The sequence below is a fragment of the Bacillus sp. FSL W8-0629 genome (assembly GCF_038593225.1).
Classification (GTDB): Bacteria; Bacillota; Bacilli; order Bacillales; family Bacillaceae; genus Bacillus; species Bacillus altitudinis.
The window spans coordinates 2,036,249-2,093,358 of record NZ_CP151975.1; the positions used below are offsets into that span (position 1 = coordinate 2,036,249).

The 57,110-nt window shown below is 41.2% G+C and carries 67 protein-coding genes (2 of these 67 running past the window's edge); 5 read left to right on the forward strand and 62 right to left on the reverse strand.

The features are described 5' to 3' along the window. The 3 genes from NSQ17_RS10345 to NSQ17_RS10355 all read right to left on the reverse strand — a co-directional run. Positions 1-3, reverse strand: the beginning of a protein-coding gene (locus NSQ17_RS10345) for a YppG family protein (protein ID WP_017359729.1). It extends 450 nt beyond the left edge of the window; only the first 3 of its 453 coding nucleotides appear in the window; it begins with the start codon at positions 1-3; the stop codon falls past the left edge of the window. A gap of 108 nt (positions 4-111) precedes the next feature. After that, the gene (locus NSQ17_RS10350) at positions 112-483 is read right to left on the reverse strand and encodes a YppE family protein (RefSeq protein ID WP_017359730.1); all 372 of its coding nucleotides are present in this window, start codon (positions 481-483) and stop codon (positions 112-114) included. Between the two features lie 58 nt (positions 484-541). Next, a complete protein-coding gene (locus NSQ17_RS10355) occupies positions 542-778 on the reverse strand; it encodes a DUF5446 family protein (protein ID WP_024718530.1) in 237 nt (78 codons plus the stop codon). A 193-nt stretch (positions 779-971) separates the two neighbouring features. Between NSQ17_RS10355 and sspM the strand changes: the two genes are divergently transcribed. Further along, a complete protein-coding gene (gene sspM, locus NSQ17_RS10360; RefSeq protein WP_017359731.1) occupies positions 972-1,076 on the forward strand; it encodes an acid-soluble spore protein SspM in 105 nt (34 codons plus the stop codon). 23 nt (positions 1,077-1,099) lie between these two features. On the opposite strand, the gene NSQ17_RS10365 is transcribed toward sspM, so the two are convergent. Then, the gene (locus tag NSQ17_RS10365) at positions 1,100-2,056 is read right to left on the reverse strand and encodes a DUF2515 domain-containing protein (protein WP_024718529.1); all 957 of its coding nucleotides are present in this window, start codon (positions 2,054-2,056) and stop codon (positions 1,100-1,102) included. Positions 2,057-2,102: 46 nt separating this feature from the next. Here NSQ17_RS10365 and recU point away from each other — a divergent pair, with 46 nt between their 5' ends. Then, positions 2,103-2,738 carry a Holliday junction resolvase RecU gene (gene recU, locus NSQ17_RS10370; protein ID WP_017359733.1) on the forward strand — a complete coding sequence of 212 codons (636 nt, stop codon included), beginning with the start codon at positions 2,103-2,105 and terminating at the stop codon, positions 2,736-2,738. A gap of 19 nt (positions 2,739-2,757) precedes the next feature. After that, entirely contained in the window at positions 2,758-5,430 is a 2,673-nt protein-coding gene (locus NSQ17_RS10375; RefSeq protein WP_035702944.1) for a PBP1A family penicillin-binding protein, read from the forward strand. Between the two features lie 35 nt (positions 5,431-5,465). Here the strand turns inward: NSQ17_RS10375 and NSQ17_RS10380 are convergent, their stop codons facing one another. The 17 genes from NSQ17_RS10380 to NSQ17_RS10460 all read right to left on the reverse strand — a co-directional run bounded on the left by NSQ17_RS10380 (position 5,466) and on the right by NSQ17_RS10460 (position 20,421). Beyond that, the gene (locus NSQ17_RS10380; protein WP_251185260.1) at positions 5,466-5,975 is read right to left on the reverse strand and encodes a YpoC family protein; all 510 of its coding nucleotides are present in this window, start codon (positions 5,973-5,975) and stop codon (positions 5,466-5,468) included. Next, positions 5,972-6,634 carry an endonuclease III gene (gene nth / locus NSQ17_RS10385; RefSeq protein ID WP_008344602.1) on the reverse strand — a complete coding sequence of 221 codons (663 nt, stop codon included), beginning with the start codon at positions 6,632-6,634 and terminating at the stop codon, positions 5,972-5,974. Before nth ends, NSQ17_RS10380 begins: the two co-directional genes overlap by 4 nt. Before the next feature lie 17 nt (positions 6,635-6,651). Beyond that, positions 6,652-7,356, reverse strand: coding sequence for a DnaD domain-containing protein (locus NSQ17_RS10390; protein ID WP_007500879.1), 705 nt, complete (start codon positions 7,354-7,356; stop codon positions 6,652-6,654). 97 nt (positions 7,357-7,453) lie between these two features. Next, positions 7,454-8,746: an asparagine--tRNA ligase gene (asnS, locus tag NSQ17_RS10395; RefSeq protein ID WP_342468097.1), complete on the reverse strand. Its 1,293-nt coding sequence runs from the start codon at positions 8,744-8,746 to the stop codon at positions 7,454-7,456. 116 nt (positions 8,747-8,862) lie between these two features. Beyond that, entirely contained in the window at positions 8,863-9,348 is a 486-nt protein-coding gene (gene tseB / locus NSQ17_RS10400; RefSeq protein ID WP_342467410.1) for a cell wall elongation/penicillin-binding protein regulator TseB, read from the reverse strand. A 12-nt stretch (positions 9,349-9,360) separates the two neighbouring features. Continuing rightward, positions 9,361-9,531: a YpmA family protein gene (locus tag NSQ17_RS10405; RefSeq protein ID WP_008344594.1), complete on the reverse strand. Its 171-nt coding sequence runs from the start codon at positions 9,529-9,531 to the stop codon at positions 9,361-9,363. Positions 9,532-9,663: 132 nt separating this feature from the next. Continuing rightward, positions 9,664-12,456, reverse strand: coding sequence for an ATP-dependent DNA helicase DinG (gene dinG, locus NSQ17_RS10410; protein ID WP_342467411.1), 2,793 nt, complete (start codon positions 12,454-12,456; stop codon positions 9,664-9,666). A 115-nt stretch (positions 12,457-12,571) separates the two neighbouring features. Beyond that, on the reverse strand, positions 12,572-12,955 hold the full coding sequence (panD, locus tag NSQ17_RS10415; RefSeq protein WP_017359738.1) for an aspartate 1-decarboxylase: 384 nt from the start codon (positions 12,953-12,955) through the stop codon (positions 12,572-12,574). Beyond that, positions 12,948-13,814, reverse strand: a complete 867-nt coding sequence (panC, locus tag NSQ17_RS10420) for a pantoate--beta-alanine ligase (RefSeq protein WP_061419470.1) — start codon at positions 13,812-13,814, stop codon at positions 12,948-12,950. Before panC ends, panD begins: the two co-directional genes overlap by 8 nt. Beyond that, positions 13,811-14,650: a 3-methyl-2-oxobutanoate hydroxymethyltransferase gene (panB, locus tag NSQ17_RS10425; protein ID WP_342467412.1), complete on the reverse strand. Its 840-nt coding sequence runs from the start codon at positions 14,648-14,650 to the stop codon at positions 13,811-13,813. Before panB ends, panC begins: the two co-directional genes overlap by 4 nt. A gap of 199 nt (positions 14,651-14,849) precedes the next feature. Continuing rightward, on the reverse strand, positions 14,850-15,833 hold the full coding sequence (locus NSQ17_RS10430; protein WP_159145777.1) for a biotin--[acetyl-CoA-carboxylase] ligase: 984 nt from the start codon (positions 15,831-15,833) through the stop codon (positions 14,850-14,852). Further along, a complete protein-coding gene (locus tag NSQ17_RS10435; RefSeq protein WP_342467413.1) occupies positions 15,806-17,008 on the reverse strand; it encodes a CCA tRNA nucleotidyltransferase in 1,203 nt (400 codons plus the stop codon). The genes NSQ17_RS10430 and NSQ17_RS10435 overlap by 28 nt, the downstream gene beginning before the upstream one ends. Next, the gene (bshA, locus tag NSQ17_RS10440) at positions 17,001-18,146 is read right to left on the reverse strand and encodes an N-acetyl-alpha-D-glucosaminyl L-malate synthase BshA (RefSeq protein WP_144679426.1); all 1,146 of its coding nucleotides are present in this window, start codon (positions 18,144-18,146) and stop codon (positions 17,001-17,003) included. The genes NSQ17_RS10435 and bshA overlap by 8 nt, the downstream gene beginning before the upstream one ends. A 2-nt stretch (positions 18,147-18,148) precedes the next feature. Continuing rightward, positions 18,149-18,853 carry a bacillithiol biosynthesis deacetylase BshB1 gene (bshB1, locus tag NSQ17_RS10445; protein WP_024718519.1) on the reverse strand — a complete coding sequence of 235 codons (705 nt, stop codon included), beginning with the start codon at positions 18,851-18,853 and terminating at the stop codon, positions 18,149-18,151. Then, positions 18,840-19,259: a methylglyoxal synthase gene (gene mgsA / locus NSQ17_RS10450; protein WP_342467414.1), complete on the reverse strand. Its 420-nt coding sequence runs from the start codon at positions 19,257-19,259 to the stop codon at positions 18,840-18,842. Before mgsA ends, bshB1 begins: the two co-directional genes overlap by 14 nt. 17 nt (positions 19,260-19,276) lie before the next feature. Further along, the gene (gene dapB, locus NSQ17_RS10455; RefSeq protein ID WP_342467415.1) at positions 19,277-20,080 is read right to left on the reverse strand and encodes a 4-hydroxy-tetrahydrodipicolinate reductase; all 804 of its coding nucleotides are present in this window, start codon (positions 20,078-20,080) and stop codon (positions 19,277-19,279) included. A 5-nt stretch (positions 20,081-20,085) separates the two neighbouring features. Beyond that, the gene (locus NSQ17_RS10460; RefSeq protein ID WP_039165700.1) at positions 20,086-20,421 is read right to left on the reverse strand and encodes a nucleotide pyrophosphohydrolase; all 336 of its coding nucleotides are present in this window, start codon (positions 20,419-20,421) and stop codon (positions 20,086-20,088) included. A gap of 137 nt (positions 20,422-20,558) precedes the next feature. On the opposite strand from NSQ17_RS10460, the gene NSQ17_RS10465 reads away from it, so the two are divergent. After that, complete coding sequence (locus NSQ17_RS10465; RefSeq protein WP_003215598.1) at positions 20,559-21,431, forward strand: YitT family protein; 873 nt, start codon at positions 20,559-20,561, stop codon at positions 21,429-21,431. 31 nt (positions 21,432-21,462) lie between these two features. On the opposite strand, the gene ypjB is transcribed toward NSQ17_RS10465, so the two are convergent. The 36 genes from ypjB to NSQ17_RS10645 all read right to left on the reverse strand — a co-directional run bounded on the left by ypjB (position 21,463) and on the right by NSQ17_RS10645 (position 53,161). Further along, positions 21,463-22,269 carry a sporulation protein YpjB gene (gene ypjB / locus NSQ17_RS10470; protein WP_008344572.1) on the reverse strand — a complete coding sequence of 269 codons (807 nt, stop codon included), beginning with the start codon at positions 22,267-22,269 and terminating at the stop codon, positions 21,463-21,465. Between the two features lie 65 nt (positions 22,270-22,334). Beyond that, positions 22,335-22,928, reverse strand: a complete 594-nt coding sequence (locus tag NSQ17_RS10475; protein ID WP_327871821.1) for a DUF1405 domain-containing protein — start codon at positions 22,926-22,928, stop codon at positions 22,335-22,337. Positions 22,929-23,030: 102 nt separating this feature from the next. Further along, positions 23,031-23,798 carry a menaquinol-cytochrome c reductase cytochrome b/c subunit gene (locus NSQ17_RS10480; protein ID WP_008344567.1) on the reverse strand — a complete coding sequence of 256 codons (768 nt, stop codon included), beginning with the start codon at positions 23,796-23,798 and terminating at the stop codon, positions 23,031-23,033. A 41-nt stretch (positions 23,799-23,839) separates the two neighbouring features. Then, on the reverse strand, positions 23,840-24,514 hold the full coding sequence (gene qcrB / locus NSQ17_RS10485) for a menaquinol-cytochrome c reductase cytochrome b subunit (protein WP_003215804.1): 675 nt from the start codon (positions 24,512-24,514) through the stop codon (positions 23,840-23,842). Positions 24,515-24,516: 2 nt separating this feature from the next. Next, the gene (locus NSQ17_RS10490; RefSeq protein WP_007500911.1) at positions 24,517-25,023 is read right to left on the reverse strand and encodes a ubiquinol-cytochrome c reductase iron-sulfur subunit; all 507 of its coding nucleotides are present in this window, start codon (positions 25,021-25,023) and stop codon (positions 24,517-24,519) included. A 144-nt stretch (positions 25,024-25,167) separates the two neighbouring features. Further along, positions 25,168-25,614, reverse strand: coding sequence for a YpiF family protein (locus NSQ17_RS10495; protein WP_024718515.1), 447 nt, complete (start codon positions 25,612-25,614; stop codon positions 25,168-25,170). Positions 25,615-25,675: 61 nt separating this feature from the next. Further along, positions 25,676-26,215 carry a ReoY family proteolytic degradation factor gene (locus NSQ17_RS10500; RefSeq protein ID WP_008344562.1) on the reverse strand — a complete coding sequence of 180 codons (540 nt, stop codon included), beginning with the start codon at positions 26,213-26,215 and terminating at the stop codon, positions 25,676-25,678. Between the two features lie 75 nt (positions 26,216-26,290). Continuing rightward, entirely contained in the window at positions 26,291-27,562 is a 1,272-nt protein-coding gene (locus NSQ17_RS10505; protein WP_268373056.1) for a tetratricopeptide repeat protein, read from the reverse strand. Between the two features lie 289 nt (positions 27,563-27,851). Further along, positions 27,852-29,138 (reverse strand): 3-phosphoshikimate 1-carboxyvinyltransferase, encoded by a 1,287-nt coding sequence (gene aroA, locus NSQ17_RS10510; RefSeq protein WP_024718513.1) that lies wholly within the window; start codon positions 29,136-29,138, stop codon positions 27,852-27,854. Between the two features lie 10 nt (positions 29,139-29,148). Beyond that, complete coding sequence (locus NSQ17_RS10515; protein ID WP_342467416.1) at positions 29,149-30,264, reverse strand: prephenate dehydrogenase; 1,116 nt, start codon at positions 30,262-30,264, stop codon at positions 29,149-29,151. 117 nt (positions 30,265-30,381) lie between these two features. Next, positions 30,382-31,479 carry a histidinol-phosphate transaminase gene (gene hisC / locus NSQ17_RS10520; protein ID WP_342467417.1) on the reverse strand — a complete coding sequence of 366 codons (1,098 nt, stop codon included), beginning with the start codon at positions 31,477-31,479 and terminating at the stop codon, positions 30,382-30,384. An 11-nt stretch (positions 31,480-31,490) separates the two neighbouring features. Beyond that, complete coding sequence (gene trpA, locus NSQ17_RS10525) at positions 31,491-32,294, reverse strand: tryptophan synthase subunit alpha (RefSeq protein WP_017359752.1); 804 nt, start codon at positions 32,292-32,294, stop codon at positions 31,491-31,493. Further along, positions 32,291-33,490, reverse strand: coding sequence for a tryptophan synthase subunit beta (trpB, locus tag NSQ17_RS10530; protein WP_142155373.1), 1,200 nt, complete (start codon positions 33,488-33,490; stop codon positions 32,291-32,293). The genes trpA and trpB overlap by 4 nt, the downstream gene beginning before the upstream one ends. After that, on the reverse strand, positions 33,471-34,139 hold the full coding sequence (locus NSQ17_RS10535; protein ID WP_342467418.1) for a phosphoribosylanthranilate isomerase: 669 nt from the start codon (positions 34,137-34,139) through the stop codon (positions 33,471-33,473). Before NSQ17_RS10535 ends, trpB begins: the two co-directional genes overlap by 20 nt. Next, a complete protein-coding gene (gene trpC, locus NSQ17_RS10540) occupies positions 34,136-34,888 on the reverse strand; it encodes an indole-3-glycerol phosphate synthase TrpC (protein WP_024718509.1) in 753 nt (250 codons plus the stop codon). The genes NSQ17_RS10535 and trpC overlap by 4 nt, the downstream gene beginning before the upstream one ends. Continuing rightward, on the reverse strand, positions 34,881-35,903 hold the full coding sequence (gene trpD / locus NSQ17_RS10545; RefSeq protein WP_047945942.1) for an anthranilate phosphoribosyltransferase: 1,023 nt from the start codon (positions 35,901-35,903) through the stop codon (positions 34,881-34,883). Before trpD ends, trpC begins: the two co-directional genes overlap by 8 nt. Further along, a complete protein-coding gene (gene trpE, locus NSQ17_RS10550) occupies positions 35,875-37,422 on the reverse strand; it encodes an anthranilate synthase component I (protein ID WP_342467419.1) in 1,548 nt (515 codons plus the stop codon). The genes trpD and trpE overlap by 29 nt, the downstream gene beginning before the upstream one ends. 232 nt (positions 37,423-37,654) lie before the next feature. Then, complete coding sequence (aroH, locus tag NSQ17_RS10555) at positions 37,655-38,038, reverse strand: chorismate mutase (protein WP_008344549.1); 384 nt, start codon at positions 38,036-38,038, stop codon at positions 37,655-37,657. Next, positions 38,035-39,126 carry a 3-dehydroquinate synthase gene (gene aroB / locus NSQ17_RS10560; RefSeq protein ID WP_160757561.1) on the reverse strand — a complete coding sequence of 364 codons (1,092 nt, stop codon included), beginning with the start codon at positions 39,124-39,126 and terminating at the stop codon, positions 38,035-38,037. The genes aroH and aroB overlap by 4 nt, the downstream gene beginning before the upstream one ends. Next, positions 39,126-40,298 carry a chorismate synthase gene (aroC, locus tag NSQ17_RS10565; protein WP_007500947.1) on the reverse strand — a complete coding sequence of 391 codons (1,173 nt, stop codon included), beginning with the start codon at positions 40,296-40,298 and terminating at the stop codon, positions 39,126-39,128. Before aroC ends, aroB begins: the two co-directional genes overlap by 1 nt. Before the next feature lie 76 nt (positions 40,299-40,374). Beyond that, positions 40,375-41,151: a protein-glutamate O-methyltransferase CheR gene (locus tag NSQ17_RS10570; protein ID WP_008344547.1), complete on the reverse strand. Its 777-nt coding sequence runs from the start codon at positions 41,149-41,151 to the stop codon at positions 40,375-40,377. Between the two features lie 144 nt (positions 41,152-41,295). Continuing rightward, a complete protein-coding gene (gene ndk / locus NSQ17_RS10575; RefSeq protein ID WP_003216015.1) occupies positions 41,296-41,742 on the reverse strand; it encodes a nucleoside-diphosphate kinase in 447 nt (148 codons plus the stop codon). 129 nt (positions 41,743-41,871) lie between these two features. After that, positions 41,872-42,834 carry a heptaprenyl diphosphate synthase component II gene (gene hepT, locus NSQ17_RS10580; protein ID WP_024718506.1) on the reverse strand — a complete coding sequence of 321 codons (963 nt, stop codon included), beginning with the start codon at positions 42,832-42,834 and terminating at the stop codon, positions 41,872-41,874. Between the two features lie 24 nt (positions 42,835-42,858). Beyond that, positions 42,859-43,563, reverse strand: a complete 705-nt coding sequence (locus NSQ17_RS10585) for a demethylmenaquinone methyltransferase (protein ID WP_007500957.1) — start codon at positions 43,561-43,563, stop codon at positions 42,859-42,861. 3 nt (positions 43,564-43,566) lie between these two features. Further along, a complete protein-coding gene (locus tag NSQ17_RS10590; RefSeq protein WP_024718505.1) occupies positions 43,567-44,334 on the reverse strand; it encodes a heptaprenyl diphosphate synthase component 1 in 768 nt (255 codons plus the stop codon). A gap of 115 nt (positions 44,335-44,449) precedes the next feature. Then, on the reverse strand, positions 44,450-44,680 hold the full coding sequence (gene mtrB, locus NSQ17_RS10595) for a trp RNA-binding attenuation protein MtrB (RefSeq protein ID WP_008344541.1): 231 nt from the start codon (positions 44,678-44,680) through the stop codon (positions 44,450-44,452). 23 nt (positions 44,681-44,703) lie between these two features. Next, on the reverse strand, positions 44,704-45,273 hold the full coding sequence (gene folE / locus NSQ17_RS10600) for a GTP cyclohydrolase I FolE (protein WP_003215789.1): 570 nt from the start codon (positions 45,271-45,273) through the stop codon (positions 44,704-44,706). Positions 45,274-45,463: 190 nt separating this feature from the next. Further along, positions 45,464-45,742, reverse strand: a complete 279-nt coding sequence (gene hbs, locus NSQ17_RS10605; protein WP_003215863.1) for a non-specific DNA-binding protein Hbs — start codon at positions 45,740-45,742, stop codon at positions 45,464-45,466. 374 nt (positions 45,743-46,116) lie between these two features. Further along, a complete protein-coding gene (gene spoIVA / locus NSQ17_RS10610) occupies positions 46,117-47,595 on the reverse strand; it encodes a stage IV sporulation protein A (RefSeq protein WP_008344534.1) in 1,479 nt (492 codons plus the stop codon). A 205-nt stretch (positions 47,596-47,800) separates the two neighbouring features. After that, entirely contained in the window at positions 47,801-48,526 is a 726-nt protein-coding gene (locus NSQ17_RS10615) for a hypothetical protein (protein WP_342467421.1), read from the reverse strand. Between the two features lie 18 nt (positions 48,527-48,544). Then, entirely contained in the window at positions 48,545-48,748 is a 204-nt protein-coding gene (locus NSQ17_RS10620; RefSeq protein ID WP_024718503.1) for a DUF2768 domain-containing protein, read from the reverse strand. A gap of 266 nt (positions 48,749-49,014) precedes the next feature. After that, positions 49,015-50,052 (reverse strand): NAD(P)H-dependent glycerol-3-phosphate dehydrogenase, encoded by a 1,038-nt coding sequence (locus NSQ17_RS10625; protein ID WP_342467423.1) that lies wholly within the window; start codon positions 50,050-50,052, stop codon positions 49,015-49,017. 14 nt (positions 50,053-50,066) lie between these two features. Next, complete coding sequence (gene der / locus NSQ17_RS10630) at positions 50,067-51,377, reverse strand: ribosome biogenesis GTPase Der (RefSeq protein WP_008344528.1); 1,311 nt, start codon at positions 51,375-51,377, stop codon at positions 50,067-50,069. Between the two features lie 159 nt (positions 51,378-51,536). Then, on the reverse strand, positions 51,537-51,731 hold the full coding sequence (locus tag NSQ17_RS10635; protein ID WP_008344527.1) for a hypothetical protein: 195 nt from the start codon (positions 51,729-51,731) through the stop codon (positions 51,537-51,539). 6 nt (positions 51,732-51,737) lie between these two features. Further along, entirely contained in the window at positions 51,738-52,622 is an 885-nt protein-coding gene (locus NSQ17_RS10640; protein WP_342467424.1) for a YIEGIA family protein, read from the reverse strand. Continuing rightward, complete coding sequence (locus NSQ17_RS10645; protein ID WP_160757557.1) at positions 52,619-53,161, reverse strand: hypothetical protein; 543 nt, start codon at positions 53,159-53,161, stop codon at positions 52,619-52,621. The genes NSQ17_RS10640 and NSQ17_RS10645 overlap by 4 nt, the downstream gene beginning before the upstream one ends. 178 nt (positions 53,162-53,339) lie before the next feature. Between NSQ17_RS10645 and NSQ17_RS10650 the strand changes: the two genes are divergently transcribed. Next, on the forward strand, positions 53,340-53,471 hold the full coding sequence (locus NSQ17_RS10650; RefSeq protein ID WP_008344525.1) for a YpzI family protein: 132 nt from the start codon (positions 53,340-53,342) through the stop codon (positions 53,469-53,471). 175 nt (positions 53,472-53,646) lie between these two features. Here the strand turns inward: NSQ17_RS10650 and fni are convergent, their stop codons facing one another. The 5 genes from fni to NSQ17_RS10675 form a co-directional block, all read right to left on the reverse strand. Next, complete coding sequence (fni, locus tag NSQ17_RS10655; protein WP_342467425.1) at positions 53,647-54,714, reverse strand: type 2 isopentenyl-diphosphate Delta-isomerase; 1,068 nt, start codon at positions 54,712-54,714, stop codon at positions 53,647-53,649. A gap of 14 nt (positions 54,715-54,728) precedes the next feature. After that, positions 54,729-55,880, reverse strand: a complete 1,152-nt coding sequence (gene rpsA / locus NSQ17_RS10660; RefSeq protein ID WP_008344519.1) for a 30S ribosomal protein S1 — start codon at positions 55,878-55,880, stop codon at positions 54,729-54,731. Positions 55,881-56,103: 223 nt separating this feature from the next. After that, positions 56,104-56,781 (reverse strand): (d)CMP kinase, encoded by a 678-nt coding sequence (gene cmk / locus NSQ17_RS10665; RefSeq protein WP_017359766.1) that lies wholly within the window; start codon positions 56,779-56,781, stop codon positions 56,104-56,106. 71 nt (positions 56,782-56,852) lie between these two features. Then, positions 56,853-57,035 carry a YpfB family protein gene (locus NSQ17_RS10670; protein ID WP_008344514.1) on the reverse strand — a complete coding sequence of 61 codons (183 nt, stop codon included), beginning with the start codon at positions 57,033-57,035 and terminating at the stop codon, positions 56,853-56,855. A gap of 63 nt (positions 57,036-57,098) precedes the next feature. Further along, positions 57,099-57,110, reverse strand: partial view of a flagellar brake domain-containing protein gene (locus tag NSQ17_RS10675; RefSeq protein WP_342467427.1) — the 3' end only. 636 nt of this gene lie beyond the right edge of the window; only the last 12 of its 648 coding nucleotides appear in the window; its start codon lies off the right edge, out of view — the gene reads right to left on this strand; it ends in the stop codon at positions 57,099-57,101.

A 57,110-nucleotide genomic window follows, 5' to 3' on the forward strand; every position in this document is an offset into this window, starting at 1 on the left:
CATGCATCTCGCTCCTCTCGCTCTGAAAACATATTGAAGTCAATGATATATTATGTTCAGGAAGCAGAAGATGTGCCTACAGCAGCCATAAGAAAAACGCAGCCTGTTTCATCAGCTGCGTTTGTTGATTTCTTCTATTAAAAGGTTCAGTGTATAAATCACTGACTCAACTAAATTTTTCACACGAGGTGCATGCTGTTTGCCAAAATAAGATTGCAGCACAACCTCTTTTCCATTTTCTTGGACGGCTTCAAGCTGTTCTTGATGTAAGTATCTAGGTTTGGCCTGATGAATAAATGAGGTAGCAGCAGTAAGCCACTCTTCCATTTGCTGATCAAATTTGACAACGGCCGGTTGAATATCGTTGTAAAAATCATAAACTGGGTATTCCTCTTCTGCCTTTCCCTTTAGGTACTGCTCGTATGCTTCTTCGATCCACGTGATCAACTCTTGTGTATGTTTAAGTAATGTTTGATTATCCAAAGTGTTCACCTCTATGAACCATCCTATCAAACGTTTACTTATTGCTCAAATAGAAAAGCTATCCGGCGTGATATGCGGGTCTTGCCTGCAGCTTATACTCTGCTGCATGAATTTTCAATTCACATTCCTTCACTTCAGATTCAAGACGGTCAATGATTTGTTCTTGCTCCTCTACGGCAGCGTTTTTTGTTTTTTTGACAGCTAAAGACAGTTCTTCTTCCACCGCATCAATCTTTCGCTCAATTTCCTCTAACAACTGCATAATGGATTCTTTTGATACAAATTCGCTCATCATCAGATTCCTCCTTTATCATCTCTCGTTACATTCTCTTTTCTTTTGCCCCCTCCTTCATACATGACAAAACTAGAACTAAATCGCCAATCTAAGTGAAGATAAGCGCAATTTCTTCCATTTCGACACGTGCTTGTCCTTCTTTGTATGATCGCGTCCGATTGTGTAAATTCTAAGGACAAAGGAGGTAGATGTCATGAAAAAGCAGCAAGCACCAAAAGAGCAAAAAACAAAAGGGAAAGAAAACAGTACAGATCAGCTTGATAAAAAGCTCGGCGGCCCTAACCGTCCATCCACGTAAAAAAAGCAGGTACCCCCTGCTTTTTATTTATGCAAAAAATAGTGTTCTAATGAGAAAAGAAAACGAAGCTGCCTTTTTTTATGAAAATACCAGTCGGTCAGCTCAATTTGTTTTGGTAAACGCTCTGCTTCAAACAAGGCTGGACTCAATTTCTTTTGAAACCAATCTTCCCTTTGATCGTCTAATGAATGTGTCATGACTGGATACACCGTTCTGAGGAAAGGGCTTGACCTTCGCGCAATCCCTAAAAACGGTTCAAAATCAAATCGAGATCCCGTATGCGGCACGGTATGCAAAAAATGATAAAAATCCGAAAACAAATCGGCTCGAAACAATAGTTTTGCTAGTTTTTTCCCTAACGTAATGCGCTCTTTTACTTGGGAAAACTTTCGTATGGTTAACCCATACAAATGCCCGTCTACTGTCGGAAAAACGACGGTTTGAAAATGTGCCCACTCGCTGAAAAGATATTGAATCGAGTGAAAAACATTCTTTTTCAGGAGAGGATTTTGTATAATAGGAGATTGTATAGTATATTGTTCATTTATGATGAGTGCATGCAGCAGTCGCTCTGTGTCACGCGTTTGCCAAAATCGTTCCCACTCAGCGCTCATAAAACGAGACACACCGAAATGGGGCAGCAGATGAAATAAAGGTTTACGGCACCTTTTTGACCATTCATACAAGAGAAGCTGCGGGTAAGCATCTGAAAAGATCAACCAATTCGCTCTTTCATATGCTGTAAAGAACAGATGCCCTTGCTGATCCGTTAAACCCGGATGAAAGAGCTCGCCTTTTAAATCTGTCATCGACCATCCAGCATTTCTGGAGACAAAAGAAGCAAGCAGAGACCATTTCATCTCTGGATGACGGTCATAAAAGCGCTTGTACGCATTTGTCCTTGTCAGGTTATCCTTATTTTTCGCTTTCGTTTCATGTAAAATATGCTGGGTAATCATGTGCTCTTGTTGTGACAACATGGTGATCTCTCCAATACAAAATGCATTAAAAGGAGGCTGAAACTTGATGATTCGGTATCCTAACGGAAAATCGTATCAGCCCATTCAACAAATTGGGACAAAAAAAAGAATCAGCGGCGAATCATCTTATAGTAACCGCGGGATGACGCTTGAAGCTGACTTAAATGAAACGAACCAGTACTATTTGGTCAACGGGATCGCAGTCATTCATAAAAAGCCTACCCCTGTTCAAATTGTCAATGTGGATTATCCAAAAAGAAGCGCTGCTGTCATTAAAGAAGCCTATTTTAAACAATCCTCCACAACAGACTACAACGGGGTATACAAAGGGCGTTATATCGATTTTGAAGCAAAGGAAACCAAAAGCACCACCTCGTTTCCGCTCAAAAATTTCCACGACCATCAAATTGAGCATATGAAACAGGTTGAAAAGCAAGGCGGTATTTGTTTTGTTATTATATCCGCATTTGGTTCCGTTTATTATTTGTCCGCTACTGACCTCTTCTTCTTTTGGGAGCGGCAGCAGCAAAACGGCCGTAAATCCATTAGCAAAGATGAATTAATGGAAGCAGGTCACCTCATGACACTTGGATATTCGCCAAGAATTGATTATATTAAAGTAGTGGAGACACTTCATTTTTCGGATGACAGCAAGCAACATTTACGTTCGAAAAAGGTTTAACACGAAAGGTTGAGATGTGATGTCTGATCAATTTACAAGTCGTGAACAGCGACGTAAAGCAAGTCAAGAAAACAATAAGAAGCAAAAGAACAAAAAAGGCAAAAAGAAAGCAGGTCTATTTAAAAAAATATTTTTATCTTTACTCGTGATCGGTCTTCTTTGTTTAGTAGCCGGAATCACAACTTTTGCCGTTTTTGCATCAAGCGCTCCTTCTATTGATGATAGCAAGCTAAAAACGCCGTATTCTTCAAAACTTTACGATAAAGACAAAAAAGTCTTTGCAGAAGTCGGGGCGGAAAAAAGAACGTATGTCTCGATTAAAGATATACCCGACGTGGTAAAAGACGCGTTTATTGCAACTGAAGATGCACGTTTTTATAAACACCACGGGATTGATCCTATCCGTATTGGCGGTGCTCTTGTCGCAAACGTCGAGGACGGTTTTGGAGCAGAAGGTGGAAGTACGATTACACAGCAGGTTGTGAAGAACTCCCTGCTTAACAATCAAAAGACGTTAAAACGTAAAGTACAGGAAGTATGGCTCTCGATTCAACTTGAGCAAAAATACTCTAAAGATGAAATTTTAGAAATGTATTTAAACCGTATTTTCTTCTCTCCTTATGCTTATGGTGTTGGGAAAGCGGCTGAACAATTTTTCGGAGTGACAGATTTAAATAAACTAACTGTTGCACAGGCTGCCACACTTGCAGGTATGCCGCAAAGTCCATCTGCCTATAACCCAGTGAAACATCCAGAGGCTGCGGAAAAACGCCGTAATATCGTTTTAGGCCTAATGAAAAAACAAGGCTATATTTCAGAGAAAGAGTATGAGGAAGCAAAAGCAACACCTGTCAGCAAAACAGTTGTTTCAGCTGATAAATATAAGAGTCAAAACTCAAGTAAGTACTCTGCTTATATTGAAGAAGTCATGGAAGAAGTACAGAAAAAAGCCAAAGTAGATGTATCAACAGATGGATTAAAAATCTATACTTCTCTTGATCGAAAAGCTCAGGATCATCTGGATGACATCATCAATGGGGATTCAGCCGGATTTACGAAAGGTATGCAAGCTGGAGTCACCCTGCTGGATACAAAAAATGGTGAAATTCGTGCCATTGGTGGTGGTCGTGATGTGCCAGCCGGCGGCTTTAACTATGCCACTGATGCAAAACGCCAGCCGGGATCTACAATTAAACCAATTTTAGATTACGGTCCTGTAATTGAAAACAAAAAATGGTCAACATATCAGCAAATTGATGATGCGCCTTATACGTACTCTAACGGTACACCAATTAACAACTTTGACAGAAGACACTTAGGGAAAATGTCGATGAGAAGTGCTTTGGCACAATCACGAAACATCCCTGCTTTAAAAGCTTTCCAAGAAGCTGGTACAGATAATGCTGTTCAATTCGCCAATAACTTAGGTTTGGACTTACCTTCTGACATTCCTGAGTCTTACTCAATCGGCGGATTTGACGAAGGTGTCTCATCTCTTAAAATGGCTGGTGCATTTAGTGCATTCGGTAACAACGGATACTATAATGAACCGCATGCCGTAACGTCTGTTGAATTTAATGACGGGACGAAGCTTGACTTAACACCAGACTCTAAAGCAGCCATGAGTGATTACACTGCATTTATGATCACAGATATGCTGAAAACTGCTGTACAATCTGGAACAGGTACACTCGCACAAGTACCGAATGTTCAAGTAGCTGGTAAAACAGGTACAACCAACTTTACACAAGATGATATTAATAAATACAACATCCCTTCTGGCGGGGCGAAAGATTCATGGTTTGTCGGTTACACGCCGCAATACACAGCAGCTGTGTGGACCGGAATCGGCAACTCAAAAGATGCAGACGGCAAAATGTGGCTCACGGATTATGAACAACGTGTTGCCAAAGTTGTCTTCCAGAAATTAATTTCTCAAATTGATGATGGAAGCGGCTCATTTGAAAAGCCAGACAGTGTCGTTGAAGCAACGGTTGAAAAAGGATCAGATCCAGCGAAGTTAGCTGGACCAAACACACCAAGTGATAAGAAGACAACGGAATACTTCGTCAAAGGAACTGTCCCAACAAAAGTTTCTGACACATATGAAAAGAAAGAAGCTGACAAACCATCTGACTTAAAAGCGGTGTATGATGAAGAGAAAAAGTCGATTACACTCACTTGGGGTTATGATGACGATGCAGATGCAACATTTAATGTGAAGCAAGCGGTCGATGATGGAGGCTATAAAGACATTCAAAACAGCTCTTCTAAAGAAGCCGTCATCTCTGATGTGAAGCCAGGATCCACCTATAAATTCCAAGTGACAGCGACTGTAGACGATGTCACAAGTAAAGCTGCTTCTACCTTCCTCACCATTAAAGATGACGAAGAAGAGGAAGAAAAAGCAGATGATGAGAACAAAGAAGAAGAAGAGCCACAGCAACCTGATGATGAGCAAACAGATCAAACAGATGATAATCAAAACCAAGGCGGCACTGATGAGCAGAAGCCTGATGATAAAAAAGATCAAGGCGGAAATACCGAAAATGGTGATGGCTCAGACAGTACAAATGGAAATAGCAACTCACAGAGCGATGCCAATAAAGATAAAAAGAAAGACGACGAGAAAGCCAATTCTCAAAGCTCAAATACTCAGTCAAATTCTACTTCTCGCAAAGAAGACGAATAACAAAAAAGCACTTGCCGTATGTGGCAAGTGCTTTTTTAACGATTTTGTTTTAACTTTCTGAGTGCTTCGTATTTTCCATACTGCTTTTTGAGCTCTGTGTATAACTCGTCCAATTGAATAAAGCAATGATATTGAGTAGGTTTAAGTAAAATAAACTCTAATCGTTCTGTCCAGTTAATGGGGGCTACTGGAAACGTCTGTTGTTTGATTTCCTCCCAATCAAAGGTTTGAAGCTTCTCTCCTTTGATCCAGTAAAACATTGCAATCATACTGACAATGCCTTGCAGCATATCATCCTCTTCACACCGAGATTTTCTCGTTTGAAAGCGAGGAAGCATGTTGTCTTTTAATTCATTCCACAGATCAAACATCAAAGGAACAAATTCTTCCGTTTTCTGCCACGGTTGCTCATCTAGTAAAGGTTCTGAAGATAGATCAAATGCGAGTGGATTGATTCTTAATATATCCTTTTTTTCGCCGCTTATCTCTACCTTTTTCTCTTTTAGCTTTTCGACATATGAGGTGAAAACAGCTGCTCCGCTCATGCCAGCTTCACCAGCCCTTTTTTCAGCCTCTTCTGCCCTTCTCTGCACATATCAAGAAGTGGACAAGATTCACACTGTGGCCGCTGCGCCTTACAGTGATATCTGCCGAAAAAAATGAGACGATGATGTGTCACGGACCAATCCTCTTTTGGCACCTTCTTCATTAAGGTTTGCTCTACCTCAAGAACAGAATCCTTCCAGCGGCAAATCCCAAGTCGTTTGCTGACGCGCTCGACATGTGTATCTACTGCAATGGCGGGAATTCCAAAAGCGACAGATACAACGACATTTGCTGTTTTCCGTCCAACCCCTGGAAGCTTGATTAGCTCATCTCGATCTCTTGGCACTTCACCGCCATAATCTTCAATCAGCATTTGGCTTAATTTTTGAATGTTTTTTGCCTTATTACGATAAAGACCGATCGAACGAATATCCTGCTGCAACTCTTCAAGCGGCACACTTAAATAGTCTTCTGGTGTTTTATATTTTTGAAATAGATGTTTGGTCACTTTGTTCACTAAAACATCTGTACATTGCGCTGAGAGTGCGACAGCAATCACTAGTTCAAATGGATTGGAATGAACAAGCTCACACTCAGCCTCTGGAAACATATCTCCTATAATATCTAAACATTCATTGATTTGTTTTTTTGATAACATGCCTTCTCCTTTATTGGTTATTGTTCCAGCCAATTATAAAAAGGAACTTGTCTTTTATATGAAGATGTTTCTTCTTTTGAAGGTGGGGCTTTTTGCTGCGAACGGAAATGCTGGCTATGCTCTTTCGCTTCTTCCGCTGTTTTCAGCCCTTTCTTTTTCCACTCAAACAATATTCGATCGATATAGCGAAAATTTAATTTCCCTGATAAAACAGCTTCTCTTAGAGCAAGACGAATCATCTCAGCATCATGATGGTCTTGGTCCATCCAGATCGAGAGTGTCTCCCCTTCAAGAGGAGAAAGTGGTCTGCCAAACTCATCTTCAAATAGCGCATATAAAGATTTTTCAGCCTGCACATGATTCTTTTGCAGGTCTTTCGCCTGTTTTGCTTCTAAAAAGTCATACAGCACACCCCATAAGGGTTCTACCGAGTAACGGTCATGCTGAATACCAGACCTGTCTTCAAACGGCTGGATCGAAATAAACCCTTTTTGAATCAAATACTGCACCATATAAGCACATTCTTCGGCCGAAATGGTCATACCATGTGAAAGCTCTTCAAATGTTTGAAAAAAGACGCCTTGTTCTTCATTCATTTTAATCTTTAACATGACCATCATTTGTGATTCATTCAGTCCTAATTGCTCATAATGGGCAATCAGCAAATTAGGCAAACTGGTCGAACCCATTTTCTGCATATCTATAAATTGTTGCCTTTTCATCGGATACACCTCTTCACTTTCAGTATATCACGTTTTCTCATACGTGCTGCCCTTAAGACGTTTGAAAAAGCCTCCATATGTTGGAGGCTTTCACGTCTTAAGGATATAAACGGTTTAATAATCTTGGGAATGGAATTGTTTCACGCACATGCGGCGCTCCGCTAATCCAAGCAACTGTTCGTTCAAGTCCAAGACCAAAACCTGAATGTGGTACAGAACCATACCGTCTTAATTCTGTGTACCATTTGTACGTTTCTTGATCTAACCCATGTTCTTTTAATCTTGCTTCAAGCAGATCTAAATCATGAACACGTTCAGAACCGCCGATAATCTCTCCATACCCTTCTGGCGCAATTAAATCTGCACAAAGGACGACATCATCACGGTCTGGTGCAGGCTGCATATAAAATGGTTTTAATGAGGTTGGGTAATGAGTGATAAAGACTGGTTTATCATAGCTTTCGGCGATCGCTGTTTCATGCGGCGCACCGAAATCATCTCCCCATTCAATGTCATCAAATCCTTTATCCTGCAAGAATTTAATCGCTTCATCATATGTGATGCGCGGGAATGGTGCTTTGATGTTTTCTAATTTTGCTGTATCACGGCCAAGTGTGTGGAGTTCTACTTTACAATTTTCAAGTACACTTTGAACAACGTGAGACACATAATTTTCTTGGTACTCAAGGTTCTCATTAAATTCAACAAATGCCATCTCAGGCTCGATCATCCAGAACTCGATTAAATGACGTTTTGTTTTCGATTTTTCTGCTCTAAATGTTGGACCGAATGAGAATACTTTTCCGAGTGCCATCGCAGCAGCTTCCATGTAAAGCTGTCCACTTTGAGAAAGGTATGCATCTTCATCAAAATATTTAGTAGCAAACAGCTCTGTTGTTCCTTCAGGAGCACTTCCTGTTAAGATTGGCGGATCCACTTTCACGAAGCCTTCTTGATGGAAAAACTCATATGTAGCACGAATAATTTCGTTACGGATTTTCATAATGGCATGCTGTTTTTTAGAACGCAGCCATAAATGACGGTGATCCATTAAGAATTCTGTTCCATGTTCTTTTGGTGTAATTGGGTAATCTGTTGCTTCGTGAATCACTTCAATGGATTTCACTTGTAATTCAAAACCAAGTGGTGAACGTTCGTCTTTTGTTACTTGTCCTGTGACATAGACCGATGTCTCTTGTGTCACTGATTTCGCAAGCTTAAAGACTTCCTCTTCCACCTCTGCTTTTACAACGACTCCTTGAATAAAGCCTGTCCCGTCGCGAAGCTGCAAGAATGCAATTTTCCCGCTTGAACGTTTATTGGCAATCCATGCGCCGATTGTTACTTCTTCATCGACGTGTTTGAACACTTGATTAATAGTTGTTTTCAACATATTTCCCTCCAAAGCCAGAAAGAAACTCACCTTGTTAAATAGGTGTGATTCTTTTTTCATACATTTTATTATAACCGTTCTAAATCAGCATGGTCAACGCAAGACAGAAGAAACTATGGTGTTAAATTTTTTTCCACTCGTCCTGTCGTAAAATCAACATAGCTGAAACTATATTGGTCGTTCTCATTTAAGTACGTTACTTCCCAAAGGAGGACGTCACCTTCTCTTGCTAATTGAACATTTTTCAGCTTAGAAATGGTGTTCTCCTTTTGAACGGCTTGTACTGCTTGGGTTGAAGTAATGCCTTCTTTTGCTTTTTTAGCAATGACTTTTTCTTTTTTGCTGGCAGGTACCCACACATAGATCGCTTCGTTTTGTTTGTTTTTACCTTCCACAACAAATTGCTTTTCTTTCCCAACAAAGGTATCCACTTGCTCTACTTGTGCTAATGATGCTTGCTTTTTTGCTCGTTCAATCGCTGCCTCATGACCTTCTTCTTTTTGACCCATGGCAATTTGATATATCCACGAAAAGCTAATGATGCCAATGAGTAAAACGAGCGCAGCAATGGATGAAATAATCCAAACTATTTTTTTCATGTCAAGCTTCCCCTAAGTGCGATATATGGTAAATATCGCTTGATTTTGATCTTCTTGATCTAATGCTAATCCAAACATAAGATCTTCCCTTTTAAGCGTTCTGTTCAGCAAATCGACGATTTTGTATAGGTCTTCTGAATGCTTAATTTGAACAGTTGAAAGTACCTCTATTTTACTTTCCACTTCTAATTCCTCCTCGGTACGTAAATATTGTTAGTTATACTTTTCAATGTGAGAACCGATACTATTTTTACAACGGAACATAAAAAGCCGTTACGATAAATTAACTCCAAACCCACACCAGTGAAAGGCCGCTTATGACAGCGGCTTTTCGTTGTTAAGCTTTTCTATATACGCCTCAAGCGACTCTTTGGACATCTCGTGAACTGGCGCATGATGAAGTGATTCTAAAAATAGTTTTCCATACGAAGCGGTTTTCACTCGGCGGTCTAAAATCAGCAATGTTCCGATGTCTTTTTCCGAGCGCAGCAAGCGGCCTGCTCCTTGCTTAAAAGTTAACACAGCTTCCGGTAGAGCGACGGCTTTAAAGGGATTCTTCCCCTGTTTTTTTGCAGCTTCACATTTTGCTTCAATGAGCGGTGAATCGGGCGGTCGGAAAGGAAGCCTTGCCATAATGACGGTCGTTAGCTCTGAGCCAGGAAAATCCACACCTTCCCAGAAACTCCCTGTTCCTAGCAAGATGGCCTGCTTCGCCAATTTGAACATTTTTGTCAATTTTACAGGGCTCCCGCCTGTCAAACCCTGAGCAAACAAGGCCGATTGCATACCTTCTGATTTCAGCTCTTCATACACTGCTTTTAACATCTCATGTGAATTAAATAATACCAATATTTTCGCTTGATCCTGCTTTTCCATGATCTTAATATATGTTGCAGCTTGCTTCACATATTCGCGTTCATCACGGTTTGTGATCGGCGGCATGTCAGCCGGTACAACGACCTTAAGCTGTTTTTCAAGTTCAAAAGGTGAATCAATTTGGACAAGGTGTGGGTAAAAATCTTGCAGTCCAAATCGTTCCAAGCAATAATCAAAGCGTTGATTGATGGTAAGCGTCCCTGATGTGAGGACAACGCTTTTTTTGTTCATAAAGAACCGATCAGCTAGCAGCTCCCCTGTATCCAGCGGCTGCGCGTGCATAAAGACAGCATTCTTGGCACCCTTTGCATCAATCTCAATCCAAACGGTTTCATCATTGTTTGGTTCAAAGATAAACCGGTACAGCGTACTGCAGAATGTCTGCATAAATGACATCACTTGATCGTATTCTTCTGCTTCAAATGCAAAGTGTTCTATGAACTGATCACTTTTGTGAAGCAACTCATTTTTTTGCTGCTCATACAGTTTCTCACAAGCAATCAATAATGAACAAAGCTTACTCGCTGATTCTTTAATTCGGACCCACTGAGCATGTTTTGAATGATGACGGACTCTATGAATGAGACGATTGATGTCCGCTTTTGGTTTTGTCCTTTTGACAAAAGAATGAACGGTACTAAAAAATGCGTCACTTTCCATCTGAAGCTGCTGAAGATACTCGTCCATTTCAATAAAGGTGTCAGTTGATAAACCTGCCCCATGAAATCTCTTTTTCAATTTCTTAAGCAGCCCGCCTTGCAAAGAGCCAAGCTGCGTTAATTTCGCATGAAGCTGGATATAAGACGCACTGTCACCTAGCGTTTCATTGGCTGTTTTTTCAAATTGGTGGGCCTCATCAATCACATAGACATCTGCATGCTGAAAGATAGAAGCTCCTTCTGTTTGAGATAAAAGCAGACGGTGATTCGTCAAAATTAAATCAGCGGTTTGAGCCTTTCGTTTAGCCCGTTCATAAAAACAATGTTCTTTAAAACGGCGTTTTTTCGATGTAAATGGCATGTGCACACAAGAGATACGGTCTTTTATATTTGCAGCTCCTGACGGTAAATTCAGTTCAGACAAATCACCTGTTTCAGTGACAAGAAGCCACATTAAAATTTGCGCTTTTGTTAAGACAACATCATAGTTATCATCTTCCTCATGCAGGACATGCTCAAACTTATCTAAACAAATATAATGTGCCCGCCCTTTAAACACACAGGCGGCTGGCTCAAATGGGAGCAATTGCTTGAGTAGCGGAACATCACGCTGAAGCATTTGCTGCTGCAGTAAAATAGAATATGTACTGATAATGACAGGTTTTCCTGATTTCTTTGCTTCTAAAGCAGCTGGTATAAGATAAGCGAGTGTTTTCCCGATTCCTGGCGCCGCTTCAATTAACGCATAGGCTCTTTCATGGAACGCATCTCTTACTTTGTTCATCATCGTGAGCTGGCCTTCTCTTACTTCATAGCCTTCTAATGTTTGAGGAAGCTTCTCTTTTATCTCCTCAAACAGCTGCTCGTCGTCAGCGCCTACTGCATATGTCGATTCAGTGATAGGATGGGTCACATCTTTCACAGCAAAAGATCCTACTTCTACAAGCGAATCATCCTGACTAGAGTGATTGGTTTCAAGCTGCTTAATTAAAAGTCCTATATCACTTAGAAGATAAGAGGATAATCTGCGCAGCTGTTTTAACACATTTGGCGGTGTATTCCTTAATTGATGTAATAAGGTTAAAAATAACATGGCAGTAACTTCCGCATCACTATCCGCTCTGTGCGGGTGGTCATGTGGAAGCATGAGCTCTTCGCTTAATTCAGTTAGCTTATAACCTTCAAGCTCAGGATAAAGAATTCTAGAAATTTCAACCGTATCAATCGCTAGCACATCCAGCTCATTTTTCCCGCATGCTTTTAGTTCATCGTTTAAAAAGTTCAAATCAAAATGAACATTGTGCGCAACAAAATAAGCGCCCTGTATGAGATCATACACCTCTTGGGCAATGTCCTCAAAAAACACCGCGTCATCAACCATGTGCTGCTTAATACCTGTCAGCTGTTCAATAAATCCAGGAATCGTTTTCCCTGGGTTCACATATTTTGAATACCGTTCGACAATTTGTCCATTTTCAATGACCACCGCAGCAATTTGAATGATTTTATCACCTTTTTTTGGTGAATTCCCGGTGGTTTCAATATCAACGACAACAAACCTTTGATCGGTCATAAAATGGACACCTCAATTCCTCGTTCCACTCATAGTGAAACACACTCTGGGCAATATAGCTGAAACAGAACAGCTTCCTTATGATGAAACTGTTCTGTTTCCATGTGAGCGTGCGTTATAAAATCGTTCTCGCAGGCTCTTGCCCAATCATTTGTTCAATTTGATTTTGTTTATTTAACACGACCACTTTAGGTGTGTGCGATTTCGCTTCTTCCTCTGACAACATCCCATAAGCGATAATAATGACTTCATCTCCTGGCTGAACCAATCTTGCTGCCGCACCATTTAAACAAATGACACCGCTCTTTCTTTCTCCAGGGATGATATATGTTTCAAGTCTAGCACCATTGTGATTATTAACAATTTGCACTTTCTCATTTGCCATCATGCCTGCCGCATCAAGCAAATCTTCGTCGATGGTAATACTGCCTACATAGTGTAAGTTTGCTTCAGTCACTGTCGCTTTATGAAGTTTCGAGGTCATAAAAGTTCTATACATGTTTTTCACCGCTTTCAGGAACATGGAAAATCACATTATCAATCAGTCTTGCCCGGGAGAACTTCACAGCAGTGGCAATGATCACTTGGCCCGTTAAGTGCTGAAGAGGTTCAAGCTCTGGGTAGGAGTAAATGTCAATATAATCGATTTCTCCACTCGTTTGAAGAATCTCCTCTTCCACTAATTGATAAATACGATTTACATCATGTTCACCATTTTCTACAGCTGTCTGTCCTTTTTTTAATGCCCGGTATAAAGCAGGTGCTTCTTGCCTTTCTGTTTCAGACAAATACACGTTCCTTGAACTTTTCGCTAAACCGTCTTCTTCTCGAACAGTAGGAACAGACACAAGGTGAAGATCAAAAAAGAAATCCTTGATCATCGCATCGATAACAGCGACTTGCTGTGCATCCTTTAGACCAAAGTATACATTGGTTGGTGCGACAAGGTGAAACAGCTTTGTCAGCACCGTGACAACGCCGTCGAAGTGTCCTGGGCGTTTCTTCCCGCATAAGACGTCTGTACGCTTTTGGACAGTCATCGTAATCGATGGCTCATCTTTGTACATTTCCTTCACATCAGGTGTAAATAATATATCTACTCCAGTTTCTTCGGCAAGACGCTGGTCTCTTTCCATATCTCTTGGATAGGATTCAAAGTCTTCATTCGGTCCAAATTGCAATGGATTAACAAAGATGCTCATCACTACGATGTCATTTTGATCTCTTGCTTCTTTTGCAAGCGTAAGATGTCCTTCATGAAGGAAACCCATTGTAGGGACAAATCCAATGGAATGCTGCTTCTTTTGATGCTGCTTGATCATTTCTTTTAGTTCATGAATATGGGAGACAACCTTCATTCCTTGATCCCCCCATATAAACCATCAAGGACTTCTTCTTTCATATGAAAGGTATGAGCATCCTCTGGGAATGTGCGTGCTTTTACTTCTTTTGTATATTGTATGAGCGCTTCTTCTAATACAGCATCGATTTGCGCGTATTGTTTCACAAATTTAGGTGTTCTAGATACGCCGTACCCTACCACATCATGGTAAACGAGAACTTGTCCATCTGCTTCAGCCCCTGCCCCAATTCCGATCACAGGAATCTTTAGCATGTCAGTAATCCGTTTTGTCAGTTCACCAGGTACACACTCTAACACAAGAGCGATGGCGCCTGCTTCCTCGCATTTCAGACTATCTTCAATCAATTTCTGTGCACTCTCTTTGTCTTTTCCTTGCACTTTATAGCCGCCAAGAACACCGACTGATTGGGGGGTGAGCCCTAAATGGCTTACAACAGGAATACCGCCTCTTGTAAGTGCTTGAATGGATTCAAATACTCCGTCTCCACCTTCAAGCTTTAAGGCATCAGCACCGCTTTCTTGCATAATGCGTGCTGCATTTTTCATCGTTTCTTTTAATGAATAATGATAAGACATAAATGGCATATCCGTCACAACAAATGTGTCTTTTGCGCCTCTTTTGACTGCTTTTGTGTGATGAATCATATCATCCATCGTCACTTGCACTGTGGAATCAAGTCCAAGGACAACCATCCCAAGTGAGTCACCAACTAAGATCATGTCGACTTCCGCTTTTTCCGCTTGCTTTGCAGCTGGATAGTCGTATGCTGTCAGCATCACAATAGGTTCGTTTTGTTCTTTCATTTTGAAAAAATCTAACTTTGTCTTCATTTGTTCCTCCTCATTCTGGAGAGGAGATGGCTTGTCTGATCTCACACGCTTTTATCTCTCATGTGCAGACGAATCATCCCTCTGTCCAAGTCCCTTAGGATCAAGGCAGAAATTTATCGAATTTTTCTTCCTAACAGGTACAGTTCTTTTTCAGATACTGCCCACACGAAGTATATCAAAAATGTGCCGGGTGTTCCACTTAAGTTGACTTGATCTCGATGTCAGCGGAGTAGATGTTTTGGATTCCGCCCTCCGTTTCGAGTAAGAGGACCCCTTCATCATTAATCCCAAGCGCCGTTCCAGCATATTGTCCATTGACGGTGCGTGCGATGATACGCTTTCCAATGGTCATCGCATACGATTCCCATAATTGTTTGATCGGAGCAAAACCATAAGTCATATATTCATCATACCTTTTTTCAAAGGTGGACATGATGGTTTGAATCAATGCCGCTCTGTCTATCTTTTCACCCAGCTCCATTTGCAAACTCGTCGCAACATCCTTTAATTCTTCAGGAAAATCATTTGCCGTCTGATTCACGTTAATGCCTGGACCAATAATGACTGCGTGAACTTGGTCAGCTTCTGCTTTTAATTCAGTCAAAATACCAACGACCTTTTTTCCGTTTAGCAAAATATCGTTTGGCCATTTGATTGATGGACTGAGACCCGTTTGCTGCGCTATTGCTTCAGCGATGGCGACAGATGCTAAAAGCGTCATTTGCGGCGCTTTGTGCAGCGGTATTTCCGGCCGGAGAATCAAACTCATCCAAATGCCTGTCCCATTTGGTGAATGCCACGTTCTTTGAAGGCGGCCTTTTCCGTTTGTCTGATGATCACTGACAACAAGCGAGCCGTGCGGGGCTCCTTTATTGACGAGGTCATGGGCAATGAGCTGAGTTGAGGCGACTTCTTCTTGAAAGTAAATATGCCTGCCAAACAGCTCTGTTTCCAAACCAAACAGAATTTCGTCTTCACTAATTTTGTCCGGTTTACGAAGCAGCCGGTATCCTTTTCTTCTGACCGCTTCGACCTCATATCCCTCTTTTCGCAAATCCTCTATATGCTTCCATACTGCCGTTCGGGAGCAGCCAAGCTCATCACATATTTGCTGGCTTGAGACAAAATCTTGCTCAGATGCTGTAAATAGTTCAATTAATCGTTTTCTAATCGCTGATCGCACGCTATGAGCCACTCCTCTATGGCTTCTTTTCGGTTTTCAAGCTGGTTTTGCAAAACGGCTTTTTTTACAGAAGCAAGCTCTTCTGCAATCCATTTACCAGCTGGCTTTTGCCGAAAGGCCATCAAATCTTTTCCTGACACTGCAAGGTCTTGAAGCTGTTTAATCGGCAACGCATCATATGAACGTTTCGCCGCCTCCAGCTCATCAAAGAAAATGCGGCGCTCATGTTTGAGCTGCGTGATTTTCATACTAGAAAGCAGGACATGTTCACCAGCTTCAAACATTTTTTCCGCATCCCAGTCACAATCAACATATTTGCTAATGGCAACGGCTTCTTTTAAAAGTTTCGTTGATAACTTCCATTCTTTTAAAAAGGACACCGCCTCCGCCTCATCTAGACCAAGTAAATGGATAAAGGCTCCCCACACCTCATCTAACCCATCCAATAAATAATACGGGAAAGCTTGGAACGTTTCATTCAGCTGTTCCTTTTTGAGGCCGGGCAATTCTTCATACAATTTGGTGGAGATGAGCACCTTGATGGCTTGTTCACAGTAGCGGCCTTTTAAAAGTTTTTCCATTTCGATTTTTTTGCGTTCAACAGATATGTTAGCAAGCAGATGTTTATCTTTTTTCATTGCTTCTTCCGTCTCTTTAGAAAGCTCAAACCCGAGCTGGCTTAAAAACCGCACCGCTCTCATCATCCGAAGCGCATCTTCTTGAAAGCGGCATGCAGGATCTCCAACCGTTTGAATTCGTCTTCGCTTAATATCCCGCTTGCCGCCTACATGGTCAATGATGTCACCATGAATATCCATGGCCACTGCATTGATCGTTAAATCTCTTCTTAAAAGATCTTCTTTTAGTGATGAAATAAACGCCACTTCTTTAGGCCGGCGAAAGTCTTCATATTCTGATTCAGTCCGAAACGTAGTGACCTCATAGCTGACCCCGTCAAGTAACACAATAACAGTGCCATGCTCTTTGCCGACATCTACTGTTTTATCAAATAAAGACTCCACCACATCAGGTGTGGCATCTGTCGCAATATCGATATCTCCAATTTCCCTGCCTAAAAGGACATCTCTCACCGCACCGCCGACAAAATAAGCTTGATACCCATGTTCATGCAGTGTATGTAAAATAGGGATCGCATGTGTGAATGGTTCATTCATCTTCAACATCACCTTCGATCAATTCTAAGTAAAGCTCTTCATACTCTCTCACAATTTTGTTAGAAGAGAAATTGGCTTCAACACTAGACTTGGCTGCCATCGATATTTGCTTATGGAGCGCATTGTCTTTCAGAATAGAGATGGCATGTTTTGCTGCTCCATCTACATCACCAAGCGGAACAAGGAATCCTGTCTCTCCATGTGCAATCACCTCTGGAATTCCTCCAACGTCTGTTCCTATACAAGGTACTCCGCATGCCATTGCTTCAAGTAGTACAAGACCAAAACTCTCTTTCTCAGAAAGCAGCAGCTTCAAATCACTAATCGAATAGAGCTCCTCCACCTTCTCTTGCTTTCCTAAAAATAACACGCGGTCCGTTAATCCAAGCTTTTTCACAAGCTCGCAAACAACCGATTTTTCAGGTCCGTCCCCAATCAGTAGCAGTTTTGCATTCACCTGTTCAGAAATCTGTTTAAACACATGGATTACGTCATGCACCCGCTTCACTTTACGGAAATTTGATACATGGATGACGACCTTCTCATCCTGCAGAAGACCATAATGCGTCTTCAGCACTTCGTGATCTTCACGCAAATATACACGCTCATCGACGAAATTATGGATCGTATCAATTTTTTTATTCGGTTTAATCAGATCGTATGTCTGCGCAGCTAATGAATGTGATACAGCTGTTACGCGGTCAGATGATTCGATCGCAAACCGGATGACTTCCTTTAAAGATGGGTCATAGCCTAAAACCGTAATATCCGTCCCGTGAAGGGTGGTGACGACTTTGACAGACTGTCCAGTCATTTGTTTGGCTAAGAACGCACAGACAGCGTGAGGAACCGCATAATGCGCATGAATAATATCAAGCTTCTCTCGTTTTGCGACTTCTGCGAGTTTACTTGCCAGTGCAAGGTCATAAGGCGGATATTGAAATACAGCATATTGATTGACATCCACCTCATGAAAATAAATATTCGGATACACTTTATTGAGTCTAAACGGAATACTTGAGGTAATGAAATGAACATCGTGCCCTTTTTCAGCTAAACGTTTTCCAAGCTCTGTGGCAATAATGCCCGAACCGCCAACACTCGGATAACAAGTGATTCCGATCTTCAATTTTTTCATAATTACCCCCCAAGTAAGTCATCGTCCATCAAAAGTGGCTTCTTTGTCAGAAACCCTTCTGCAAAAGGTTTATTGACTTCCCTTCCATACATCGACTCTCTCATTTTGACAAAATCGATATAACCATTTACAAGCGGTGTCTCCACTGAACTCTCTGTTTTGACAAATTGGCTTTTATACGCATGTAAGCTATCAATTTTTTGCTTCATCTCGTCTGAGATATCGATCACAAAATCTGGACGATGGTGGCCATTAATCATGTAATAATACATCTGGCTTATTTTATGCGCTGGCTGCTTGTATGAATCTTCAAATTTATGTATACCTGCAGAAAAAGCGGCCTCTTCTACAAGTGAACCCGCATGACCATGATCAGGATGCCGATCTTGGTGGTGCGGGGCAAAAATAAGTCTCGGTTTGTATGTTCGGATGACACCTGCAATTTCTTTCATCGCTTCGTCATTCAGATAAAGTCCTCTATCTGGCAGCGTGAGCTGGATTCGAGTCGTGACGCCTAAAATGGCAGCGGCTGCTCTGGCCTCTTCTTTTCGGCTTTCAACCGTTCCGTTTGAAGATAATTCAGCCTGAGTCAAGTCACAAATCCCAACACGTGCCCCTTTTTTTACGTATTTTGCAATCGTTCCACCCATACCGATCTCTACATCATCGCTATGGGCACCGAATGCAAGGATATCAAGTGGTTTCATGCGTTCCTCCGTTTTTTGCTACATCTCGAAAATCAAACGTACCTTTATCTAAATTCCTGACTAAAATTTCGGCGGTCCCCATATTGGTTGCTAATGGGATGGCATACACATCGCAAAGCCGGATGAGTGCAGATACATCCGGTTCATGCGGCTGTGCAGTGAGAGGGTCTCTAAAAAAGAGCACAAGATCCATTGCATTATCAGCAATCATAGCACCGATCTGCTGATCTCCTCCAAGTGGTCCTGATTGGAAACGATGAATGGGCAGCCCAGTCGCTTCTTTCACTCTTAAACCTGTGGTTCCTGTTGCATAAAGTGTATGATCTGCCAAAAGATCTCGATACGCAATGGCGAATTGAATCATGTCACTTTTTTTCTTATCGTGAGCGATTAAAGCAATGTTCATCAGGGATCCACTCCTTATTAGTCGATAATATTTTCTAAGCCATAGACGAGTTGATCAATATGCATCACCTGTTCAACAGAAAGCTTCACACCTGACATAAAGGATGCACGGTTATAAGAATCATGACGGATCGTGAGCGTCTGTCCGTCCATTCCAAACAGCACTTCTTGATGAGCAATCATGCCTGGAAGCCTTACGCTGTGAAGACGGATGCCATCATAATCTGCTCCTCGAGCACCTTCGATTAGTTCTTTTTCTTCAGGGTGCCCCTGCTTTTTGCTTTCTCTTACTTCAGCAATCATTTCAGCCGTTTTTAGTCCTGTACCGCTCGGAGCGTCCAATTTTTTATCATGATGAAGCTCAATGATTTCAACATCAGGAAAATAATTTGCTGCCATTTTGGCAAACTTCATCATTAAAACAGCACCAACAGCAAAGTTAGGCGCAATAATACAGCCTATCCCTTTTTCTTCTGTTAATTGCTGAAGTTCTTTTAGGTCGTCTTCTGAAAAACCTGTTGTGCCTACGACTGGACGTACGCCATGTTCAAGGGCTTTTTTTGTATGTACTTTCCCGATTTCTGGGGTCGTCAAATCAATTAATACATCCGGTTCTGTTTCTGAAAGACACACGTCAATATCTGTATAAATGGGCGCATCAGATGTTGTATGAAGCACATCTGATAGCTTTTTCCCCTCATGTGTGTGATCAAGTGCTGCTACTAGTTCGAAGTGGCTTGTTTCTTCTGCCAGCTTGACAGCCTCTATCCCCATTCTTCCTCTTGCTCCAGCGATTACTACTTTGATGGTTTGATTCGTCATCTTCTCTACTTCCCTTCTTTTTTCGTCCAGCGGTCTTTGTCTCTTGTATTGAATTTATGCATCACACGATCATGGGCTTCTTCAAGTGATATATTGAGTGAATTGGCAAGGCATGTTAACACAAACAGCACATCGCCAATTTCTTCTTCCATGCTTTTTTCTGTTTCTGATGTTTTTTTCGGCTTTTCTCCATAGTAATGGTTGACCTCTCTTGCCAGCTCACCTAATTCTTCTGTCAGACGGGCCATCATGGCAAGCGGGCTGAAATAGCCTTCTTTAAATTGTCCTATGTAATCATCGACTTCTTGCTGCACGTGACGCAGCGTTTTTTCATTCGTCATGAAGCTCATCCTCCTATCCATCTCTTACATGTTAGCGAAATCATAAATATTTGACAAATGTTTAAAACTCAGTTTGCTTGTTTCTCTTCCATACCATATAATATTATCGCTGTCTAAGCAAAAAAAGGAGTGATCTTTTGCTAAAAGAAATTCGTCTTAAAAATATCGTATTTATTTTAATAGGATCTGCGATTTTTTCTTTCGGCCTTGTTCATTTTAATATGCAGAACAACTTGGCGGAAGGCGGATTTACAGGTATCACACTGCTTTTATATTTTCTATTTCACATTGACCCATCTATTTCAAACCTTGTGTTAAACATTCCGATCTTTTTTATCGGCTGGAAAATGCTTGGCAGAACCATGTTTACATATACAATTGTCGGAACCGTCAGTCTTTCTGTCTTTCTAGCCATCTTCCAGCGCTTTCAAATACATATGCCTCTTCAGCACGATTTAGCCTTAGCCGCACTCTTTGCAGGTGTGTTTATCGGAACAGGCCTCGGAATCATCTTTAAATTCGGCGGGACAACAGGCGGCGTGGACATTATTGCAAGACTGATCAACAAACATTATCAAGTCGCAATGGGAAGAACGATGTTTATCTTCGACGCATGCGTCATTACCATCTCTCTCACCTATTTAAATTACAAAGAAGCCATGTATACACTTGTTGCCGTATTTGTTGCTGCAAAAGTCATCGACTTCATGCAAGAAGGCGCTTACGCTGCCAAAGGAGCGATGATTATTTCTGAAAAGGATGACATCATTCAAAAGAAAATCACAGAGGAAATGGAGCGCGGAGTGACCATTTTAAAGGGTGTCGGCTCCTATACGAAACAGGAACGCAACGTCCTTTACTGCGTCGTTCCAAAAAATGAGCTTGTCCACCTCAAGAGCGTCGTAACTTCCGTCGATCCTCATGCCTTTGTATCAGTGAGTGACGTGCATGACGTACTTGGTGAAGGCTTCACATTAGATGAACATAAAAAGCCGCTCAATCCCCACTAAAAAAAGAAGCCCGATAACGGTGCTTCTTTTTTTATGACTTTGGATAATCGGCTTGTCGCTTTTGCTTTTTTTCTTTTTCAGCACGGTATTTCCTAAACCCAACATACGTTAGAGTGAGTAAAATCATACTTCCTGTTGTTAAGATGACCCATAAAAGCGATGGATCCGCTTCATCTTGATCAACGTTCGCAAACACACTTGATAAATCTTCTTCAAGTTTCGTGAGACGCTCAAGCTTTGTCCCACTCGATGCTTTTAAAAATTCACCTTGTTCAATTACTTCCATGTGCTGCTTAATCGTTTGCAGCTTTTCAGGCGAGATATCAATGGTTAAACTCGGATAAATCATATCATACAATGAAACCAGCTCATTCCAAGTTTCATAGAACGTCGTCGATTCTGGATCTTTTACTTCTTTCTTTAATGTCGGAAAAGACCCCATAATCGGCTTCTCGAGCGAACCCCAAAGAGGTTCCGAATTTGATTGTATCGCATCAAGAAGCATTCTAAACTGAGAGGCATACCGAAGTTTTTCGCGCTCATTTAAGTCTTCCTGCGGGAGTCCTTTAATGATATCTTGATAGCCAAGTGTAATTTGCCGAACCTGCGTATTCGTCAGAGTTCCACGCCAATTCTCAGCTTTAAATGTCTTTTCAGCATACAATGCGACTTGTAATGCCTCATCATATTTAGCTTGTCTCGTTAATTGAAAGATTGAATCTGATAGTTCCGTTAATTCTTGCAGCGCTTTAGCAGCTGTTGTTTCCTCACCTTTTGCAGCAGCTGGATGCAAGACGAGAAATAATAATAGAATCATCGCGATTGACTTTCGTTTCATGCAAGTCCCTCCTAGCCTTTCTCCATACAGCGTATGAAGAAAAGGACAAGGTTAGACCAACATTGTTAAGGGAGCTCAAGCTTGACCGCTTTTTTCGAGATGACAAGATAATACGAAACAAGAAGAACGGCAATACTTAACCAAAACGTCACGTAGCCGATCTCATTTGAATAGGCAGAAAGCATAGAATAACGCGGCATCATTCCAAATACATAATCAATCACATCATTATGTAAAATCCATATGCCTGCTACAACCAAATGACGCATGTGAAAACGATAATACGGCGCAAATAACACAGCCTGTACCGCCATCGCAAAGTGCGAACCAATTAACATATATCCTTCCCACGGAAAATCATCAACAGAAACGAGCACGAAAAGATTCATCCCTACAGCCCATAATCCATATTTGATCAAGGTGACAAGGGCCAGTGCTTCAAAATAAGGAGCATGGCGTTTCATTAGAAAGGCTAGTAATACAAATAAAAAGAAAAAACTTGCCGTCGGACTGTCCGGTACAAAAGGTAAAAAGACAGCCGGCGTCTCTACGAGCTGCGGAATATACCAGTAATAGCCGTACGCAGTGCCAAGAAAGTTGACAATGAGCACGAGCACAAGCATGTAGCGTGTGGCTAGCAGATATTGAATCCATCTCATATTTCTCTTCACTCACGATCTGTTAAAATCAGAAAAAAGCTGACAGCGCCAGCTTTTTTCTCCTTTTGAGTATATCCTTGTACTTGCATTTAAACAACTGAATTATTTAGATTTGACCTCAGATAAATATTTCGAGAGCTTTTCAAGTTCTTCATCGCTGCCTTTAAAAATGCCCTTAGGCATGTTGCCTTTTCCTTCTACAGCGATTTTCGCAATTTCCTCTGGTGCTAAGCCATTGTCAACAAGTGACGGTCCAGCTGCCCCGCCTTGCATATTATCTCCGTGACAGGAGATACATGTCTGCTCTTGATAAATTTTATACTCTTCAGCTGAGGTATCAATCTCTGCTTCTTTCTTGATTTCACCTTGCTTCGCTGCTGCTTCCCAGTCATGAGTAGCAACAGACTCCCATGTTAAATAGGTTGCTGCACCAACTGCAAGAATCATCATCCCAACTGCAATTGGTCTTCGATATGGCCTGCGTTCAGGACCAGAATCAAGAAATGGTGCGAGTAAAAGAGCACCAAACGCAATTCCAGGCATAATCATTGCGCCAACCACCGTATAGCTCCCTGCAGCAAACTCATATTTTAACAACTGGTACAAAAATAGGAAATACCAGTCTGGCAGCGGAATATAGCCCGTATCTGTCGGATCAGCCATCCGCTCAAGCGGAGGTGCATGAACAACAGTTAGGACAAGAAATCCAATTAAAAAAACAGCACCTACAAGCCATTCCTTTAAAAGAAAGTTCGGCCAAAAGGCTTCGGTTTTTCCCGGATATTCGGAATAGTCTTTAGGTATGTTAGGTTTTCTTTCTGCCGGTATTCTGGAATCTCCGACAAACTTCATCCCTTTTCCCCTATGCAAAGTCATCCCCTCCTCATTGAACATTCATCAAACGCAAAATTTTACAGCGGTCCAGAAATTCCTTGCTTACGAATCATAATAAAGTGGGCAGCCATCAGCCCAAATAATGCCGCTGGCAAGAAAAAGACATGGATAGCGAAAAATCTCGTCAGCGTTTGTGCACCTACAATGTCAGGATGACCTGCAAGCAGCGTTTTAATCTCTTTCCCAATGAAAGGTGTCGCCTCTGCAATTTGAAGACCAACCTTCGTCGCAAATAGCGCCTTCATATCCCACGGTAAAAGATACCCTGTAAAACCAAGTCCAAGCATCACAAAGAAAATGAGCACACCGACAATCCAGTTTAGCTCTCTAGGCTTTTTATACGCCCCTTGGAAAAAGACCCTCAGCGTATGTAAAAACATCATAACAATGACTAGACTCGCACCCCAGTGGTGCATCCCTCTTACAATCTGTCCAAATGCCACTTCATTTTGCAAATAATAGACAGATTCCCATGCGTTTTTAATATCCGGTACATAATACATCGTTAAAAACATGCCCGAAAGGACTTGAATGACCGTCACAAAAAACGTTAAACCGCCAAAACAATACACAAAAGCAGAGAAATGATGTGCTGGATTGACGTGCTCAGGCACTTCATGATCCGCAATGTCTCTCCATATCGGTGTGATGTCCAGCCGCTCATCTACCCAATCGTAAATCTTGTTAAGCATCGTTACCCTTCCCCTTTCGGCACAGCTTTTCCAAGATAGAGGTATCCGTCCTTCACTTGCTGCTTATAATGGTCAAGCGGTGCAAGCGGCGGAGTTCCGGGTACGTTTGTACCATCCTTGTCGTACAGCCCATAATGGCATGGGCAGAAAAATTTGTTTGGATTTTTCGGATCACTGTTCCAGTTCACTGTACATCCTAAATGTTTACAGATTGGCGATAAAGCGACAATTTCATCCCCTTCTTTGTACACCCATGCAGACCTAGATTCCTTTGACTCATACCATGCATCTACTTGATCAATTTTAAAGTCAAAGCGCTTCGGTTCTTTTGTCAGTTCATCTACACTGACAACTTGAACCATATCCTGATCCTCTGTTCCTTTTAGCACAGGGTCAAGCGCAAAGCGAACCATAGGCATGAGCATTCCAGCGGCCATAAATCCCCCCACGCCGGTCAACGTGTAATTCAAAAATTGACGCCTGGACACTCCATGTCTCTTCTCGCTCATTTTTTTCTCCCCCCCTCAGGTCGTCAGCTACTTTATAACTGAATTAGAAAAAATTTCATAAAACTAGGACACCCTCATAATATATCAATCTATTCACAAGGTCAACAGCCTAAAAAGCTATGTACAATGCAAATGTAAGGGTTTTTATGAAGGGTTCCATTTTTGTAACAAAAAGTTCAAAATTTGTTCTACACTGTCTTGAATGACTTTTTGCTTTAAATTGACCTTTAAATGCTCAAGCGGAACAGACTGCAATATAAATGCCGATTCGCTCACTTCTAGCTGTTCTTTCCATTTGTTATCAGATGTGATAAACACAACATGCTGAAAATGTTCTTGCAATGATTGTTTTAGTGCAAGTATGTCTTCTTGCTTACGATTATTTACTTCTAAATATGTATATGGAGGAAAAAGAAACACTCTGCCTTTCAGTTGCCTTTCAAGATCCTCTGCCACAAGCATTGTAAACTCACCTAAAGACACGGTTTGTTTGATATGGCTTGCATTTATCCCAACTAATGGAATGATAGCGGTATCAATGTAATCTTTAGATTGTAAAAAGAGATCCGCGTCCTCCGCCTGAAACTTCATCTAGTTCCCCTCTTTCATCACATAAGCCCTGCCTGTATAGGGCAAGGCTTATTGGCTTGGTTTATGATAATAAGCTTAATTCTTTTGCTAACTTATTAAATGTTTCTTGATCATGACGGTCAAGCGCTTCATCGATTTCTTTCATCAGCCGTTCTTTTTGGAAAGTAGCGATAGAATGCTCTAGCACTTTCTCAGCAAGATCTTTATCTTTTTCATTTTCATAAAGATCTTTAGGAATATGAGGATTTGTTTCAAGTACAGCGGCATATTCCGGCGAACGATATGCAGATCGGAAATTCAATTGAATAAACAAATCTTGCTGTTTATTCAAACGAATATCATGAAATGATTTTTCTGCATCTGTCGTCATGATATTTTCTTTATAAAATCTAAAGGGAACTTCATCCACACAGTGTGTTGACATAATAATTCCCCTTGGGCAAAATTCTGCTTGCTCTACAAAATGAACCTTTTCCATCAAAGAGTCGTGACTCATTAAATAATTTAATATCCAAACACACTCTCTTCGCTTTAACTGATAATGGTTTAAGAACCACCGGATAAATTCCTTCTTTTCATTGACAGAAACAGGGGTCTGCATGTTATTCCCTCCTCTATCGTAAATTAAATTTCTATACATGAATTATTCAACAAACCAGTTCTTCATTCCTGCAAACTATAAGGAAATTTCGTCTTCAATTCTTAAAATCGTTTCTTCAATTTCTTCATTCGTGCCATCTTTCTGAAGAACTTTTCGTAATAACGGCAAGGCTTCTTTTTGTCTGCCTTCTTCTAAAAGGAACGAAGCATATTCATATAAAAAGTCACGTTCCTCATCAAAATCAGGCAGAGCAAGTTTGAAATACTCAGCGGCTTCATCGTATTCTTCTCGTCCGACAGAAGCAGAAGCAGCATACCAATTCCATTTTGGATCTTCTTCCCCAAAGCTTTTAACCTCTTTAATCACATCCAGAATTTCATCAAACAGCTCTTCATTTAAATAGATCGCAAGCAGCGTTTGAACCGCTTCAATATATCCTGGATCAAGAGCAAGTGCTTCTTGAAGCAATTTTTTCGCATCTTCCGAATGGCCATTTTTTAAATCAATCTTTGCCCCATATAAATATAACTCTTTGTTATACTCATCCACTTTAATTCCTTCTTTTACTATCTCTAAAGCTTCATGATATAGTCCTTCTTCCTCATAGCTTTTGGCTAAAGGCATATAAAGTGACGAATACGAAGGATCAATATCTTTTAGTTCAGAGAGCTGCTGAATAGCCGTTTTCGTTCTGCCAGCCCTCATCGCTGTAAATCCGTAGCCAAAAAGTGTATTTGGATCCACTTGATCCTTTACAGCCTTTTCATACCATTCAAGGGCATCTTCAAATTCTCCAGCTGTGCTTAATGATTCAGCGAGCCGCTGATATACATTGACACCACCAATTTCATTTTGTTGATCGGCCACTTTGTAGAAATAGTCGGATGCTTTCTTTGAAAGACCTTGAGAAAAATACAATTCCCCTAAAGCAAAATCAATGACGGCTTCATGAGGTAGTAACTCTTTCGCTTTTAAAAGCTTTTGTTCACTAACTTCAAATAGTCCTTGCATTTGATACAAATCTGCCATTAACAATAAACTCTCTGGATACGCATCGTCATCTTCAGGAATCGTTTCAAGAACTGCTATTGCCTTCTCTTCTTCATCAGAGTCTATTAACAGCTCTGCATAAAAACAGGTTAATCCTGTTTCTTCTGGATATAAATCATGTAAATCACTAATGAGATTCCGTGCTTTATCAATATCTCCCCAGTCATAATATAACTGAGCTGCCTGCGCTTTTTCTTCATCATGAAGATGCTTCTCTGCTTGAGCAAGTGTTTGGAGTCCCTTTTCAGTCTCACCCGCCTCAACTAATTTTATGGCTTCTTGTAATGAACTATTCAAATCAAACCGTTCCTTTCTGTTTCCAAAAACCTAAACTGTTGTTACTTCATATCATAATCGACAGCTGCATATCCAGCAAATATGTTGCTCTTTTAACATGAAGCCATTTTTGTGTTTTGAAGACTCTTTTTCAATCAATACTTTACTAAACTGATGATTTGTAAACCGAATACACTAAAAAATTGTTTTTGAATCAGCAAAATGCTCTTTTTCAAGGTTTCACCTTGAGACAAGCTATGCTATAGTTCTTTCAAATATGCAAAAGGAAAGAAAAAGCCTGAGGAAATCCTCAGACTGTTTGCGTTAAGTATTCAATGTGTTCAAAGAAATTTGGGTAAGATACACGTACTGCATCTGTATCTTCAATCTCGATTGCTTGCTCTGTTATACATGCCGCAATTCCTAACATCATACCAATTCGATGATCTCCGTAGCTTGAGACGACTGCGCCGCCTTTAAGACTCGTTTTACCATGAATCTTCATTCCATCATCTGTTGCTTCAATATGAGCACCTAGTTTTTTAAGTTCTGAAACGACTGTATCAATACGATTGGTTTCTTTCACTTTTAATTCAGCAGCATCTTTAATGATCGTTGTTCCTTCTGCTTGAGTAGCTAGGAGCGCAATAATAGGAATTTCGTCGATCAGTCTAGAGATCATATCACCTGAAATGTCGATCCCTTTTAATGAAGAGGTAGAGATCGTTAAATCACCGTACGGTTCTCCGCCTTTAGCATCCACTTCTTGAATGTCGAGGTCTGCACCCATTTGTTTTAGCACATCTATAATACCAGTTCTCGTTTTGTTCAAACCGACATTTCTCAATACAATCCGGCTGTTTGGAACGATAGATCCAGCCACTAAGAAAAATGCAGCTGAAGAAATATCTCCAGGGACAAATACATCTGTTGCTTTTAACGTTTGTCCACCTTCAATTGAAACACTTTGTGCATCTTCATGTAGCGAGACACCAAACATTGATAACATTCTTTCGGTATGGTCTCTTGATTTATGCGGTTCAGTTAACGTCGTTGTTCCTTCTGCCTGCAGTCCAGCTAGAAGGACAGCCGACTTAATCTGGGCACTGGCAACTGGAGACTCATAAGAGATAGCTTTTAAATTACCCCCACGTATAGAAAGCGGTGTATACTCGCCATTTGCTCTGCCATCTATCTTGGCTCCTAATTGTCTTAGCGGACCTGTTACCCGTTTCATCGGTCTTTTGGCAATACTTTCGTCTCCGATCAGCGTACTGTGGAACTCACAGCCAGCCAAGATTCCCATCATTAAACGAATGGTCGTGCCAGAGTTACCGACATCGAGAATATCACTCGGCTCTTTAAGTCCTTTTAGTCCCTTACCATGAATGACAACATCTGTACCTTTTTGTTCGATGTCGACACCCATCTTTCTAAAACAATCGATCGTGCTTAAACAATCAGCGCCAGGAAGAAAGTTTTTTACTACTGTAGTCCCGTCAGCAATAGCGCCAAACATCACAGATCTATGAGAAATGGATTTATCTCCTGGAATATGAATTTCTCCATTCATAGGAGCACTTTTATGAATTTTCATGTTCCTCACCTCAATCAGCATAAAATGTATCGTAATTTGCTCTATTTTTTATACAGAGTTCTGCCCGCTTTCGATCATTATCTGTTTGAAAACTAATGCGTAAAATCCCGTTAATGTCTTCTCGCGTTTCAATAATACGGATATTTGTAATACTGATGTTTTCATTTGCTAGATATCCTGTAATTTCCGAAATAACACCTGGATGATCCGGCACATCGACATAAAGATCATAAAAAGCAGGGATCGCTCCTTTTTTCCTCAGAGGCAGGCCGTCGCGATATTCCTTGGCCTCTTGGAAATAAGAGAATAACCCCTCAGCATCTTCTTGTTGCACAAAGGATTCAATGCGGTCAATCTCTTTTTTCCATTCATGAAATCGGTCTAAAATCTTGTTTTTATTGTGCAAAAGGATATCGCGCCACATTGCAGGATTACTTGATGCAATACGGGTAATATCTCGAAAGCCTCCAGCAGCAAACCGTTTTACAAGAGGAAATTCTTCCTCAAAATGATGCGCTTGATGCACAAGACTGGCAGCGACGATGTGTGGAAAGTGACTAATCACACTTGTCACAGCATCATGTTCTTCGGGTGTCATTTCAATGAAATGAGCATTGGTTCCCTTCAGCAGATCCTTCAAACGGTCAACAGCCTGACGACTTGTTACCTTTGCTGGCGTTAAAATGTAGAATGCATTTTCAAATAAAAAGTCTTTTGCTGCAATAACACCTGACTTATGAGACCCTGCCATCGGATGCCCACCAATAAATTGGTAATGATCAGGCAACGTTTTTTCAGCAAAATGAACGACCTTTTGCTTTGTGCTCCCTACATCTGTAATCGTGAGCTCTCTTTCAATACCAGATGCCGCAATATCACTTAACATTTTGACGGTTTGTTGTACTGGCGTTGCCAAAATAATCGTTGCTGATGCTTTTAAGCCTTCCATCAAGGACTCGGCAGTCACGTCGATGATTCCTAGTTTTGTTGCAGCAATCATTTGTTCTTTAGAGACATCATAGCCTACAATTTTTTTATGTGGAAATTCTTTTTTAATCGACAGTGCAATAGAACCACCAATTAAACCGAGCCCAGCGATTAATATGGTTTCGTTTGCTTCATTCATGTTCATCACCTGATTTTTCGCGTAAATTAAACAAGCTGTTTCAATAGCTTATATGTATATTGGATGAGTTACAACGAAAGCCATATCCCATAAACAGGATATGACTTCATTGTTATGCTACGCACGAATGCCTTGTAATAAATCGGCAAGTGTAGTTAGGATTTCTTCATTTTGCTCCTTTGTTCCAACAGTAATACGTAAAGAAGTTGGGAATCCGAGAGCTTGACCAGATCGAACGATATAGCCCTTTTTCAAAAGTGCATTGAACAGCTCATCTGCGTCTCTTTTAAAATCAATCAGCACAAAGTTTGTTTGAGATGGATAGATAAACAATCCAAAACGGTCTGCAAATTCTTGATATTGTTTAAGACCTGCTTCATTTTTTTGTCTGCACGATTGAATGAAGTCTTGATCTTTAATGGCTGCACGTGCAGCTGCCTGAGCGATACGACTTGTATTAAAGGGCTCTCTCGCAGGTTCAATGGCGGTAATCAACTCCTCTGAGGCAACCCCATAACCTACTCGAAGTGCCGCAAGTCCATATGCTTTAGAGAACGTGCGCAGTACAATGACATTTTGATAGGCTTTTAATAGAGATAAACTGTTCGGAAAGTCTTCCGCGCGAACATATTCAAAATATGCTTCATCTAGAACGACAAGCACGTGAGCAGGCACTTGATCTAAAAACGATACGAGCTCAGATTCTGACAAATGATTTCCTGTCGGATTGTTCGGGTTACACACCCAAACGACTTTTGTGTTGTCATCCATCGCATCCAGCATTCCCTTTAGATCATGAGCTCCACCATTTAGAAGTGGTACTTCTCTAATCTCTGCATGCTCAATCACTGCATTGTGACGGTATTGCGGGAATGACGGAGATGGGATCACCGTATTTGTATGTTGATCAAGGAATGCCCTAGCAATAATTTGCACAAGTTCATCTGAGCCATTCCCGAATATTAATTGTTTTTCATTTACTTGAAGAAAATCAGCCAGTTCCGTTCTTAAACTTGCGCTGTATCCGTCTGGATAAATCGCTAAATGTTCAAGTTCAGCTTGTATGGCCTCTCTTGCATGTGTAGAACATCCAAAAGGGTTTTCATTTGAAGCCAATTTCACAATTTTGTCTAATTGATATTCTTTTTTGACCTCTTCAATTGGTTTCCCAGGTTGATACGGTTTTAGCTGTTTTAATTGATCTTTGATTTGCAAAATGTTTCACCTCATTTGAATGAATAGAGGGGACTAAATGTTTTTGCATATGTTTCAAATTCTCTTAAAGCCTCTTGGCGTGTATCACTTGCTACTAATTGTTCTTGAAGCTCTTCAATTTTTTTGACAAGCGCACTGCCGACAACGACACCATCACTCATTTTATTCATTGAGTCTACTTGTTCTCTTGTTGAAATACCAAAACCTACAGCAACTGGTATTTGACTCAACTGTTTCACTTGTTGAATAAAATCTGTAATCGATGCGTCGAAAGATTGTCTAACACCTGTGACGCCGAGAGATGAAACACAATACACAAAACCTTCTGCCTGCTCTACAATTTTTTCTAATCGTTCCTTGCTTGTTGGTGCAACGAGTGATATATATGAAATGTCGTGTGCTTGACAGTTCTTCTGCAGCTCGCTGCTCTCTTCAAAAGGCAAGTCGGGTGTTAAGAGTCCCGAAATATGATTTTTGCGCAGTAAAGCGAAAAAGTATTCTGTGTCTAATTGTAACACAGGATTATAATACGTAAATAGAATTACAGGAATTTTTACGCCGTTTTTTTTCATCTTTCCTGCTAATTCTATCGCTTTTACGATATTCATACCATGATGAAGTGCTCTTTTAGAAGCTCTTTGAATGACGGGGCCGTCCGCTAACGGATCGGAATACGGAACACCTAGTTCAATCGCATGTGCCCCTGCTGCTTGAAGCGCGAGGGCTAAATCAATGGTGATCTCTTCTGATGGATCACCCGCTGTAATAAATGGAATAAATAATTTCTGACCTTGCTCTAATTGAAATGTGATCATTTTGTTTCACCCTCACTTTCAAGCACATTCATTAATGTATGCACGTCCTTATCTCCTCTGCCTGACAAGCAGACAAGAACAATGTCGTCTTCCCTCATGTTCTGGCTCATTTCAAACGCTTTAGCTAAAGCATGTGCAGATTCGATCGCTGGCAGGATTCCTTCTTTTTCTGTGAGCAGCTTTAACGCATCTAGTGCTTCTTGATCTGTCGCACTCACATATTGAACCCGGCCGCTCGCATGCAAATACGCATGCTCTGGTCCGATCCCCGGATAGTCTAATCCAGCTGAAATCGAATAAGGCTCAATAATTTGACCAAATTCGTCTTGGATCAAGTATGTCAAAGATCCATGTATGACACCTTTTGTCCCTTTCGTGATGGTCGCTGCATGAAGCGGAGTGTCGATTCCTTTCCCAGCAGCTTCTACACCAATGATATCGACTTCTTCATCTAAGAACGCCCGGTACATTCCTATCGCATTGCTCCCGCCGCCAACACAGGCAACGACTTTATGAGGAAGCTGCCCTTCCTTTTCAAGTATCTGGGCTTTTGCCTCATCTCCGATCATCCGCTGAAATTCACTGACGATTTGAGGATACGGATGAGGTCCAACGACTGAGCCGATCATATAAAAGTGGTCACTGCAATGCTGGACCCAATAGCGGATGGCTTCATTGGTTGCATCCTTTAATGTTCCGTTCCCGCTTGTGACAGGTATGACTTCAGCGCCGAGCAGTTTCATTCGGAACACATTGAGTGATTGTCTTTCCACATCTTCTTTTCCCATAAATACAGTGCAGGATAAACCGAATTTTGCGGCCACCGTTGCAGCAGCTACACCGTGCTGACCTGCTCCTGTTTCGGCGATGATATTTGATTTCCCCATTTTTTTCGCTAGCAGTGCCTGCCCAAGCGCATTGTTAATTTTATGAGCGCCTGTATGGTTTAAATCTTCTCTTTTTAAATAGATTTTAGCACCGCCGAGATATGCCGATAATTGATCAGCGTATGTGAGTGCAGTTGGTCTGCCTGAATAGTTTTTCAAAAGCGATATATATTCCTTTTGAAAAGCAGGGTCTTCTTTTAATTCACGAAAAGCTTGTTCGATCTCTTCTAGTGGCTGCATGAGCGTTTCAGGAACGAATTTCCCTCCAAATTCTCCATATCTGCCAATCTCATTTGGATATGCGTACATGGTTCAACATCCTTTCTTCGAGCACTTTCATCTTTGTACTGCTTTTCTTTCCGTTTTCTTCTATACCGCTTGAAAGGTCTATGGCGTCTGGACCAAAAGCAAGCAGATCTATTATGGTGTCTGGCGTGATCCCGCCAGCAATGGCGCAAGTTTTCCCCAGTTGTTTTGCATGCTGAACATATGAAGGCACCGCCTCCCATGCAAAAGCTGTTCCAGAACCGCCTCTCATTCCTTTTACTTTCGCATCAATGAGAAAACCGTCGACACTTGGAGCAAATGCCGTCATATGTTCAAGTGTGTCGTTTACATCAGGCTCGTGATGGAACACTTTCCAAACGAGCGCCTTCGTTTGCTGTTTGATGTCATTTGCAACTTCTGGCGTCTCATCGCCATGAAGCTGCACAATATCTAAGGGGAGGTTGTTTGTGATCTCGCACACTTTTGGTGTTTTTTCATTCACAAATACCCCCACTATCTCTTTTTTGCATTTTACTTGTGACAGCCAGTGTTTCACTTGATCTGGATCAACTCGTCTTTTACTCGGCGCAAAAATAAAACCGATGGCATCCGCTTGGGATTGCGAGATGCATGCGACATCCTCTTGTGAGACAGCCCCGCAATATTTTAAGTAAGGCTTACTTTTCTTCATTCTCCGAACAATGCCTGAACGGCTTTCTCCTGTGATTGTTCCCTCATTAAAGATTCACCAACAAGAACGGCATTTGCTCCGTGCTGTTTCACAAAGGTCAGATCATCAAATGTCTTTATCCCGCTTTCACTTACTAGTAATACGTCTTTTGGAACAAGTGGCGCAATCTCTTTTGTTTGTTCAACAGTTGTTGTAAACGTATTGAGATTCCGGTTGTTCACACCGATAATCTCAGGGGTGAATAGGTGTAAAATCTTTTCTAGTGTATGTGCTGCATGTACTTCAACGAGGACATCCAGTCCTTTTTCTTTCGCTTCTGTATAGAGCTCATACAGCTTTTGCGGCTCAAGCACCTCTCCAATTAATAAAATGGCATCTGCCCCTATCCGTTTCGATTCTTCTACTTGTATAGAGTCAATAATGAAATCTTTTCTTAAAATAGGACGTGTGATGTGTTCTTTAATAAGAGACAAATATTCGTTTTTCCCTTGGAAAAACGGTTCATCCGTTAAGACAGATAAACAATCTGCATTTGATGCTTCGTATGCTTTTGCTGTCTGTAAAGGATCAAAATGAGGCTGAATGATTCCTTTGGAAGGAGACGCTTTTTTCACCTCAGCAATCAGTCCGATCGAGCGGTGAGGATTCATAAGGGCTTCTTTAAATGATTGTCTTTCATAATGTCCTTCCTCAGGTAATTGCAAGGTTTGCACATGTTCTTTTTTACGGGCGATAATTTGATTAAGCATAGATCTCTTCCTCTTTCGTTTTTTGTTTTAGACGGGCTAATTGTTCTTTAGCTGATCCGTTTTTGATCGTTTCTAATGCTTTCATTGTGCCTGCCATCAGACTCTCTGCTTTTCCTGCCACATATAATGCGGCCCCAGCATTAAGCGCTGTAATATGAAGCGGTGCTCCACCCGCTTGATAATTCAATATATTCTGAATCAATTTGGCGCTTTCTTCTGGTGATTGAACCTGAATGTCTGATAAATGCCCTTTTTCAAGTCCGAAGTCTTCTGGGTTTAACGTATATTCTGTCATGACACCTTTTTTGAGTTCAATGATGTATGAATTTGCTGTAATGGTTAATTCATCCAGCCCATCATCTCCGCAAACAAACAGGACATGTTCTGGCTCTAAAGGAGCAAGAGCTTTCGCCATGAGCTTTGCCTTTTCCTTTGCATACACACCGATGATTTGCTTTTTGGCCTGCATCGGGTGGCAAAGCGGTCCTAATAAGTTAAATACCGTCCGAAATCCGAGCTGCTTGCGTACGGCGGCTACTTGTTTCATAGAAGAATGATAGAGCGGTGCAAATAAAAAGCCCATGTTTTTCTGCTGTATTTGCCGTCTTGTTTCTTCAGGTGTGGATTGAATTTGAATACCAAGACATTCTAGCACGTCAGCACTCCCGCTTTTAGAGGAGACGGAACGATTTCCGTGCTTGGCGATTTTCGCCCCAGCAGCCGAAGCAACGATGGCAGCGGCTGTTGATATATTAAATGTTGATAAACCGTCGCCTCCTGTCCCGCACGTATCAACGACATCAAGTGACCTTTCTACTGGTGCTGCATGCTGCCTCATGGCTTTCACAAAGCCTGTCATTTCTTCGGCGGTTTCTCCTCGATGCGCTAAAATAGATAGACTAGCAGCGACTTCAGCATCTGTTAACGAGCCGCTCATCATATCATGCATCAGGTCATTCGCTTCTTTTTCTGATAGTTTTCCTCCATTAACAAGAGCTGATAGTCGTTGATTCATTTGGCACACTCTCCTTTTCTGAGAAAATATGTTCAGCAAGCTGAATGGCTTTTAGAAGTGCTCCTGCCTTATTACATGTCTCTTCCCATTCGTTTTCTGGAACGGAATCAGCGACAATGCCGGCGCCTGCTTGTATAGAAGCAGTCTGATGTTTGACGCTCATTGTGCGAATGGTAATACAGGAATCGATATTGCCGTCGAAACCAATATAGGCAATACAGCCGCCATACGTCTCTCTTGGCTCAGGCTCCATTTCGTTTAATAATTGCATCGCCCTAATTTTGGGGGCGCCTGTCAATGTGCCTGCTGGGAAAGCGGACATAAGTGCGTCTACTGGATGTGTATCCTGCTTCAACTTCCCTGTCACAATAGAAATAATGTGCATGACGTGCGAAAAATTTACGACTTTTGTAAAAGTTGGGACAGACACACTGCCGTATTCTGCCACACGTCCCACATCATTTCGAGCCAGATCCACCAGCATGTAATGTTCTGCTTTTTCTTTTTCATCATCGAGCAACTCTCTTGCTAGTGCATCATCTTCTTCTTTTGTCATTCCTCGTTTTCTTGTACCAGCAATTGGATGGATTTCTAAGTGGCCGTTTTTCGCATGGATTAATCGTTCTGGCGAGCTTCCGACTAAGTCTCGATCTTTTAATTTCATAAAATACATATACGGTGATGGATTGACGATCCGAAGCACACGATATAATTCAAATGAGCTCACTGTCACTGGAATGTCAAAACGCTGAGAAAGTACACCCTGGAAGATATCACCCGCTCGAATATACTCCTTGATTTTTTCGACATCCTTTAAAAATTTTGCTTTTTCATAGGTAGACGTCACCTGTTCAAACGAAGGGGGTTCATTCATATTCCCTGAGATAATCAGTTCTTTCATATCAATTTTTGTATGAAGCTGCTGTACCATCAGTTCAAGCTGCTTTTGATTTTCTCGATAAACCAGAATTTTTTCTTCCTCTGTTTCATGACCGTTCAGCTGCGTGTACTGAATAAAATGAACTTGGTTTGTTTCGTGATCAAATGCAACCATTGTTTGGCAAACAAATAATGTGCAATTATCTGTTGTTGATGCATTCGGATGCGGCTTGACAGACGGCTCAATGTTTGGAATGAGGTCGTAACTTAAGTACCCTACGGCTCCGCCAGTAAATGGAATATCAATTTCAGGTGTCTTGATTTGATATTGCTCTTTCATCCAGTCAAGCAACTCTTTCAGCTCCGCTTTTTGCATCACTGTCTTTCCCGCAGCGTCACGAGCAATATAATGGTCTTGCTCGTCATGTAATGTTAAAAAAGGATGTAATCCGATAAAGGAATATCTCGACCAGCTAGAAGATTCGTCTTTGCTTTCTAGCAAATACACAATATCCTGTTTCAGTTTCTCAACAATTTGAATGGGTGAGAGCGTATCAACTGTAATGGTTTCAACAATCGGGATGGTTTTGTAAAACTGACTGTCTCTTAAAAATTGGGTAAGGTTTGATTGGGATTTCATAAGCACACTCCTTAAATGGAATTAAGGAGAATGAGGGGACATCTTGAGGATTTGTTTGAGTATACGAAATAAGCCTAAAAGAGGCTTCGCTCTTTTAGGCAGTATGATTAAATAGAAGTATCGTATCTCTGCTCAACTCTACTCATCTCAACTACCCTAGTCTCATTCTCATCTTCTCTAAGCTTGCAATGCCGTTCACACCTGTGTGTAAACTTCGGCTGTTCATATCGTATTATAATTCCTTGTTTTTTGTCAACTGTAAATCAGGCCGAAGCGTGACAGCCTCTTCCAAGTATACGTGCTGGATGTCTTCCTGCTTGACATCTGTCTGAACGGTCATTAAAACGCGAATACACTTCTTTAGACCTCCATCAATGTCAAGCTCTTGCATACAAGTAACAGGCACATAGGTCCATCCTTCAAACTGCCTGAGTGCTTTTGCTGGAAAAACAGAGTGAATATCTTGTGTAGCTGAAATCAAGATCTGCACGACACGCTCTGGATCTACTTGATTTTTTGAAATGATCGCTTCTAGCAGCTGCTTCGTTTTGGTTAACACTTCTGTTTCTGTATCTTCTGTCACAGTTGTAGCCCCGCGTATCCCGCGAAACATCATAGACAGCCCTCCTCCCGTTTCCATTCTTCGAGCCAGTGATACAGCTCATCTTTTGTGAAAGATTGCAGGGTGACGTCTCCAACTTGTTTTAGCAAAACAAACTGAACACTCCCGCCTCTTGCCTTCTTATCACCAATCATGCGATCGACAAATGTTTTGGTTGAAATCGTTTGTGTGACTTGAACTGGGAACCCTAGTTCTTTCATCCACACTTTAAGTTTCTCACGATCTAGGCTGAGTCCTTGCTCTTTTTCACTGACATATAAAGCAAACTGCATGCCAATTGCAATGGCATCTCCATGCGTGATCGCACCGTATCCATACTCCGCTTCAATGGCATGCCCTAGTGTATGACCTAAATTCAAGTATGCCCGCACACCTTGTTCTTTTTCATCTTCTTGAACAATGGATGCTTTCACTTGAATCCCTTGATAAAGCATATGTGCCAGTTCATCCTTTGATAATTCTGTCAACGAACGAATGGACATCAGTTCTGATAAAAAGACTTCACTTGAAATCAGTGCATGTTTCATCACCTCAGCAAAGCCTGATCTTAGCTCTATTGGTGAGAGTGTCTCTAGCATACTTGTATCATAGATGACAGCAGCCGGTTGATGAAACGCACCAATTAAATTTTTGCCGAGCGGATGATTGATTCCGGTTTTTCCGCCGACTGCACTATCATGTGCAAGCAGCGTGGTCGGCACTTGAATAAAATCAATGCCTCTCATATAAGTGGCAGCAGCAAAGCCAGCCAAGTCTCCAATCACCCCGCCGCCTAATGCAATGATACATGAGGATCGGTCGAGTTGATATTGGATGGCTTTCGTATGAATCTGCTCAAACTGCGCAAAAGATTTTGATTGTTCTCCGTTTGGCACCACTACTTTTTGTACAGACCATTTCTGTTTAAGTAATTGAACCATTTCATCTCCATAAAGGGCATCGACGGCTGAATCTGTCACGATGAAGAGCTTCGTGTAGGATCGCCCAGTGGAAGTAATCAAGTCTACGATATTTTGTCTAATCCCATCACCGATATATACAGGATAAGTGGCTGAAGACGTCTTCACTTCCAGTTTTTTCATTAAAACTCCCTCTGAAGCTGGCGCATTTTGTCCACATTTTCTTTAATGCGGTCAATTTGATCAAGACCAAACTGCTCAACCACTGCATTGGCGATTTCCCATGCAACAACTGCTTCTGCTACAACACTTGCGGCTGGAACAGCACAGCTGTCAGAACGCTCAATACTTGCAGAGAAAGGTTCTTTTGTTTCAATATCCACGCTTTGCAATGGTTTGTATAAGGTTGGGATTGGTTTCATAACCCCTCTTACGACGATTGGCATGCCAGTTGACATTCCGCCTTCAAGACCACCTAAACGGTTTGTTTTTCTCGTATAGCCTTTTTCTTCATCCCAGATGATTTCATCATGAACTTCACTGCCATTTTTAGAAGCCGCCTCAAAGCCAATACCGAATTCAACCCCTTTAAAAGCGTTGATACTAAGTACTGCACCCGCAAGCTTGCTATCCAGTTTGCGGTCATAGTGCACATAGCTGCCGACTCCAACTGGCATCCCTTCAACGATGACTTCGACAATACCACCAATTGAATCGCCGTTTTTCTTCGCTTCGTCAATGGCATCCATCATTTTTTGACCAGCTTCACTGTCATAGCAGCGAACAGGTGATTCTTCTGTTACTTTTTGCAAATCTTCAATAGATTCATAAGCGGTATGGGAAGCTTTTACTCCACCAATTTCAAGGACGTGACCAGCCACTTTGATTCCAAGGTGAGCCAAAATTTGTTTCGCTACTGCACCTGCTGCTACACGAACCGTTGTCTCGCGTGCTGATGAGCGCTCTAATACGTTTCTCATATCACGGTGACCATATTTAATCGCACCATTTAAATCCGCATGCCCTGGTCTTGGACGAGAGATTTGACGCTTCATTTCACTCTCTTCTTCTTCAGTAATCGGCTCTGCACCCATGACCTTTGTCCAGTGCTTCCAATCATTATTTTCAACAACAAGTGCAATAGGAGAACCTAATGTTTTCCCGTGGCGGACTCCACTTAACACTTTCGCTTGGTCTTTTTCAATCTGCATTCTTCTTCCGCGGCCATGACCTTTTTGTCTTCTAGCCAGTTCATAATTGATGTCATCCTGCTCTATGTAAAGTCCCGCTGGAACTCCTTCAATAATTGTGGTCAGTTGTGGACCATGTGATTCACCTGCTGTTAAGTACCTCATGACTTATTCTCCCTTCATCGCATTAACGCTTTTAAGTAAAACTATGATAACACACTTCCTACTAAAAAGTCAGCTACTACCCCTTCTTTTGATAAAAGAAAGTATCAGCAGAGGTTAATCCAAACTTTTCTGGGTGAAAAATTTGTTCTGTAGAACCAACAAATAATACGCCGTTTTGCTTTAAACTGCTGCTCATTTTTAAGTAAATTTCTTCTTTCGCCTCTTCTGTAAAGTAGATGAGGACATTTCTGCACACGATGAGATCCAGCTGTTTTTCATATGGATCTGCTAAAAGGTTGTGTTTCTTAAATTGAATGTGCTTTCGAATCTCATCCTTCACCGTGTAAAATGAAGAATCTTCTTTGGTGAAATATTTTTGCTTGATTTGATCTGGCACCTCTTGCAAAGATCGTTCATGATATCTTCCTTTTTGCGCAGATTGCAGGACTTTATCATCTATATCCGTTGCAATAATTTGGAAGTCCTTCACAAGCGGATGGCTTGATAGCAACATTGAGAGTGTATACGGCTCTTCTCCAGTTGAGCAAGCTGCACTCCATATTTTTAGGGTGCCGCTGTTTTTTGAAAGCAGCGGCAGGATTTTTTGATCAAGTACTTCCCAGCGCTGATAATTTCGGTAAAATTCTGACACATTGATCGTCATTCGATCCATCGTTTCATCTAATAGCGCTTTGTCCTTTTCAAGAGCAGACGCAAATGCCTCAAAATCTTTATATCCTTTTTTATCATAAAGAGATGTTAATCTTCGTTTCATTTGTGCTTCTTTATATAAATTCAGATCTACCCCAGTTAGTTTTTTCCATTTTCCAACAAATACTTGATACTGATCCATCAATGTCCTCTCCTGTCTCATCTATCTTTGTCCTAGTATAGCTGTTTTTATCATAAATTTGTATCATCTCATGCGAAAATTCGGATAGAAATCTCAATATAAAAAAGCCAAAGTGATCATTTGATGAACACTTTGGCTTGAACATTAATAAATCCAGCTTGAGATCGTTTGATCCCAGTTTGTCAGTTCTTCTTGTTTGAAGAACAGGTTGATTTCTCTTTCGGCACTTTCTGGTGAGTCTGAGCCATGGATAATGTTTTTGCCAACAGTTAATCCATAGTCGCCTCTTATTGTTCCTGGAAGCGCTTCCTTCGGATTTGTCTTTCCAATTATCTGCCTTGTTACGTCTACGACTTGTTCACCTTGCCATACCATCGCAAATACAGGTCCTGACGTAATAAAGTCAACCAATTCACCGAAAAATGGTTTTTCTTTATGCTCTCCGTAATGTGTTTCTGCTACTTCTTTTGGAATGCTCATGAGCTTTGCTCCAACAAGCTGAAGCCCCTTTTTTTCGAATCTTGACACAATTTCACCGATTAATTGTCTTTCCACACCATCAGGCTTGACCATAAGAAATGTTTTGTCCATATACGTTTTCCACCCCGTCGTTATGTATGTATAGGCTTACATTGTTACAAAGTGATCGTATCATTTTTTTTTATAATAATCAATTTTTGACAAAAAATTTCACAAAAAAACCAATCAACGAAACGTTGATCAGAATTTTCGTTTACCTATATATTTTGCAATCGACGCTAATGAAGATTTAGCCCGCCCACGCGGAAGTTGATCGAGCTGTTCAAATGCTTTTTTCAAATACATTTCACTCACTCGAATGGAACGGTCGATCGCATCTGTTTGTTTGAGATGTTCAATCACAGGTTTCAGCTGCTTTTCCGTCGTTTCACTATTGATCAGCTTCAACTGACCTTCTAACGTCGGGTTCTGAAGCGCGTATAAAACGGGAAGAGTGACATTTCCTTGTAAAAGGTCCCCGCCAACAGGTTTACCTAATTCTTCTTCAGTTGCTGTAAAATCAAGGACATCATCAATGATCTGGTACGACATACCAACATAGTACCCAAACCAGTAAAGGGCTTTATGTGTTTTTTCATCTGTTCCAGCTGCAATCGCACCTAATTGGCAGCTACCTGCAATAAGCAAGGCTGTTTTTCGTTTAATTCTTCTTAAATATGTACGAAGGTTTTGGTCCATGTTGTATTTATCTTTGACTTGTTCTATTTCCCCAAGACAGAGCTCGACGACCATTTTTGACAAAATTTCATGTGCCATTGGATGATTGATTTTCGTCATGTACTCGAGTGACCTTGCAAATAAGTAATCCCCCGTGTACATCGCAATTCTGTTGTCCCATTTTGCTTTAATCGTCGGTTTTCCTCTTCTTAGTTCTGCATCATCAATGACATCGTCATGGACAAGTGATGCCATATGAATTAATTCAAGCGCTACGGCTACATATTTAATTTTATTAATATCATAGTCACCAAACATGCCTGAAAGGAGAACAAAAACGGGGCGGATTCGTTTTCCGCCCGCTTGCAGCAAATGAAGACCGGCTTCACTTAATAATGCATAATCAGAGCGAACGGTTTGTTCAAGCTCTTTTTCAATTATATCGATATCATGATTTAGAAAAGAAATCATTGCTTTTAGTTTCATTATTTTCACCCAAATATCGTTTATTCAAAGCTTCTTTCCGATATGTGTTGCTGCTACACCGCCTGTAAATGGATGATACGAGACATCAGACAGACCTGCCTCTTCAAAAAGAGACGCCAGTTCTTTCATGCCAGGGAACGTTTTGGCTGATTCTTGAAGCCATGAATACTCCTGATAGCTTTTGGCAAACAGCTTGCCAAAGAGCGGCATGATGTATTTGAAATAGACATAATACCCTTGTTTAAACCCAATCATCTCAGGCTGTGATGTTTCAAGGCAGACAACCATTCCACCGGGTTTTACCACTCGTGTCATTTCCTTTAGCACTGTTAAGTAATCAGGGACATTTCGAAGGCCAAAACCGATTGTGACATAATCAAATGAGTTGTCCTCAAAAGGAAGCTCCATTGCATTGCCGTGGAGCAGCTCAATTTGATTGTAGCCGCCTGTTTTCACCTTCGTTTCGCCAACACTCAGCATATTTTTACTGAAGTCAAGGCCTTTGACCTCGCCTGTTTCTCCAACAGCGTCTGCAAGCGCAATCGTCCAATCGGCAGTTCCGCAGCATACATCTAGTGCTTTGGCTCCTTTTTGAACATTCATGAGCTTCATTGTTTTATCGCGCCATTTTTTATGCTGTTTAAAGCTAATGACAGAGTTCATTTGGTCATAGTTTTTATAAATTTTTTCAAATACACCGTGTACTCGCTGTTCTTTTGATTGCTGCATGACTTACCCTTCTTCCACTTTCTGATGGTACGCAGGTTCATTTTTCATATGATCCAAGCGATTTAATAGCTCTTTTTGAACGATCGGAGATGAAACTAGATGCTCCTTGATTGATCGTTTGGCCTTTTCATAGCCTTCACTTTCAAAGTTGTCAAAACATGTATAGGCGTCCGTATAGCTATCGTTCAAAAAAAGTTTTAAATGTTTGTCGTCTTCTGCTTGTTTCATAAAACGTTTATAAACAAGGAAGCGACTTGCAATTTCATTCCAATGCGTCAATTGAAAGTGCTCAGAAATTCTTTGGAATAGCGCAGATTCTACTGTAGCAACACTTTTATAAAAGTGGGCTGCATCTTGAATGGATCGATCATATAGTCTAATTTTATGTTCATTAATCTCTTTGATCGCCGTGGCGAGAGTACGGATCATGTAAATATCTTTCATGTCAGAGAGAAGAGAGTAATAGAGACCGCTGAAATAGTCTCCTGCTAGGATGGTCAACTGACGATTTTTGAACTCGTCTTGTTTGATGGCTGCAGCAGTTGTGACTTCGTCATGGGTATCAAGGGCAATTTGCACAAGCATCGCCGTTAAAATATAATTTTCTTTTTTCTCAGCATCGATTTGAGCTTCATCAAACATTGCATGAAAAAGAAGGAGCTTATCTTCATCGATGAGCGGCGCACGCAAATGCTTCGCCAAATAAGGATGAGAAAGCTTTTTGTTTAATTTTATATTCAGATTAGATAAAATTCCGTAGATGTCTTGCAAAGATATCACCCTTGTCCCAAAAATTACAGTTTCATATGTAGCTCTCTACATTGTATAGAGATTTATTATACCATATCAGGCCTGACTTTCATGCTATCAAGTGCATAGTCGTGCGTTATTTCTTTGCTTCGCTTTGAATTTCACCGAAGCTTGTTTGAATGACAGCATCGCCCCGCACTTTGATGGCTGATGTGTGCTCAGTAAATTGTGCGATAATGACTTCACCTTTATCGAGCTTTTCGGAATGGTGAAATCTTGTATCGGAACCTCTAGTTAAGCCGATCACATTGACACCATTATCAATGGCTTTAATCACCACAAAATCAGATGCTTTATTTTCACTCAATCTGTTCACCTTCCATCTATGGATTAGTCGTTTTTAATAAATGAAAGCACTTCTGCTCTTGCTGCCGCATCATTTGCAAATGTACCGCGTACGGCTGAAGTGACGGTTTTAGCGCCGGGTTTCTTCACTCCGCGCATCGTCATACACATATGCTCTGCTTCAACGACAATCATCACACCATGTGGATTTAAAGTTTCCACCATACTATCTGCAATCGTTGATGTAATGCGCTCCTGAAGCTGCGGGCGCTTTGCCACGGCTTCTACTGCTCTCGCCAGCTTGCTGAGTCCCGTTACTTTTCCGCCGCGCGGAATATAAGCGACATGGGCTTTGCCATAGAATGGCACAAGATGGTGTTCACACATTGAATGAAAAGCAATATCTTTCACAAGAACAAGTTCTTCATGATCTTCACCAAAAATGGTTTTAAAATGTTCTTTTGGATCTTCATTTAATCCCGAGAACACTTCTTCATACATTTTTGCTACTCGTTTTGGGGTATCAAGAAGTCCCTCACGATCTGGATCTTCTCCGATTGCTTTTAATATATCGCGTACCGCGTGTTCGATTAATTCTTTATTTATTTCACTCATGTATTATATCCTCCAAAGGCGATTACATTTCATTCAGATTCTAGCACACTTCAGATCCTAAAAGCAAAGGAGAGCGTTCTAAACAAACCATTTGATTCAAAAGGAAAAGCCCCTTATCAAAGGGGCTTTTCTAGACCAGTGTGAAACTGTATATGTATAACTCCTTCAATAGGATCATTACACATAACGATTATTTACCTGCCACCGCGTCTTTAAGTGCTTTACCTGGTTTGAAAGCAGGTACTTTGCTTGCAGGGATTTCGATCTCTGCACCAGTTTGTGGGTTACGTCCTTTACGAGCTGAACGCTCACGTACTTCAAAGTTACCAAAACCAATAAGTTGGATTTTGTCACCATTTTTAAGTGCATCTAAAATTGTATCAAAAACAGAATCAACTGCTTTTGTCGCGTCTTTTTTAGATAACTCGCTTGCTTCAGCAACCGCGTTAATAAGTTCTGTCTTGTTCATGCCTTTCACCTCCTCCCAAAAATATGCATTCAATAGATTGTTATCATTTCTTCACAATTCATCTTCTTTCTATACACTTTTTTTGAAAAAAAGAGCGTCTAGAAAGCGTCATACATGGCTTTTCATTAGAAAACTTCTCTTTGAAGGAATGTTTGTCCAACAAAGTGAAGATTTTCTGTAAGTAGATTAACACATATGAAATACCATATCAAGCATTTTAAAGGGAAGAATCCTTATTCGTCAAGGATTAAGGGCACTTTTGCGAACGAATATTCCTAATTTCAGCCTGAATCTGACTAATCTTTATACAATTGTCTTTTTATGACTTCACCCGCACGCAAAAAAAGACCCCCATCAATGAGAGGTCTCACATCCTATAGAATAATCGCGATCAGACCGCCTGATCCTTCGTTAATAATTCGTTCAAGCGTTTCCTTTAGTTTATACCTTGCATTTTCCGGCATCAGCGAGAGTTTTGCTTGAATGCCTTCTCTGACAAGCGAGCTGAGTGAGCGTCCAAATATATCGGAATTCCAGATAGAAAGCGGATCATCCTCAAAGTCTTGCATTAAGTATCGGACGAGCTCTTCACTTTGTTTTTCTGTTCCGATAATCGGCGCAAACTCACTTTCTACATCTACCTTAATCATATGAATAGATGGCGCGACTGCTTTTAATCTGACGCCGAATCTTGATCCTTGCCTAATGATTTCCGGCTCATCTAAACTCATATCCGACAAAGCTGGTGCCGCAATTCCATAACCAGTCTGCTTCACCATTTTTAAAGCGTCAGACACTTGATCATACTCCGTTTTCGCATGTGCAAAATCTTGCATGAGCTCAAGAAGGTGATCTTTGCCCCTAATTTCCACACCAACCACTTCTTTTAGGATATGATCATATAGATCATCCGGCGCATACAGATCAATTTCTGCGATCCCCTGACCCATTTCAATGCCCGCTAAGCCCGCTCTTTCGATAAAATCGAATTCACTGAACTGACCTACCACTCGGTCAACATCTCTTAATCTCTTAATATCCTTGACGGTTTCTTTCACTGAATCCTGATAACTCTCTCTTAGCCAATGATCTTCTTTTAGTACCATAACCCAGCTTGGCAGGTTCACATTCACCTCAAGCACTGGGAATTCATATAATGCTTCACGAAGTACACTGAGGACGTCTTGTTCTCTCATACTTTCGACACTCATCGCGAGTACAGGAATATCATATTTTTGACTAAGTTCCTGCCGCAGTGCTTCTGTTTCAGGGTGATAAGGTCTCACAGAGTTGATCACCATAATAAAAGGCTTTCCAACTTCTTTGAGTTCGTCAATGACACGTTCTTCTGATTCAATATAGTCATGTCTTGGGATTTCCCCAATAGATCCATCTGTTGTAATCACAACACCAATGGTTGAATGCTCTTGAATGACCTTGCGTGTACCAATTTCCGCTGCTTCATGAAACGGGATTGGCTCTTCATACCACGGAGTATTAATCATTCTCGGACCATTTTCATCTTCATATCCGCGTGCACCAGGCACGGTGTAGCCTACACAATCGACAAGCCTAATGTTGACATCCAGGCCGTCACTCACGTGAATGGATGCCGCTTGATTTGGCACAAATTTTGGCTCTGTGGTCATAATGGTTTTTCCTGCTGCGCTTTGCGGCAATTCATCCTGTGCTCTTGCACGGTCTGCCTCATTATTGATATTCGGGAGCACCACGAGCTCCATAAACTTTTTAATAAACGTAGATTTCCCTGTACGAACAGCTCCAACGACTCCTAAATATATATCGCCTCCTGTTCGTTCAGCGATATCCTTGAAAATATCGACTTTTTCCAAGTGATCCCCTCCCGGACTTGCTATCCTCGTTTTCAAATAAAATACTCTATACTTCAATCAAACGGTGCTTGAAAGGTGTCAGGACAATATATGTGTATGACGTTGTCCTATTTGAATATGACACCTTTTTTGTTTTGAGAGTATGTTTAGCCATAAAAAAACCTTTCTCCTCATTTATATGCAGAGGAGAAAGGTTCATTCTTGTTTATGACGTCTTTTTTTCTAAAAAAGCCGGCTCACCTTTTTTGTTGATCGTATATGGAACAGAAAACGCTGGTACAAACGGGGTTTCCTGCCAATAGACATCTTGAATATTTTCACCTGGTTTCAGCTTTTGTTTCGTATTTTTCAAAATCTGGGCAAAATCACTGCGATAGTCAACATAGATTTCACCATTTGAGGAAATCAGTAATGGAAGTGATTCACCCGTGACAGGGCTCGTCACTGTAGGCGGTGCTTTTAACCCTAGTTTTTTTTCATTTAACGTATATAAATCTTTGGATACTACTTTGCCATATGGCGGATATGTATGTTCATCTTGATATATTTTGATCCTTAGACGTAATTCACTGATCGTTTGTGTCATTTTGACATCAAGCAGTTTCACCGTTGGATTTTGTTCGACGTCTGTGAGGACATAGATATATTCGCCCCCGCCTTCAAAAGATGTCGACGGTACATCATGTAAATATCTTGGTGACAGACGCTTAAAGTCAATGACATACTTCTGATAAATCGGTGTGTCGCCTTCTTTTGTTTCAATCGGTAAAAGGCCATTTGTCGCTTTTTGAAAATCTTCAATCGCTGTCTGCACACTTTGCAGCTGCTCTTTATATGGCACGCGGTTTTCAGCTTTGCGATTCTCTGGATAGAGGCACCCCGTAAGTAAAATAAGTGTTAACAGTATGACACTGATTTTTGCTTTGATCATCACATTCTTCCTTTTTCTTTATTCATTGACCGGCCCGCTAACTACAACTAAAAACACAATGATACCTGATATGAGCATTAAGCTGTACGCGACAGTTGAGGCTGTTATTTTCAGAAATCGGCTCTTCAACTTAAACCTACTCAAATAAATGGTTACAACGGCTAAAAACATGAGCCCCATTGAACCAAGCGCAAACCACATCTTGATTAAAGCAAAACTCATCGTGCCTGTCCCCCTTTAATATAAACGAATTGTAAGCGTTTATATTTCATTCTAAACCAAAATTAAGTAAAATATCAATCATTTTTCCAATCATTCAGAAAAAAGTGAATAAAAAAACTGAAGCAAAGAGGGGGACTCTGCTTCAGTCATTAGGTCGACTATTTTTCCTCATTCTGTAGAGGCAAAGCTCTATTCAAACTTCATTGTTATGTTATGCAAGTCTTCCCCTTCTTGCATCCTCTACACGCCTAAGTTCAGTCTTCCAATTACTTTGTTTGGTTTTCGAACATGTTCACAAGGTCTTCCATCTCATGTGTTTTCACACGTGCCATCAAGGATTCTACAGCATCGTCAACCTTTTTCCCATCAAATAGGACGCCGTAAAGAGCCTCTGTAATCGGCATGCTGACCTTGTATTCTTTGGAGAGCTGATAAGCGCCTTTTGTTGTGCGGACGCCTTCGACAACCATCCCCATTTTTTCAAGCACTTCTTCGAGCTTATATCCTTTACCGAGTAAATTCCCGCAGCGCCAGTTACGCGAATGAACACTTGTACATGTGACAATCAAATCTCCAACACCTGTTAATCCGGCGAACGTAAGAGGGTTTCCTCCCATTTTTGTGCCGAGGCGGGCGATTTCAGCAAGCCCCCTTGTGATGAGCGCTGCTTTCGCATTATCGCCATATCCGAGTCCATCTGTGATCCCTGCCGCAAGAGCGATGATGTTTTTCAGCGCCCCGCCAATTTCCACCCCAATCACATCAGGGTTGGTGTACACTCTAAAATTATTGTTCATGAACAAGTCTTGAACAAATTGAGCTGCTTCAATATTTTCTGACGAGACAGTCACAGTTGTCGGATGACGCAAGCCAACTTCTTCAGCGTGACTTGGTCCTGACAGGACAACCACTGCTTCCCTTTTCGCTTCTGGGACTTCTTGTTCAATCATTTGAGAAATTCTAAGAAGCGTATCTGGTTCAATTCCTTTACTGACATGAACAAATGGCACCTTTGACGTAATGAACTCATTGGTCTGTTTCAATACTTCTCGAATAGCCTTTGTTGGCACAGCGACAATAATCGCATCTGTCCCTTCTAGTGCCTGTTTCATATCTGTTGTCGCTTGAATAGACGCTGGCAATGCAACATTAGGCAAGTAATCATGATTTTCATGTTTCTCGTTGATTTGATCAATTAATTCTTGTCTATGTCCCCACATGTGTACATCATGATGATTATCAGCTAATACAAGCGCAAGAGCTGTTCCCCAGCTCCCTGCTCCAAGTACTGAAATTTTCTTCATCCTGCTCACCCTTTTTATTTTCTCGCTCTCGCAAATATTTTAATTGGTGTTCCTTCAAAACCAAATGCATCTCGAATTCGGTTTTCTAGGAAACGCTCATAAGAAAAGTGCATAAGTTCTGGATCATTTACAAACACAACAAAGGACGGCGGTTTGATCGCCACTTGTGTTGCATAGTAAATTTTCAGACGCTGTCCGTTATGGGTCGGCGTTGGGTTCATTGCTACGGCATCCATGATAATATCGTTTAGAATGTTAGTTTGAACGCGCATCGCATGATTTTCACTAGCGGTAATGATTGTTGGCATTAACGTGTGAATTCTCTTTTTCGTAAGAGCAGACATGAATAAGACAGGTGCATAATCAAGGAATTGAAAATGCTCGCGAATGTTTTGCTCAAATTCCTTCATTGTACGCTCGTCTTTTTCAACAGCATCCCACTTGTTCACAATGATCACAACGGCTTTACCCGCTTCGTGTGCGTAGCCGGCAATACGTTTATCCTGTTCAATAATGCCTTCTTCACCATCAAGAACAACAGCGACAACATCCGATCGATCAATGGCTTTCAACGCACGGAGTACACTGTATTTCTCTGTTGTTTCATATACTTTCCCTTTTTTCCTCATACCGGCTGTGTCGACAATGACAAAGTCACGTTGGTTGTACGTAAACATTGTATCTACAGCATCTCTTGTTGTACCAGCGATGTTGCTGACAATGACACGTTCTTCACCGAGCATCGCATTCACCAAAGAGGATTTCCCTACATTTGGGCGGCCGATTAAGCAGAACTGGACCACTTCTTCATCATACTGTGTATCTGGTAAATTTTTGAAATGCTCTGCGACAGCATCAAGCAGATCACCTAGACCGAGTCCGTGTGTTCCAGAAATCGGATACGGTTCGCCAAATCCAAGTGCATAAAAGTCATACACGTCGCTTCTCATTTCAGGGTTGTCCAATTTATTGACAGCAAGTACGACAGGTTTTTTCGTGCGATATAAAATTTTTGCGACTTCTTCATCCGCAGATGTGACGCCATCTCTTCCATTGACCATAAAGATAATAACATCCGCTTCATCCATTGCGATTTCAGCCTGATGGCGAATTTGCGCCAAAAACGGCTCATCTCCAATATCAATTCCACCAGTATCTATTAAATTAAAGTCATAATTTAACCATTCAGCAGAGCTATAGATTCGATCTCTTGTTACACCAGGTGTGTCTTCTACAATCGATATTCTTTCGCCTGCGATTCGATTAAAAATTGTAGATTTTCCAACGTTGGGCCTTCCAACAATGGCTACGACAGGTTTACCCATAGTACCCTTCCTTTCAATCCAGCCGCGATTCAATATGTTCATCATCATGTTTCAACCGGGATTTATAATTTTCATTCAGTTTTATGAAATAAACCCTTCAAACATGAAGGGTTCAACTTATATATTATATCAATTTTTAATCAGACCACAATGAATAACTTAAAAATGTTTGACGATCAAGTAAAGATCTTCTCCAATGCCGTGTGCAATTCCATCTAAAATGGCCTCTAAATTCATGGCATACATGTCGAGCTCTTCTTTATTTTCACAGAAAAAAACGGCTGTTCCGCCAATGACCCGCTCTTTATTTGTTGTCGCCACAGCCAATATAAATTGTTCAATGGTGTTCGCCATGCCCTATTACCTCACTTTCTTTTTAATGAAATCTGTCGGCATTCTAATGGCATTTTCTAAAATAGGCACCTCTTCTAATACACGGACAGCTAAATCTTCACGCTGCCATTGCGGTAAAATGAATACGCCAAGTGTGCCATTATTCAGATCACGTTTTGCGAGCGGACAAAGCGATGGTTCACCAGAATCTCGGTATACACCAAGCACGTTGGATAAATCAAATAAGATAGCTTGCCGCTGCCCAAGGTTTGCGATGGTTGTGGCCGAGTTAAAATTCTTCGGAGTCAAGATGAACCCCATTCCATGCTCTAAAATCAATTTTTGCTTTTCAGGCAGCCCGATATTCATAATGTAAATATCATTTACGTAAAGTCCTGCGCCGTCAAAACGAAGTTCCCCTTTTTGAATATTCACGATATCCTTTAATTGGCTCCCTGACATTAATAGTTTTGCCATGAGAAAACAAAGAATACCGACCACGGTCCCAACGACGAGCGAAAAGAAAATACAGGCGGTCGTTGTAATAAGGGCAGTAAGAATGGCAATATAATTTCGACTTTCAAAGGCGATCGCAATGCCTTCGATATATGTACTGCCTCGTGAGACAAGCTCATACGAATCCATTTGGGTCAATGTATTTCTTTCCATATTACGCACATCACGAAATTGCGTGGCTGCAAGCGTCAGAAAGGTAATGGCAGTGAATTCTTCCTGGATCAGCGCAGGCATAATAATAGCACCAAGCCCTGATGCGATAAAACCTAGCGCAATGTGAATCACTTGTCCATGAATATATGTGGGATATTGCCGATAATCAGTTCTTAGCATATAAAGCCTAGCCGCCATCCCAAAGATGACACCAATAATCACAGGAAACGTGTAATCCGTCATGTTGATTTTGCAGCCCCTTTTACTGGTTTTCTAGATGAACGGGTGTTCAAGAGTTTTTCAAGCTGACCTATACCTAATAGAAAGACAGCTCCTTGAACAGCCATGGAAAGAAACGAGAGATCTCCTATGACAATGGAAGATGTGAGGCGATGAATCGTAAGCGCATAAAGGGCTTCCCCCAGACATATAGCCATCATCCATAAAGTGATCCGTTCCGTTAACTGATGCCCATATGTTAAACACATCAAGATCAGCAAGGCAAATACAACCCAGTCCACCTTTATTATCGTGAACCAAACTGGATCATATAATGCAAAAATCATAAAAAAGGCATACGCACTGACCATGGAACCTAATTGCATGATTCGCATGATTCGATGAGCAGGCCGAAAGATCACGAATGACATGCAAGCATATAAAAAGGTCATCAAAAATCCTGCATTGATCCTAATGTCTAAAATAGAAACCATGACATGACTGCATATAATATGAATGAGAACACATACGCCCAGCACATTGCGCCACGTGCTTTTCTCCATGATAAATGTCACCATAATCCAAACGAACCATATTGACCAATAATAGTACAATGCCTCCAACCCTCATCACCTCAATTACATTATGGGAAAATCTCCAATTTTTAAACATATGAGAAGGTGCGGGATTTGCATGAAATAAACAAGAGGTGACACCCTAATAGTTGAGGAGGGATGTATGATGGGTAAGGATAGACAGGAAAAACGCCTAAAGGCATCAAGAAGAGTTGAATCTGATCGCGATCAATCCATTCATCACAAAGGGGCAACAACTTTAGAAGGCCCGGAAGACGCTCGCAAAAGAAATCAATAAAAAAAGACATGTGATTACCACATGTCTCAGCGTGCAGACAAACCCTCGCATTCAGTGTCAGTCCTGCGCATTGGTGCTCACGAATGTCAAATTCGCTCCGCAAAAAGTAGCTGTCTTTCATAGACAAAAAAAGTTTTCTTTCACGCTGAAAAGAAGACAAAGGGCTACATTTCATTTAGTCCTTTGTCTTCTTATTTCTTAAACTATAGTACGTAGTATCCACGCCTCTTTCTTTTAGCCAATGACTTGTTTCCCCTGTAAGCACAATCGGAGCTTGCCTTAGCTCCTCCATTGTTTTCATGCCAAGTACTGTCATCAACATCTTCACATCATCTTGTAGATCAATGATATCAGAGATGAGGCCCTTTTCTCCTCCACTCGTCAGGGATTTTAAGAAAAAGCCGGCTAATCCAACGGCAGACGCACCAAGAGCAATTGATTTTGTCACATCAAGTGCATCTTGAATGCCTCCAGAAGCTAGGACGGTTTGATCTGGAAAGGCTGTATGTACTTCAGCCAGACTCGCTGCAGTTGGAATTCCCCACTGGTCAAAATAGCGAAGTGCTTTTTGACGGCGCAGGTTCTCGATTTTAGAAAAATTCGTTCCCCCAAATCCACCTACATCAACAGCAGCAACTCCAGCATCAAATAATTTCTTTGCTGTTTCCTTACTCATCCCAAATCCAACTTCTTTGACGACAACAGGCACCTCAATTGATTCAGTAATGGCTGCGATCCGCTCAACAGCACCTCTGAAATCACGATCTCCTTCAGGCATGACAATCTCTTGAATCACGTTTAAGTGAATTTGGAGCATGTTTGCCCCCAGCATGTCAACGGCATCCCGTGCTTGCTGAATTGTCGCCTCACTGCCCAAATTGGCAAAAACGAGTCCATCTGGATTCACCTTTCGAACCACTTCATACGTACGACGTTCGTCTGCATCTTTCAGTGCAGCCATTTGTGATCCGACTGCTACTGGAATATTGGTTTCCTTCGCTGCGATAGATAAAGAGCGATTAATCTCATAGGTCGATTCTCCGCCTCCACCAGTCATTGCATTGATAAAAATTGGCGAACCGAAAGTCAGTCCGCCAATTGTCGTATGTGTATCAATTTGTGATGTCGCAAGATCTGGTAAACTGGCGTGAACGAAGGAAACATCTTGTAAACCTGTTGCTGCATGCTGGCCAGTCGACAAAGCATGCTCAATATGCTGTTTCTTTCTTTCTGCTCGCGTCAATTTTGATCACCAAATTATTTTAGTTTATTGAGTTTATCACCAATCAGGTCACCAAGCTGGAATCCGCTGGTATTTTCTTCTTTCGCCTGATATTGACGGTAATCCTCTTCGATTTGTTTTTCAGGATTCTCTTCTAATTCACGAATGCTAAGTGAAATGCGCTCTTCATCTTCATTGACATCAAGCACTTTCACTTTCACAGTCTGCCCTTCTTCAAGGACTTCTTGAGGAGTACCGATATGTTTGTGTGAAATTTGGGAAATATGCACAAGTCCTTCTACACCTGGCAGAATTTCAACAAATGCTCCAAAGCTCACAAGGCGTTGAACGGTTCCTTCAAGAACATCACCTTGTTTTACCTTTTCGCCAATTTGGCTCCAAGGTCCTGGTAATGTTTCTTTAATAGATAGTGAGATACGTTCGTTATCGCGGTCAACAGCAAGAACTTTGACTTTCACTTCCTGTCCTTCTTCAACAACGTCAGATGGCTTTTCGACATGCGCATGGGATAGTTGAGAAATGTGAACTAATCCATCAATGCCGCCAATGTCAACAAATGCACCAAAGTCAGTCAGGCGCTGCACTTTTCCATCAATCACACTGCCTACTGCAAGCTTTTGCAGGAAGTCTTGCTTCTTGTCTAATTGTTCTTGCTCAACGACTGCACGATGCGATAGAATCACGCGGTTTTTTTCGCGGTCAAGCTCTACCACAACAAGCGAGAGTGTTTTTCCTTTGTAGTCAGTGAAGTCTTCTACATAGTGTGCCTCAACAAGAGACGCAGGAATAAATCCGCGAACACCAATGTCGACCACTAGGCCACCTTTGACAACGTCTTTTACTTCTGCTTCAAATACTTCTTTTGTTTCAAACTTTTTCTCTAGGTCTTCCCAAGCGCGGTCTGCATCAACAGCACGTTTCGATAAAATCAAAGCATCGTCTTCGACCTTTGTTACTTTAAGCTCTAACTCGTCGCCATCTTTCACGACATCTGATGCTTTTTCAACGTGAAGACTTGATAATTCACTGATTGGGATGATCCCAGGTTGTTTCACATTGACGATATCTACATTGACATGCTTGTCCTCAACTTTAGAAACAATCCCTTTCACTACATCTCCAACCTCTGGTACCTGAACATCGATTTGATTCATTTCCTCTGTCATTTCGATAACCTCCTTGGTCCAAACCTACACAGCTTAGTTAAAACGACTGGGTGAATATGTGTCCTTAGCATGATGATTGCCAGCCGAATATGTATTATAGAAACATTCAAATCAACAGAATTGCTTGAATGATCAATAAAAATAGTATTAGTATAAACTTCTAATAAAAGACCTTGTTTGTCAAGAGATAAACCTCTAACTTATAAAAGTTTTCTAAAATTTCTTACTGTTTTTCTACACGCTCTGCTGCATCTAAAATTTTACCTGCAACCTCTTGAATAGAAAGGGAAGTCGTGTCAATTTCGATGGCATCATCTGCTTTCTTCAGCGGTGATACCTCCCGCTCAGAATCAAGCTTGTCACGTCTTGCAATCTCTTCGATCAGCTGATCGTAATTGACATCATAGCCTTTTTTCTGATTTTCTTCAAAACGACGTTTTGCTCTTTCCTCTACTGACGCAAGCAAGAAAATTTTCACTTCTGCATCTGGAAGAACATGCGTGCCAATGTCTCTTCCATCCATGACGACACCGCCTCGGTTCCCCAGCTCTTGCTGCCTGCGGACCATTTCTTCCCGGACAGCTCTATGCTTTGCAACAACAGAGACTTGATTGCTTACGCGGTCTGTTCTGATGTCTTCTGTGACATCGATCGTGTCTAAATGTACTTTTTGACCTTCGTCAGTTGACACAAGTTCAATGACTGTGTTTTTCAATAACGCATCAAGTGCCTGTTCGTCTTCAAGGTCTACGCCTTGATTGAGTGCTGCAAGTGTAATTGCGCGGTACATCGCACCTGTATCGATATAAATATATGATTTTTTCGCTGCGACAATTTTTGCCACAGTGCTTTTTCCTGCTGCAGCAGGACCGTCAATTGCGATAGATAATTTCTTTTTCATAATACCTCTCCTTGATTGAATCTCCCTTATGAATTGTAACACGATCACTGCTCAAACGGGGGAATTTTCTATCAATCCTTTTGCTTAAATGTCTCAATCCAATCTTCAATGCTCATGTTATTCACACCCTCGTATTGTACGACTTTTGACAAAAATAGTTCTCCTTTCGTCAAGTGAAGGGTGACCTGAACCGCCAAAAGCAGAATGAGCTGAATGAGCACTGCTTTGAATAGCCATCTTTCCATTGTTTTCATACAAAAAGCCTCCAACGCTAGATTCTTTCTCTCTAGTATGGAAGCTTTTAACAACCTTTATTCTTATACTTTTTT

Bases quoted from the DNA above. Each gene is read 5' to 3' on its own strand.
- NSQ17_RS10355 (WP_024718530.1), bottom strand. From the start codon at position 778: ATGATGAGCGAATTTGTATCAAAAGAATCCATTATGCAGTTGTTAGAG.
- sspM (WP_017359731.1), top strand. From the start codon at position 972: ATGAAAAAGCAGCAAGCACCAAAAGAGCAAAAAACAAAAGGGAAAGAA.
- NSQ17_RS10365 (WP_024718529.1), bottom strand. From the start codon at position 2,056: ATGTTGTCACAACAAGAGCACATGATTACCCAGCATATTTTACATGAA.
- recU (WP_017359733.1), top strand. From the start codon at position 2,103: ATGATTCGGTATCCTAACGGAAAATCGTATCAGCCCATTCAACAAATT.
- NSQ17_RS10375 (WP_035702944.1), top strand. From the start codon at position 2,758: ATGTCTGATCAATTTACAAGTCGTGAACAGCGACGTAAAGCAAGTCAA.
- NSQ17_RS10380 (WP_251185260.1), bottom strand. From the start codon at position 5,975: ATGAGCGGAGCAGCTGTTTTCACCTCATATGTCGAAAAGCTAAAAGAG.
- nth (WP_008344602.1), bottom strand. From the start codon at position 6,634: ATGTTATCAAAAAAACAAATCAATGAATGTTTAGATATTATAGGAGAT.
- NSQ17_RS10390 (WP_007500879.1), bottom strand. From the start codon at position 7,356: ATGAAAAGGCAACAATTTATAGATATGCAGAAAATGGGTTCGACCAGT.
- tseB (WP_342467410.1), bottom strand. From the start codon at position 9,348: ATGAAAAAAATAGTTTGGATTATTTCATCCATTGCTGCGCTCGTTTTA.
- dinG (WP_342467411.1), bottom strand. From the start codon at position 12,456: ATGACCGATCAAAGGTTTGTTGTCGTTGATATTGAAACCACCGGGAAT.
- panD (WP_017359738.1), bottom strand. From the start codon at position 12,955: ATGTATAGAACTTTTATGACCTCGAAACTTCATAAAGCGACAGTGACT.
- panC (WP_061419470.1), bottom strand. From the start codon at position 13,814: ATGAAGGTTGTCTCCCATATTCATGAACTAAAAGAAATGATCAAGCAG.
- panB (WP_342467412.1), bottom strand. From the start codon at position 14,650: ATGAAGACAAAGTTAGATTTTTTCAAAATGAAAGAACAAAACGAACCT.
- NSQ17_RS10435 (WP_342467413.1), bottom strand. From the start codon at position 17,008: ATGAATGAACCATTCACACATGCGATCCCTATTTTACATACACTGCAT.
- bshA (WP_144679426.1), bottom strand. From the start codon at position 18,146: ATGAAAAAATTGAAGATCGGAATCACTTGTTATCCGAGTGTTGGCGGT.
- bshB1 (WP_024718519.1), bottom strand. From the start codon at position 18,853: ATGAAACCACTTGATATCCTTGCATTCGGTGCCCATAGCGATGATGTA.
- mgsA (WP_342467414.1), bottom strand. From the start codon at position 19,259: ATGAACATTGCTTTAATCGCTCACGATAAGAAAAAAAGTGACATGATT.
- dapB (WP_342467415.1), bottom strand. From the start codon at position 20,080: ATGACGAATCAAACCATCAAAGTAGTAATCGCTGGAGCAAGAGGAAGA.
- NSQ17_RS10460 (WP_039165700.1), bottom strand. From the start codon at position 20,421: ATGACGAATGAAAAAACGCTGCGTCACGTGCAGCAAGAAGTCGATGAT.
- ypjB (WP_008344572.1), bottom strand. From the start codon at position 22,269: ATGAAACGAAAGTCAATCGCGATGATTCTATTATTATTTCTCGTCTTG.
- NSQ17_RS10475 (WP_327871821.1), bottom strand. From the start codon at position 22,928: ATGAGATGGATTCAATATCTGCTAGCCACACGCTACATGCTTGTGCTC.
- qcrB (WP_003215804.1), bottom strand. From the start codon at position 24,514: ATGCTTAACAAGATTTACGATTGGGTAGATGAGCGGCTGGACATCACA.
- NSQ17_RS10490 (WP_007500911.1), bottom strand. From the start codon at position 25,023: ATGAGCGAGAAGAGACATGGAGTGTCCAGGCGTCAATTTTTGAATTAC.
- NSQ17_RS10495 (WP_024718515.1), bottom strand. From the start codon at position 25,614: ATGAAGTTTCAGGCGGAGGACGCGGATCTCTTTTTACAATCTAAAGAT.
- NSQ17_RS10500 (WP_008344562.1), bottom strand. From the start codon at position 26,215: ATGCAGACCCCTGTTTCTGTCAATGAAAAGAAGGAATTTATCCGGTGG.
- aroA (WP_024718513.1), bottom strand. From the start codon at position 29,138: ATGAAAATTCATAAAAGTGCTCCTATGAATGGAGAAATTCATATTCCA.
- NSQ17_RS10515 (WP_342467416.1), bottom strand. From the start codon at position 30,264: ATGAATGAAGCAAACGAAACCATATTAATCGCTGGGCTCGGTTTAATT.
- trpA (WP_017359752.1), bottom strand. From the start codon at position 32,294: ATGATCACATTTCAATTAGAGCAAGGTCAGAAATTATTTATTCCATTT.
- trpB (WP_142155373.1), bottom strand. From the start codon at position 33,490: ATGTACGCATATCCAAATGAGATTGGCAGATATGGAGAATTTGGAGGG.
- NSQ17_RS10535 (WP_342467418.1), bottom strand. From the start codon at position 34,139: ATGAAGAAAAGTAAGCCTTACTTAAAATATTGCGGGGCTGTCTCACAA.
- trpC (WP_024718509.1), bottom strand. From the start codon at position 34,888: ATGCTTAATCAAATTATCGCCCGTAAAAAAGAACATGTGCAAACCTTG.
- trpD (WP_047945942.1), bottom strand. From the start codon at position 35,903: ATGAATCAACGACTATCAGCTCTTGTTAATGGAGGAAAACTATCAGAA.
- trpE (WP_342467419.1), bottom strand. From the start codon at position 37,422: ATGAAATCCCAATCAAACCTTACCCAATTTTTAAGAGACAGTCAGTTT.
- aroH (WP_008344549.1), bottom strand. From the start codon at position 38,038: ATGATGTTTCGCGGGATACGCGGGGCTACAACTGTGACAGAAGATACA.
- aroB (WP_160757561.1), bottom strand. From the start codon at position 39,126: ATGAAAAAACTGGAAGTGAAGACGTCTTCAGCCACTTATCCTGTATAT.
- aroC (WP_007500947.1), bottom strand. From the start codon at position 40,298: ATGAGGTACTTAACAGCAGGTGAATCACATGGTCCACAACTGACCACA.
- NSQ17_RS10570 (WP_008344547.1), bottom strand. From the start codon at position 41,151: ATGGATCAGTATCAAGTATTTGTTGGAAAATGGAAAAAACTAACTGGG.
- ndk (WP_003216015.1), bottom strand. From the start codon at position 41,742: ATGGACAAAACATTTCTTATGGTCAAGCCTGATGGTGTGGAAAGACAA.
- hepT (WP_024718506.1), bottom strand. From the start codon at position 42,834: ATGAAACTAAAAGCAATGATTTCTTTTCTAAATCATGATATCGATATA.
- NSQ17_RS10585 (WP_007500957.1), bottom strand. From the start codon at position 43,563: ATGCAGCAATCAAAAGAACAGCGAGTACACGGTGTATTTGAAAAAATT.
- folE (WP_003215789.1), bottom strand. From the start codon at position 45,273: ATGAGTGAAATAAATAAAGAATTAATCGAACACGCGGTACGCGATATA.
- hbs (WP_003215863.1), bottom strand. From the start codon at position 45,742: ATGAACAAGACAGAACTTATTAACGCGGTTGCTGAAGCAAGCGAGTTA.
- NSQ17_RS10615 (WP_342467421.1), bottom strand. From the start codon at position 48,526: ATGATCAAAGCAAAAATCAGTGTCATACTGTTAACACTTATTTTACTT.
- NSQ17_RS10620 (WP_024718503.1), bottom strand. From the start codon at position 48,748: ATGAGTTTTGCTTTAATCAAGATGTGGTTTGCGCTTGGTTCAATGGGG.
- NSQ17_RS10625 (WP_342467423.1), bottom strand. From the start codon at position 50,052: ATGAAGAAAATTTCAGTACTTGGAGCAGGGAGCTGGGGAACAGCTCTT.
- der (WP_008344528.1), bottom strand. From the start codon at position 51,377: ATGGGTAAACCTGTCGTAGCCATTGTTGGAAGGCCCAACGTTGGAAAA.
- NSQ17_RS10635 (WP_008344527.1), bottom strand. From the start codon at position 51,731: ATGGCGAACACCATTGAACAATTTATATTGGCTGTGGCGACAACAAAT.
- NSQ17_RS10640 (WP_342467424.1), bottom strand. From the start codon at position 52,622: ATGACGGATTACACGTTTCCTGTGATTATTGGTGTCATCTTTGGGATG.
- NSQ17_RS10645 (WP_160757557.1), bottom strand. From the start codon at position 53,161: ATGGAGAAAAGCACGTGGCGCAATGTGCTGGGCGTATGTGTTCTCATT.
- NSQ17_RS10650 (WP_008344525.1), top strand. From the start codon at position 53,340: ATGGGTAAGGATAGACAGGAAAAACGCCTAAAGGCATCAAGAAGAGTT.
- rpsA (WP_008344519.1), bottom strand. From the start codon at position 55,880: ATGACAGAGGAAATGAATCAAATCGATGTTCAGGTACCAGAGGTTGGA.
- cmk (WP_017359766.1), bottom strand. From the start codon at position 56,781: ATGAAAAAGAAATTATCTATCGCAATTGACGGTCCTGCTGCAGCAGGA.
- NSQ17_RS10670 (WP_008344514.1), bottom strand. From the start codon at position 57,035: ATGAAAACAATGGAAAGATGGCTATTCAAAGCAGTGCTCATTCAGCTC.